The sequence below is a fragment of the Methylorubrum suomiense genome, assembly GCF_022179765.1.
In the GTDB taxonomy this organism is placed as follows: domain Bacteria; phylum Pseudomonadota; class Alphaproteobacteria; order Rhizobiales; family Beijerinckiaceae; genus Methylobacterium; species Methylobacterium suomiense.
Genome location: NZ_BPRE01000005.1, coordinates 111,511 through 167,475, shown reverse-complemented (window position 1 = coordinate 167,475; position 55,965 = coordinate 111,511). Strand labels below are relative to the sequence as shown.

General features: G+C 69.1%; 51 protein-coding genes (2 of these 51 cut by a window edge). 24 read left to right on the top strand and 27 right to left on the bottom strand.

The window, feature by feature from the left end; genetic code table 11:
- A protein-coding gene (locus MFF26_RS09715; RefSeq protein WP_137827560.1) for a pyrimidine 5'-nucleotidase crosses the window boundary here: on the bottom strand, positions 1–593 show its 5' portion. It extends 148 nt beyond the left edge of the window; only the first 593 of its 741 coding nucleotides appear in the window; the start codon lies at positions 591–593; its stop codon lies off the left edge, out of view.
- A 155-nt stretch (positions 594–748) separates the two neighbouring features.
- Positions 749–1,645, bottom strand: coding sequence for an acetylglutamate kinase (gene argB, locus MFF26_RS09710; RefSeq protein ID WP_137827559.1), 897 nt, complete (start codon positions 1,643–1,645; stop codon positions 749–751).
- A 194-nt stretch (positions 1,646–1,839) separates the two neighbouring features.
- Here argB and MFF26_RS09705 point away from each other — a divergent pair, with 194 nt between their 5' ends.
- The gene (locus MFF26_RS09705) at positions 1,840–2,067 is read left to right on the top strand and encodes a hypothetical protein (protein WP_137827558.1); all 228 of its coding nucleotides are present in this window, start codon (positions 1,840–1,842) and stop codon (positions 2,065–2,067) included.
- A 51-nt stretch (positions 2,068–2,118) separates the two neighbouring features.
- On the opposite strand, the gene MFF26_RS09700 is transcribed toward MFF26_RS09705, so the two are convergent.
- On the bottom strand, positions 2,119–2,895 hold the full coding sequence (locus MFF26_RS09700) for an MOSC domain-containing protein (protein WP_137827557.1): 777 nt from the start codon (positions 2,893–2,895) through the stop codon (positions 2,119–2,121).
- Positions 2,896–3,039: 144 nt separating this feature from the next.
- Between MFF26_RS09700 and MFF26_RS09695 the strand changes: the two genes are divergently transcribed.
- A complete protein-coding gene (locus MFF26_RS09695) occupies positions 3,040–3,834 on the top strand; it encodes an MOSC domain-containing protein (RefSeq protein WP_137827556.1) in 795 nt (264 codons plus the stop codon).
- A gap of 253 nt (positions 3,835–4,087) precedes the next feature.
- Positions 4,088–6,718: an ATP-dependent chaperone ClpB gene (clpB, locus tag MFF26_RS09690; protein ID WP_137827555.1), complete on the top strand. Its 2,631-nt coding sequence runs from the start codon at positions 4,088–4,090 to the stop codon at positions 6,716–6,718.
- 96 nt (positions 6,719–6,814) lie between these two features.
- Here the strand turns inward: clpB and MFF26_RS09685 are convergent, their stop codons facing one another.
- Positions 6,815–7,255 carry a hypothetical protein gene (locus MFF26_RS09685; protein ID WP_137827554.1) on the bottom strand — a complete coding sequence of 147 codons (441 nt, stop codon included), beginning with the start codon at positions 7,253–7,255 and terminating at the stop codon, positions 6,815–6,817.
- A gap of 265 nt (positions 7,256–7,520) precedes the next feature.
- Here MFF26_RS09685 and MFF26_RS09680 point away from each other — a divergent pair, with 265 nt between their 5' ends.
- Both MFF26_RS09680 and MFF26_RS09675 read left to right on the top strand, forming a co-directional pair.
- The gene (locus tag MFF26_RS09680; RefSeq protein WP_137827553.1) at positions 7,521–8,195 is read left to right on the top strand and encodes a metallophosphoesterase family protein; all 675 of its coding nucleotides are present in this window, start codon (positions 7,521–7,523) and stop codon (positions 8,193–8,195) included.
- A gap of 89 nt (positions 8,196–8,284) precedes the next feature.
- On the top strand, positions 8,285–9,712 hold the full coding sequence (locus MFF26_RS09675; RefSeq protein ID WP_137827552.1) for a short-chain fatty acid transporter: 1,428 nt from the start codon (positions 8,285–8,287) through the stop codon (positions 9,710–9,712).
- Between the two features lie 124 nt (positions 9,713–9,836).
- On the opposite strand, the gene MFF26_RS09670 is transcribed toward MFF26_RS09675, so the two are convergent.
- The 5 genes from MFF26_RS09670 to rpmH all read right to left on the bottom strand — a co-directional run bounded on the left by MFF26_RS09670 (position 9,837) and on the right by rpmH (position 13,621).
- Positions 9,837–10,199, bottom strand: coding sequence for a DUF423 domain-containing protein (locus tag MFF26_RS09670; protein WP_137827551.1), 363 nt, complete (start codon positions 10,197–10,199; stop codon positions 9,837–9,839).
- Positions 10,196–10,855 carry a ribosome biogenesis GTP-binding protein YihA/YsxC gene (gene yihA, locus MFF26_RS09665; protein WP_137827550.1) on the bottom strand — a complete coding sequence of 220 codons (660 nt, stop codon included), beginning with the start codon at positions 10,853–10,855 and terminating at the stop codon, positions 10,196–10,198. The genes MFF26_RS09670 and yihA overlap by 4 nt, the downstream gene beginning before the upstream one ends.
- Before the next feature lie 221 nt (positions 10,856–11,076).
- On the bottom strand, positions 11,077–12,912 hold the full coding sequence (yidC, locus tag MFF26_RS09660; protein WP_238307919.1) for a membrane protein insertase YidC: 1,836 nt from the start codon (positions 12,910–12,912) through the stop codon (positions 11,077–11,079).
- Positions 12,905–13,408 carry a ribonuclease P protein component gene (gene rnpA, locus MFF26_RS09655; protein ID WP_137827548.1) on the bottom strand — a complete coding sequence of 168 codons (504 nt, stop codon included), beginning with the start codon at positions 13,406–13,408 and terminating at the stop codon, positions 12,905–12,907. Before rnpA ends, yidC begins: the two co-directional genes overlap by 8 nt.
- 78 nt (positions 13,409–13,486) lie before the next feature.
- Complete coding sequence (gene rpmH / locus MFF26_RS09650; protein WP_012253788.1) at positions 13,487–13,621, bottom strand: 50S ribosomal protein L34; 135 nt, start codon at positions 13,619–13,621, stop codon at positions 13,487–13,489.
- A gap of 631 nt (positions 13,622–14,252) precedes the next feature.
- Between rpmH and rcdA the strand changes: the two genes are divergently transcribed.
- Entirely contained in the window at positions 14,253–14,786 is a 534-nt protein-coding gene (rcdA, locus tag MFF26_RS09645; protein WP_137827547.1) for a protease adaptor protein RcdA, read from the top strand.
- Between the two features lie 110 nt (positions 14,787–14,896).
- Here the strand turns inward: rcdA and rpmE are convergent, their stop codons facing one another.
- Positions 14,897–15,151 carry a 50S ribosomal protein L31 gene (gene rpmE / locus MFF26_RS09640; RefSeq protein WP_137827546.1) on the bottom strand — a complete coding sequence of 85 codons (255 nt, stop codon included), beginning with the start codon at positions 15,149–15,151 and terminating at the stop codon, positions 14,897–14,899.
- A gap of 196 nt (positions 15,152–15,347) precedes the next feature.
- On the opposite strand from rpmE, the gene MFF26_RS09635 reads away from it, so the two are divergent.
- Both MFF26_RS09635 and MFF26_RS09630 read left to right on the top strand, forming a co-directional pair.
- Positions 15,348–17,195 (top strand): ABC transporter transmembrane domain-containing protein, encoded by a 1,848-nt coding sequence (locus MFF26_RS09635; protein ID WP_137827545.1) that lies wholly within the window; start codon positions 15,348–15,350, stop codon positions 17,193–17,195.
- A 6-nt stretch (positions 17,196–17,201) separates the two neighbouring features.
- On the top strand, positions 17,202–18,218 hold the full coding sequence (locus MFF26_RS09630; protein WP_137827544.1) for a D-cysteine desulfhydrase family protein: 1,017 nt from the start codon (positions 17,202–17,204) through the stop codon (positions 18,216–18,218).
- Between the two features lie 148 nt (positions 18,219–18,366).
- Here the strand turns inward: MFF26_RS09630 and MFF26_RS09625 are convergent, their stop codons facing one another.
- Complete coding sequence (locus MFF26_RS09625; protein WP_137827543.1) at positions 18,367–18,705, bottom strand: GIY-YIG nuclease family protein; 339 nt, start codon at positions 18,703–18,705, stop codon at positions 18,367–18,369.
- A 169-nt stretch (positions 18,706–18,874) separates the two neighbouring features.
- Positions 18,875–22,018, bottom strand: coding sequence for a DNA polymerase I (gene polA, locus MFF26_RS09620; RefSeq protein ID WP_238307962.1), 3,144 nt, complete (start codon positions 22,016–22,018; stop codon positions 18,875–18,877).
- Between the two features lie 450 nt (positions 22,019–22,468).
- Between polA and MFF26_RS09615 the strand changes: the two genes are divergently transcribed.
- Both MFF26_RS09615 and MFF26_RS09610 read left to right on the top strand, forming a co-directional pair.
- A complete protein-coding gene (locus MFF26_RS09615) occupies positions 22,469–22,858 on the top strand; it encodes a hypothetical protein (protein WP_137827542.1) in 390 nt (129 codons plus the stop codon).
- Between the two features lie 155 nt (positions 22,859–23,013).
- The gene (locus tag MFF26_RS09610; protein ID WP_137827541.1) at positions 23,014–23,505 is read left to right on the top strand and encodes a cupin domain-containing protein; all 492 of its coding nucleotides are present in this window, start codon (positions 23,014–23,016) and stop codon (positions 23,503–23,505) included.
- Here the strand turns inward: MFF26_RS09610 and MFF26_RS09605 are convergent.
- The 4 genes from MFF26_RS09605 to MFF26_RS09590 all read right to left on the bottom strand — a co-directional run bounded on the left by MFF26_RS09605 (position 23,463) and on the right by MFF26_RS09590 (position 28,547).
- A complete protein-coding gene (locus tag MFF26_RS09605; RefSeq protein ID WP_137827610.1) occupies positions 23,463–24,683 on the bottom strand; it encodes a PepSY-associated TM helix domain-containing protein in 1,221 nt (406 codons plus the stop codon). The genes MFF26_RS09610 and MFF26_RS09605 overlap by 43 nt on opposite strands.
- A 112-nt stretch (positions 24,684–24,795) precedes the next feature.
- Complete coding sequence (locus tag MFF26_RS09600; RefSeq protein WP_171015378.1) at positions 24,796–24,948, bottom strand: hypothetical protein; 153 nt, start codon at positions 24,946–24,948, stop codon at positions 24,796–24,798.
- Between the two features lie 16 nt (positions 24,949–24,964).
- Positions 24,965–27,184: a TonB-dependent siderophore receptor gene (locus MFF26_RS09595; protein ID WP_137827540.1), complete on the bottom strand. Its 2,220-nt coding sequence runs from the start codon at positions 27,182–27,184 to the stop codon at positions 24,965–24,967.
- Positions 27,185–27,380: 196 nt separating this feature from the next.
- Complete coding sequence (locus tag MFF26_RS09590; protein WP_137827539.1) at positions 27,381–28,547, bottom strand: YihY/virulence factor BrkB family protein; 1,167 nt, start codon at positions 28,545–28,547, stop codon at positions 27,381–27,383.
- 278 nt (positions 28,548–28,825) lie between these two features.
- Here MFF26_RS09590 and MFF26_RS09585 point away from each other — a divergent pair, with 278 nt between their 5' ends.
- From MFF26_RS09585 to MFF26_RS09570, 4 genes are all read left to right on the top strand, one after another.
- Positions 28,826–29,536 carry a hypothetical protein gene (locus tag MFF26_RS09585; RefSeq protein WP_137827538.1) on the top strand — a complete coding sequence of 237 codons (711 nt, stop codon included), beginning with the start codon at positions 28,826–28,828 and terminating at the stop codon, positions 29,534–29,536.
- 351 nt (positions 29,537–29,887) lie between these two features.
- Positions 29,888–30,967 carry a recombinase RecA gene (recA, locus tag MFF26_RS09580; RefSeq protein ID WP_373324438.1) on the top strand — a complete coding sequence of 360 codons (1,080 nt, stop codon included), beginning with the start codon at positions 29,888–29,890 and terminating at the stop codon, positions 30,965–30,967.
- A 387-nt stretch (positions 30,968–31,354) separates the two neighbouring features.
- On the top strand, positions 31,355–31,561 hold the full coding sequence (locus tag MFF26_RS09575) for a hypothetical protein (protein ID WP_137827536.1): 207 nt from the start codon (positions 31,355–31,357) through the stop codon (positions 31,559–31,561).
- A 605-nt stretch (positions 31,562–32,166) separates the two neighbouring features.
- A complete protein-coding gene (locus MFF26_RS09570) occupies positions 32,167–33,702 on the top strand; it encodes a porin (protein ID WP_137827535.1) in 1,536 nt (511 codons plus the stop codon).
- A gap of 185 nt (positions 33,703–33,887) precedes the next feature.
- Here the strand turns inward: MFF26_RS09570 and MFF26_RS09565 are convergent, their stop codons facing one another.
- Positions 33,888–34,487, bottom strand: a complete 600-nt coding sequence (locus MFF26_RS09565) for a glutathione S-transferase family protein (protein ID WP_137827534.1) — start codon at positions 34,485–34,487, stop codon at positions 33,888–33,890.
- Between the two features lie 87 nt (positions 34,488–34,574).
- Here MFF26_RS09565 and MFF26_RS09560 point away from each other — a divergent pair, with 87 nt between their 5' ends.
- From MFF26_RS09560 to MFF26_RS09550, 3 genes are all read left to right on the top strand, one after another.
- Positions 34,575–35,327 carry a helix-turn-helix transcriptional regulator gene (locus MFF26_RS09560; protein ID WP_238307918.1) on the top strand — a complete coding sequence of 251 codons (753 nt, stop codon included), beginning with the start codon at positions 34,575–34,577 and terminating at the stop codon, positions 35,325–35,327.
- Positions 35,328–35,443: 116 nt separating this feature from the next.
- Complete coding sequence (gene alaS, locus MFF26_RS09555; RefSeq protein ID WP_137827532.1) at positions 35,444–38,122, top strand: alanine--tRNA ligase; 2,679 nt, start codon at positions 35,444–35,446, stop codon at positions 38,120–38,122.
- Positions 38,123–38,308: 186 nt separating this feature from the next.
- The gene (locus tag MFF26_RS09550; RefSeq protein ID WP_137827531.1) at positions 38,309–39,373 is read left to right on the top strand and encodes a zinc-binding metallopeptidase family protein; all 1,065 of its coding nucleotides are present in this window, start codon (positions 38,309–38,311) and stop codon (positions 39,371–39,373) included.
- A 90-nt stretch (positions 39,374–39,463) separates the two neighbouring features.
- On the opposite strand, the gene cckA is transcribed toward MFF26_RS09550, so the two are convergent.
- The 7 genes from cckA to flgB form a co-directional block, all read right to left on the bottom strand.
- Positions 39,464–42,151, bottom strand: a complete 2,688-nt coding sequence (gene cckA / locus MFF26_RS09545) for a cell cycle histidine kinase CckA (protein WP_137827530.1) — start codon at positions 42,149–42,151, stop codon at positions 39,464–39,466.
- Positions 42,152–42,269: 118 nt separating this feature from the next.
- Positions 42,270–43,337, bottom strand: coding sequence for a flagellar biosynthesis protein FlhB (flhB, locus tag MFF26_RS09540; RefSeq protein ID WP_137827529.1), 1,068 nt, complete (start codon positions 43,335–43,337; stop codon positions 42,270–42,272).
- A 41-nt stretch (positions 43,338–43,378) separates the two neighbouring features.
- Positions 43,379–44,155, bottom strand: coding sequence for a flagellar biosynthetic protein FliR (gene fliR, locus MFF26_RS09535; RefSeq protein ID WP_137827528.1), 777 nt, complete (start codon positions 44,153–44,155; stop codon positions 43,379–43,381).
- Between the two features lie 33 nt (positions 44,156–44,188).
- Entirely contained in the window at positions 44,189–44,455 is a 267-nt protein-coding gene (gene fliQ, locus MFF26_RS09530) for a flagellar biosynthesis protein FliQ (RefSeq protein ID WP_137827527.1), read from the bottom strand.
- A gap of 185 nt (positions 44,456–44,640) precedes the next feature.
- The gene (fliE, locus tag MFF26_RS09525; RefSeq protein ID WP_137827526.1) at positions 44,641–44,952 is read right to left on the bottom strand and encodes a flagellar hook-basal body complex protein FliE; all 312 of its coding nucleotides are present in this window, start codon (positions 44,950–44,952) and stop codon (positions 44,641–44,643) included.
- A gap of 2 nt (positions 44,953–44,954) precedes the next feature.
- Complete coding sequence (gene flgC / locus MFF26_RS09520) at positions 44,955–45,365, bottom strand: flagellar basal body rod protein FlgC (RefSeq protein ID WP_137827525.1); 411 nt, start codon at positions 45,363–45,365, stop codon at positions 44,955–44,957.
- Between the two features lie 12 nt (positions 45,366–45,377).
- Positions 45,378–45,800 carry a flagellar basal body rod protein FlgB gene (gene flgB, locus MFF26_RS09515; protein ID WP_137827524.1) on the bottom strand — a complete coding sequence of 141 codons (423 nt, stop codon included), beginning with the start codon at positions 45,798–45,800 and terminating at the stop codon, positions 45,378–45,380.
- A gap of 276 nt (positions 45,801–46,076) precedes the next feature.
- On the opposite strand from flgB, the gene MFF26_RS09510 reads away from it, so the two are divergent.
- The 4 genes from MFF26_RS09510 to dgcA all read left to right on the top strand — a co-directional run bounded on the left by MFF26_RS09510 (position 46,077) and on the right by dgcA (position 50,628).
- On the top strand, positions 46,077–47,363 hold the full coding sequence (locus tag MFF26_RS09510; protein ID WP_137827523.1) for a hypothetical protein: 1,287 nt from the start codon (positions 46,077–46,079) through the stop codon (positions 47,361–47,363).
- 81 nt (positions 47,364–47,444) lie between these two features.
- Positions 47,445–48,578 carry an NAD(P)/FAD-dependent oxidoreductase gene (locus MFF26_RS09505; RefSeq protein ID WP_137827522.1) on the top strand — a complete coding sequence of 378 codons (1,134 nt, stop codon included), beginning with the start codon at positions 47,445–47,447 and terminating at the stop codon, positions 48,576–48,578.
- A 40-nt stretch (positions 48,579–48,618) separates the two neighbouring features.
- Complete coding sequence (gene dgcN, locus MFF26_RS09500; protein ID WP_137827521.1) at positions 48,619–49,629, top strand: N-acetyltransferase DgcN; 1,011 nt, start codon at positions 48,619–48,621, stop codon at positions 49,627–49,629.
- Positions 49,630–49,644: 15 nt separating this feature from the next.
- A complete protein-coding gene (gene dgcA, locus MFF26_RS09495; RefSeq protein ID WP_238307917.1) occupies positions 49,645–50,628 on the top strand; it encodes an N-acetyl-D-Glu racemase DgcA in 984 nt (327 codons plus the stop codon).
- Between the two features lie 27 nt (positions 50,629–50,655).
- Here dgcA and MFF26_RS09490 read toward each other — a convergent pair whose 3' ends face one another.
- On the bottom strand, positions 50,656–50,952 hold the full coding sequence (locus tag MFF26_RS09490) for a hypothetical protein (protein ID WP_137827519.1): 297 nt from the start codon (positions 50,950–50,952) through the stop codon (positions 50,656–50,658).
- A 436-nt stretch (positions 50,953–51,388) separates the two neighbouring features.
- Between MFF26_RS09490 and MFF26_RS09485 the strand changes: the two genes are divergently transcribed.
- From MFF26_RS09485 to MFF26_RS09475, 3 genes are all read left to right on the top strand, one after another.
- On the top strand, positions 51,389–53,275 hold the full coding sequence (locus MFF26_RS09485) for a PAS domain-containing sensor histidine kinase (protein ID WP_137827518.1): 1,887 nt from the start codon (positions 51,389–51,391) through the stop codon (positions 53,273–53,275).
- Between the two features lie 66 nt (positions 53,276–53,341).
- The gene (locus MFF26_RS09480) at positions 53,342–54,166 is read left to right on the top strand and encodes a peptidoglycan-binding domain-containing protein (protein WP_137827517.1); all 825 of its coding nucleotides are present in this window, start codon (positions 53,342–53,344) and stop codon (positions 54,164–54,166) included.
- Positions 54,167–54,209: 43 nt separating this feature from the next.
- Entirely contained in the window at positions 54,210–54,557 is a 348-nt protein-coding gene (locus MFF26_RS09475) for a DUF1491 family protein (protein ID WP_137827516.1), read from the top strand.
- 69 nt (positions 54,558–54,626) lie between these two features.
- On the opposite strand, the gene MFF26_RS09470 is transcribed toward MFF26_RS09475, so the two are convergent.
- Positions 54,627–55,616: a hypothetical protein gene (locus tag MFF26_RS09470; protein ID WP_137827515.1), complete on the bottom strand. Its 990-nt coding sequence runs from the start codon at positions 55,614–55,616 to the stop codon at positions 54,627–54,629.
- A 108-nt stretch (positions 55,617–55,724) separates the two neighbouring features.
- Positions 55,725–55,965, bottom strand: partial view of an exodeoxyribonuclease III gene (gene xth / locus MFF26_RS09465; protein ID WP_137827609.1) — the 3' portion only. The gene runs 554 nt beyond the window's last position; only the last 241 of its 795 coding nucleotides appear in the window; its start codon lies beyond the right edge, outside the window; the stop codon is at positions 55,725–55,727.

Sequence of the window (55,965 nt, the reverse complement as noted above, 5' to 3'; positions counted from 1 at the left end):
ACGGTGGCCATGCCGAGATCGTGCGGCACCACGAGGTTGCGGGCGATGTCCTCGAACAGCGCCGCGCGGCGGGGATCGACCCCGTGCCGGTCGAGGAAGCGCTCGTAGGTGATCCTCTCGGGCTTCGGCACGAAGTCGGCCGCCGCGATGTCGAACACGTCCTCGAAATGGTCGAGGATGCCGAGCTTGTCCGCCACCCGCTCGGCATGGCGACGCGAGCCGTTGGTGAGGATCAGTTTCCGGCCCGGCAATTGTTCGATGGCCGTCCCGAGCGCCTCGTCGAGGAGGATGGTCGAATGGTCGATGTCGTGGGCGAAATCGAGGAAGGCGTGCGGATCGATGCCGTCCTCGACCATCAGCGCCTTCAGGGTCGTGCCGTAGCGGTGATAGAAATACTTCTGCAGCGCCCGCGCCGAGAGCCCGTCCAGCCCGTACAGCCCCATCACGTAGAGGGTGATGCGCTCGTCGACCTGCGGCCAGACCCGCGCGTCGCTCGGGTAGAGCGTGTTGTCGAGGTCGAACACCCAGGTGTCGACGTGAGAGAAGCCCCGCGCGTCCGGGGTGGTGAAGTGGGTCTCGGGAGACAGAAGCACGAGGCGGAGCCTGCTGGGAATGGGGCGGGGGCGCCCCATCCATGATGTAGGAAGCCGAGCGCGGCGGAACACCGCCACGCCCGTCGCGGCGAGCATCGGCCCGAACGATGGCCGCCGGCTTTCACGAAGCCGATGCGGCCCGCACGGGTCGCCGCTCAGGTCCGCCGGATCAGGGTGCCGGCACCGAAATCGGTGAACAGCTCCAGGAGCGCCGCATGGGCCACCTTGCCGTTGAGGATGACCACCGCCTCGACGCCCTGCTCGATGGCGTAGATGCAGGTCTCGACCTTCGGGATCATGCCCCCCGTGATGGTGCCGTCAGCGATCAGGCGGCGGCAATCCTCCACCGAGAGTTCGGGGATCAGGTTCTTGTCCTTGTCGAGCACGCCAGGCACGTCGGTGAGCAGCAGCAGGCGCTTGGCCCGCAGCGCACCGGCGATGGCGCCCGCGAAGGTGTCGGCGTTGACGTTGTAGGTCTTGCCGTCCGCGCCGTAGGCCACGGGAGCGAGCACCGGGATCAGCTCGGCCTTCAGCACCGCGTCCAGAACCCCGCGCTCGACATGCTCCGGCTCGCCGACGAGGCCGAGATCGACCGCCTGCTCGATGTTGCTGTCGGGATCCTTGATCGTGCGCAGGGCCCGCTTGGCCCGGACCATGTTGCCGTCCTTGCCGCAGAGGCCGATCGCCCGCCCCCCCTCGGCGGCGATCCAGCCGACGATCTGCTTGTTGATCGAACCGGCCAGAACCATCTCGACCACCTCGACGGTGGCCTCGTCGGTGACCCGCAGGCCGCCCTTGAACTCGGACTCGATGCCGAGCCGCGCCAGCATCTTGCCGATCTGCGGCCCGCCGCCGTGAACGACGATGGGCTTCAGCCCGGATTGCTCGAGCAGCACGATGTCCTCGGCGAAATCCTCCGCCGCCGCCGGATCGCCCATGGCGTGGCCGCCGTACTTGATGACGACGATTTCCTGATCGTAGCGCTGCATGTGGGGCAGCGCCTGGGTCAGGATCTCGGCGCGCACGTGCACGTTCGGCAGCGGATCGGTCATCGAAGAGCTCGTTCGCCTCGGTTCAGTCGGATTCGCGCCCGGCTTCTAGCGCAGCCTGGCCGCGACGCGAAGCCGCCGGCTTGCCCAGATACGCCGCGCCCCGGACGCGAAGGCGCGAACCGATAAGGCGCGTCTGCAACAGTTCGTTAACCCTGTTTCGACGATGATTCGAAGACGTCCAGGGGGCGACTCGCATGTTCAACGCCGATCTTCCCGAACCGCGTCCCAGCCTCACCCATCCCGGCCTGATCGCCCGCGTCGTCGAGCGCCTCGGCCAGGGCACCGGCTCCTCGGCCGATATCTGGCGCAAGCTGACCGAGTCCTACGCCGTCGATCTCGACGCGGTCGCCGCGCTCCTCCCCTGCGCCGAGCCGGAACCGCTCTGGCTCACCGCCCGCGCCGGCCAGCGCCGCCGGGGTTGAGCGCACAGGGCTCAGGATGAGAGTGGGAAGACCGCCGCGTCGACCCGCCTCTCATCCGACCACGCGCAAAACCTCGCCCACCCGCACGGTGCCGCCGTTCAGAACCTCCGCGTACACGCCGCAATCGCTGTGGCCGAGATGGCGGTCGAGGGCTGGGGGGATCGCGAGGTCGCGGATGCCGGTCTCCGGATCGACGTTGACCGCCGCGCAGCGCACCGTCCGCCGCGCCAGCTTCAGCCGCAGCCCGTCCGGCGTCTCCAGCACACGGCCGAGAAGGTCGTTCTCCGCCCAGGGCTCCAGCCCGTCGAGGTAGAGATTGGCGCGGAAGCGCAAGGGGTCGACGGGGGCGCCGACGAGATCCTCGACCGCCTGCACGCTCGCCCGGTTGACGAGGGAGACGTAGCCGTCGCGGGCATCGGTGAAGCGGTATCCGGGCGGAGAGGCCAGCACCCGCGGCGCGCCGCGCAGTTCGTGGGGCACGAATCCCTTCATGAAGTCGGCCACCGCTTGCCGACCCTCCTCGGTGCCCAGGTCGGCCGAGACGGCCTCCCGCCCGTTCTCCTCGATCTCCAGGCGATGCGTCGTCGCGTCGAAGCGGGTGCGCAGCCGCGCCAGCGCCTCGTTGCGCATCAGCATCAGGTAGGCGACCTTGGGCAGGTGTCGCGGCGCCACCTCGTTGAAGCCCGACGGCCCGTTTTCGATCGCGTAGAGGCGATCACCGGGAAAATAGCCGCTGGTCTCCAGATGCGCGCTCTCCAGAGCCTCCGGCGAGAGGCCCTTCACGGGGTAGCGGTAGAGGCCGGCGATGCGCACGAGGTCGGTCGTCATGGCCCTTGGCTAGAGCCGGTCGCCCGGGCTTGGCAAGCGTCCCGCCCATCGCTCTCGTTCGCGGGAGACCTACGACGAACTGCGGATGGCGTCCGCGGCCCGCATCCGCGAGCCTGTTGGCTTCTGGAAGGAGCCTCCGCTCGCATGGCCCATGTCACCGCTCTGTACCGCTATCCCGTCAAGGGCCTCTCCGCCGAGCCGCTGCCCGTGCTCGGCCTCAGCCAGGCCGCCGGTCTCGCCCATGATCGGGAATACGCCCTCGCCCTGGGCACGACCACGTTCGATCCCCAGGCACCGGAGCCGCTCGACAAGGGCTACTTCCTGATGCTGCGGAGCAATACGACCCTGGCGGCGCTCAGCACGCGCTTCGAGCCCGAGACCGGATGGCTCAGCGTGGTCCGTGATGGACAGGACGTGCTCCGCGCGGACCTCTCGACGGAGGAAGGCCGCGACGCCGTCGAGCGATTCTTCGAGGATTATATCGGCCCCGCCGCCAAAGGCCGTCCCCGGCTGGTCAGGGCGGACGGGCACAAGTTCACCGATGGCAGCGTCATCTCCCCGGCCTTCATGCGGGCCGTCTCCTTCGTCAATCTCGCCTCGGTGCGCGCCTTGGAGGAGCGGAACGGCGGGTCTCTTCATCCCCTGCGCTTCCGGGCCAACATCTATGTCGACGGGCTCGCACCCTGGTCCGAGCTGGATTGGGTCGGCCAGGAGATCGACATCGGTAACCTGCGGTTCCGGGCCCTCGCCCGGACGCCGCGCTGCGCCGCCGTCGATGTCGACCCGGTGACGGCCGAGCGCGACACCACGCTTCCCCGCGACCTCAAGCGCCATTTCGGCCATGTCGATCTGGGCATTTATCTCGAAGTGCTCGGGGACGGCGAGGTGCGCACCGGCGATCGGGTCACCACACCGGCGCCGATCTCCGGCGCGGCCTGAGACCATCTGCGCGGCGGGGAATATGGGGCCGGCGCGCGCCTTAAATTGCTTGGCTTGAGGAAGCCGCATACGGGACCCGCCTACGGGTCCTCGTCCCCCTTGTGTTACGAAAAGGCAACACCCACTTCACCCCTGTCGACGGCTTTCCGAAGCGTCGGCGCTCCGGCGGGGCCGACCCCGCGGGGCAACGCATCGAGCGATCCGCGCCGCGAATGGCGGGCGGATAAGATTCGATCCGGGGAAGGACACACGCATGAATTTCGAAAAATACACCGAGCGCGCCCGCGGCTTCGTCCAGGCGGCGCAGAATCTCGCCGTCCGCGAGGGCAATCCGCAGCTCGCGCCCGGCCATCTCCTGAAGGTCCTGCTCGACGATTCCGAAGGGCTCTGCGCCGGTCTCATCGACCGTGCCGGCGGCCAGTCCCGGGTCGCGCACGCGCAGATCGAGCAATGGCTGGCCAAGCAGCCGAAGGTCTCCGGCAATTCCGCCCAGCCCCAGGCGACGCGCGATCTCGTGCGCCTGTTCGACACCGCCGAGAAGGCGGCCGAGAAGGCGGGCGATTCCTACGTCACCGTCGAGCGGCTCCTGCTCGCCTTCGCGGTCGAGAAGGACTCGGAGGCCGGCCGCATCCTGGTCGCGGCGGGCGTCACTGCAGCCTCGCTCAACGGCGCGATCAACGCGCTCCGCAAGGGCCGCACCGCGGACAATGCGAGCGCCGAGAACGCCTATGATGCATTGAAGAAATATGCCCGCGACCTCACCGAGGCCGCCCGCGAGGGCAAGCTCGATCCGGTGATCGGCCGCGACGAGGAGATCCGCCGCACGATCCAGGTCCTGTCGCGCCGCACCAAGAACAACCCCGTGCTGATCGGTGAGCCCGGCGTCGGCAAGACCGCCATCGTCGAGGGCTTGGCCCTGCGCATCGTCAACGGCGACGTGCCGGAGAGCCTGAAGGAGAAGAGCCTGCTCGCCCTCGACATGGGCGCCCTCATCGCCGGAGCGAAGTATCGCGGCGAGTTCGAGGAGCGGCTCAAGGGCGTGCTGTCCGAGGTGACCTCAGCGGAAGGCCGCATCATCCTGTTCATCGACGAGATGCACACGCTGGTCGGCGCCGGGAAGGCCGACGGTGCCATGGACGCGTCGAACCTTCTGAAGCCCGCGCTCGCCCGCGGCGAGCTGCACTGCGTCGGCGCCACCACGCTCGACGAGTACCGCAAGCATGTCGAGAAGGACGCGGCGCTGGCGCGGCGCTTCCAGCCCGTCTTCGTGTCCGAGCCCACCGTGGAGGACACGGTGTCGATCCTGCGCGGCATCAAGGAGAAGTACGAGCAGCATCACGGCGTGCGCATCCAGGATTCGGCCCTGGTCGCAGCGGCCACCTTGTCGAACCGCTACATCACCGACCGCTTCCTGCCCGACAAGGCGATCGACCTCGTCGACGAGGCCGGCTCGCGCCTGCGCATGCAGGTCGATTCGAAGCCGGAGGAACTCGACTCGATCGATCGGGAGATCGTGCGCCTGAAGATCGAGGCCGAGGCCCTCAAGAAGGAGACGGATTCCGCCTCCCGCGACCGTCTCGTGCGGCTGGAGGGCGAGCTCGCCAATCTGGAGGAGCAATCCGCCTCGATCACGGCCCGCTGGAAGGCCGAGAAGGACAAGTTGGGCGCCGCCGCCGAGCTGAAGAAGAAGCTCGACGAGGCCCGCAACGATCTCGCCGCCGCGCAGCGCCAGGGCCAGTATCAGCGGGCGGGTGAGCTCGCCTACGGCGTGATCCCCGGCCTCGAGAAGCGGCTTTCCGAGATCGAGGCGGCGGCCGATGGCGGCTCCGACCGCGACGGCATGGTCGAGGAGGCGGTGACGCCGGCCCATATCGCGGGCGTCGTCTCGCGCTGGACCGGCGTGCCCGTCGACAAGATGCTGGAGGGCGAGCGCGAGAAGCTGCTGGCGATGGAAGATACCCTCGCCCGGCGCGTCGTCGGTCAGCGCGAGGCGGTGGAGGCGGTCTCGACCGCGGTCCGCCGGGCGCGCGCCGGCCTGCAGGATCCGAACCGGCCGATCGGCTCGTTCATGTTCCTGGGGCCGACCGGCGTCGGCAAGACCGAGCTGACCAAGGCGTTGGCCGGCTTCCTGTTCGACGACGACACGGCGTTGGTGCGCATCGACATGTCCGAGTACATGGAGAAGCACGCGGTCGCCCGCCTCATCGGCGCGCCTCCGGGCTATGTCGGCTACGAGGAGGGCGGCGCGCTCACCGAGGCCGTGCGGCGTCGGCCCTATCAGGTCGTGCTGTTCGACGAGGTGGAGAAGGCGCATCCGGACGTGTTCAACGTCCTGCTACAGGTGCTCGACGACGGGCGCCTGACGGACGGGCAGGGCCGCACGGTCGATTTCCGCAACACGCTCCTCATCATGACCTCGAATCTCGGGGCGGAGTATCTGGTGAACCAGCCCGCGGGCCAGGACACCGACGCCGTCCGGGACGAGGTGATGGGCGTGGTGCGGAGTCACTTCCGGCCCGAATTCCTGAACCGGGTCGACGAGATCATCCTGTTCCACCGCCTCGCGCGGTCGGAGATGGGCGCGATCGTCGACATCCAGCTCGGCCGCCTCGGCAAGCTCTTGGAGGATCGCAAGATCGCCCTCGACGTGGACGAGGAGGCGCGCACCTGGCTTGCCGACAAGGGCTACGACCCGGCCTACGGGGCGCGTCCGCTCAAGCGGGTGATCCAGAAGAGCGTGCAGGACCCGCTCGCCGAAGCCCTGCTCGCCGGCCGCATCCATGACGGCGAGGCGGTGCCGGTGCGGGTCGGGCCCGAAGGGCTCACGGTCGGCGGCGTCCCGGTCGGCGGCACCCGCCGCCCGGCGGGCGTGCTGCTGAACTGAACCAACAAGGGCCGAGCGGCACGTCATCGGCCGGTCGGCCCGGACAACGCGGGGGCCTACGTCCCCCGGTCAGGGCGTGGCCCGGGGCCCGACCGTCTATCGGTTCGGGTCGCGCCGGATCTGCTCGATGTTGTTCGTCGAGAGATCGCTATAGATGCTGCCCGACGCGCTGGCGCGGGCCGGGCGGCTGGGCGGGGAGTACAGGTACTTCTTTTCACCTTGCCGCTTCGCCGAGTCGTCAGCGGCCCGGCGCATGAGTTCCTGTGCGTCGCGGTCCGAGTAGGAGCGGCGTTCAGGGCCGCAGCCTTCGCAGACCGAGACGAGCCAGGACTGCCACAAGCCCGAGGTTCGCTGCTCGATCGATTCCGCCCGCTCGCGATGGGCCGAGGCGAGGGTCATGGTGTCGAGATCCCGCTGCTGCTCCGGAGCGGGGGCGGCCCTCAGCTTGTCCAGCATGCTCCTGCCCCCATCTTGGGCGGCGGCCGGAGCCGCCAGCAGCGCGGCGGCAACGAGGAAGGCGACGCGTACGATTTGCATGGTCGTACCCTCTCTCAAGATCCCGGGCTCGCCGACCGGGCGTGTCGGGGCACGCGCACGATCCGGGTTCGTCGAACGTCGCCCTCGGTGCCGGGGATGGTTGATAGGGTTGAAACGTCTGGGCCGGTGGCGCCGCTCCCGGAGCATCCGGACTACCCCTGCTGCGCCCGGTCCGATCGGGCGCAGGGATTGGGCGAGCCGCATCCTCCGCCACTCCTCCGAGGGCACCCTTGCCCCGGCCCATGATTCCACCGACAACGAGCCCATGACCGCCGAGACGCTCACCTACGCCATCGGCGACATCCATGGCTGTGCCGACCTCCTCGACACGCTGCTCGACCGCATCGACGCGCATGCCGCGGGCCGTACCCGCAAGCTCGTCTTCCTCGGTGACTATATCGACCGCGGGCCGGACAGCGCCCGGGTGATCGAGACGTTGCGCAAGTTGCAATGGCGCGAGCCCGACGCCGTGGTCTGCCTGATGGGCAACCACGAGGCGATGCTGCTGAAGACGCTGCACGAGCCCGGCGCCCTCGACCTCTGGCGGGCCAATGGCGGGGCGGCGACGCTGACCTCCTTCGACGTCGCCGGGCCGGAGGAAATTCCCGGCGACGTGCTCGATTGGATCGAGGCGCTGCCGACGCTCCACTCGGATGCCCGGCGCTGGTACGTCCATGCCGGCTTCCGGCCCGATGCCGAGGTGCCGGATCCCGATCCCGAGGTGCATCTGTGGATGCGCGAGCCGTTCCTCTCGGCGGATCACGATTTCGGCCGCCACGTCGTCCACGGCCACACGCCGCAGACGCGCGGCGGACCGGAGCGGCTGCGGTTCCGCACCAATCTCGACACCGGTGCCGTCTACGGCAACGCCCTCACGGCCGGCATCTTCACGCCGGGGCAGGACGGTCCTACCGAAATCTTGAGTGTTCCGGCCCGGTGAAACCCCCGCGCCCTTGAGACTGGCTCCGCTTCCGCTGCATACCTTGGCCGACGGCAACGGAGAGTGCCGGGGATGCGGACGAAACGACCATGACGCCGGACAGCCGACGCCGCGAGGACAGCGCGCTCGCCCGCCTCGCGCTTCGCTTCACCGACTGGGCGGAGAAGTGGTTCCCCGACGCCTTCGTCTTCGTGGCGATCGCGGTGGTGATCGTGGCGGGCGCCGCGCTCCTCAACGGGGCGCCGGTCCAGGCGGTGACGAAGAGCTTCGGCGACGGTTTCTGGAGCCTGATCCCCTTCACCATGCAGATGGTGTTCGTCACCATCGGCGGCTACGTGGTGGCGACCTCCGCCCCCGTGCAGGCGCTGATCGAGCGGATGGCGCTGGTGCCGAAGACCGGCCGCGGCGCCATCGGCTACGTGGCGCTCGCCACCATGCTGTCCTCACTCCTCAGCTGGGGCCTGAGCCTGATCTTCGGCGGCCTGCTGGCCCGCGCCCTGGCCCGCCGCACCGACCTGCGGATGGATTACCGCGCGGCGGGCGCCGCCGCCTATCTGGGCTTGGGCGCCACTTGGGCGATGGGCCTCTCCTCGTCCGCCGCGCAGCTTCAGGCGAACCCCAAAAGCCTGCCGCCGGGCCTGCTGCAGATCACCGGCGTGATCCCGTTCAGCGAGACCATCTTCCTCTGGCAATCGATGCTGATCACCGTGATCCTCGTGGTCATCTCGGCGGTGATCGCGATCGCCTCGGCGCCGGGGCCGGACACGGCGGTGACGGCCCAGGATCTCGGCGTCGACGTGACGAAGGAGGAGCAGACGGTCGAGCCGCCGAAGCAGCCCGGCGAGTGGCTTGAGCACGCGCCGATCCTGACGGTGCTGATCGGTCTTTTGGCCGCCGGCTGGCTAATCCAGGAATTCTCGCGGCAGGACTGGATGATCGCCATCTCCAGCCTCAACACCTACAATTTCCTGTTCCTGATGACCGGCTTCGTGCTGCACTGGCGGCCCAAGCGCTTCCTGGTGGCGCTCGGCAAGGCGGTGCCGGCCACCGCCGGTATCCTGATCCAGTTCCCGTTCTACGCCGCCATCGCGGCGATCCTGACGGGCGCCAAGAATGCCGCCGGCCACAGCCTCTCGGACGTCATCGCCCACGCCTTCGTGGCGCTGAACACGCAGGGCTCGTTCCCGCTCGCCATGGGCGTCTACTCGGCGCTGCTCGGCTTCTTCATTCCCTCCGGCGGCGGCAAGTGGCTGTTGGAAGCGCCCTACGTGATGCAGGCGGCGAACGAGCTGAAGGTCCACCTCGGCTGGGCGGTGCAGGTCTACAACGCGGCCGAAGCGCTGCCGAACCTCATCAACCCGTTCTTCATGCTGCCGTTGCTCGGCATCCTCGGTCTGAAGGCGCGCGATATCGTCGGCTTCAGCTTCCTGCAGCTTATCGTCCACCTGCCGCTGGTGTTGTTCCTGCTCTGGGCGCTCGCCTTCACGCTGACCTACCACCCGCCGGTCATTCCGTAGGGCGCGCCCTGATCCGGGTTTCGAAAGGACAAGTCCTCTCGCAGGTCCAGGGCAGAGCCCTGGTGAAGGGAAACCGGGGCGCTGCCCCGGCGCCCCGCCAAAGGGCTCGCCCTCTGGGAACCCGTTAGGGAATCAGGACAGCCACGGCGGCGAGGAGCCAGCCCGCCATCAGCACGACTCCGCCCGTCGGTGCCGCCATCGGGAAGAGCGGCTGACCGGCCAGCGCCCGCATGGCGAGGTCGCCGGAGAACAGCGCGAGCCCGAGCACCAGCGCGCCCGCGGCGGCGCGGGTGAGAGCACCACGGGTCAAGCCCGCGGCGGCGAACCCGACGAGCGCCAGGATGGCGGGGGCGTGGAACAGCAGGAACTGCGCGGCGGTCTTCAGCGTCTCGCCGCCGCTCGTATGCGCGGCGGCCGCGCTGGCGGCGACGCCGAGGAGGCCCGCCAGCGCGGCCAGCGCCGCGAGCGCGCGATCGAGACCGGTCACGCGCCGCGCTCCTGCAGCAGGCGGGCGATGCTGGCACGCAGCTCCGCCACGCCGCGGTCGTCGCGGCTCGAGGTCAGCAGCACTTCCGGATAGGCCGCCGGGCGACGGGCCAGCGCCGTGCGGATGCCCTCGATGCGCTTGTCGATCTCGGACTTCTTGAGGGCATCGCCCTTGGTCAGGACGAGCTGGTAGGAGACCGCGGCCTTGTCGAGCCCGTCGAGGAGGGCGGTGTCGATCTCCTTCAGCCCGTGGCGCGAATCGATCAGTACGTAGACGCGGGCGAGGTTCGAGCGGCCCTTGAGATAGGCGTGGATCAGCTTGGTCCAGGCCTCGACCTTGGCCTTTTCGACCTGGGCGTAGCCGTAGCCCGGCATGTCGACCAGGGTGAACCGCTCGCCGATCCGGAAGAAGTTGAGCTGCTGGGTGCGGCCCGGCGTGTGCGAGGTGCGCGCCAGGGTATTGCGCCCGGTCAGGGCGTTGACGAGGCTCGACTTGCCGACATTCGAACGGCCGGCAAAGGCGATCTCGACGCCATCCATCGGCGGCAGCGCACCGAGCGCGGGGGCGGCCGAGGTGAAATCGGCCGAGCCGGCGAAGAGCAGGCGGCCGGCTTCGAGCAGTTCCGGGGTGGGTTCGTCGGTTGCGGCGTCAGTCATGGGGTCGGGGCCGCTGATGTCCCTCTCCTTCGTGGGGAGGGATGAGGCGTCAGGATGGTGCGAAAGGCGCCGCAGCGCCTCACCGCGGACCGACCACCTCCTGCCGCTGCACCCCTCGGATGGGCTTCGTCAAGCGGGGTGGATCGGAAATGGATCTCGGGGGGGCCGAGAGCACGAGGCCCGCGCCGCGTTCGAGCGGGCGGGCCTCGCGCCGGTGGGCGTCAGCTCTTGGCCGGGGCGCCCTTGTTGCGCTTGAACGTGCCTCTGAGGTTGTCCCACAATTCCACCTTCACGCCGTTGCGGCGCATGATGACGTATTGCTGGATCACCGAGAGCAGGTTGTTCCAGGCCCAGTAGATCACCAGGCCGGCCGGGAACGAGCCGAGCATGAAGGTGAAGATGATCGGCATGAAGGTGAAGACCTGCGCCTGGACCGGGTCCGGCGGCGCGGGGTTCATCTTCATCTGGACGAACATCGTCACGCCCATGATGATCGGCCACACGCCGATATGGACGAAGTCGGGCGCCGCGAACGGCAGCAGACCGAACAGGTTCAGCAGGCTTGTCGGATCGGGCGCGGCGAGGTCCTGAATCCAGCCGAAGAACGGCGCGTGCCGCATCTCGATGGTGATGAACAGGACCTTGTACAGCGCGAAGAAGACCGGGATCTGGATCAGCACCGGCCAGCAGCCGGCGACCGGGTTGATCTTCTCCTTCTTGTACAGCTCCATCATCGCCTGTTGTTGCTTCATCTTGTCGTCTTTGTATCGCTCCCGGATGGAGGTCATCTCGGGCTGCACGGCCTTCATCTTGGCCATGGAGACGTAGGAGCGGTTGGCGATCGGCAGGAAGAAGATCTTCAGGATCAGGGTCACGAGCAGGATCGAGACGCCGAAATTGCCCGCGAGATGGAAGAAGAAGTCGAGCGCGCGGAACATCGGCTTGGTCAGGAACCAGAACCAGCCCCAATCGATCATCGAGTCGAACTCGCGGATTCCGAGATCGCGCTTGTACTCGTTGATCTGGTTGACTTCCTTGGCCCCGGCGAACAGGCGCTGGGTGGTGGCCGAGGAGGCCCCCGGCGCCACCGAAACGGCGTCGCCGCGCACGCTGGTCTGGTAGACCTTGGTGGCTCCGTCGGTGCGCTCGGTATAGGCGCCGGTGAAGGGCTTGTCCTGCTCGGGGATCGCCGCCGCCGCCCAGTACTTGTCGGTGATGCCGACCCAGCCGCCGGTCACGTTCGACCACGCCTTGCCGCGGGTGTTGGGGCCGCCATAGGCGGGTTCCTTGGCGAGGGCGTCGTAGCTGTATTCCTGCAGGCGGTCGTCGCCGAGCCAGCCGATCAGGCCCTCGTGCAGCACGTAGTAGCCCTGGGTGTGCGGCTTACCCCAGCGGGAGACGAGGCTGTAGGGATAGAGCGTGACCGCGTTGGCCGACTTGTTCTCGACCTCGTCGCGGACCGTGAACATGAACTTGTCGTCGACCGCGAGGATGCGCTTGAAGGTCAGGCCCTGGCCGTTCTCCCAGCTCAGCGTCACCGGCTTGCCGGGCGCCAGCAGATCGCCGTCGGCCGTCCACACCGTCTCGGCATTCGGCAGGGGACCGGCGTTCTGGCCGACCCAGCCGAACTCGGCATAATAGGGATTCGGGCTTCCCGTCGGCGAGAGCAGGACGATGCGCGGGCTCTCGTCGCTCACGGTCTCGTGGTAATTCTTGAGGCTCACGTCATCGATGCGGGCGCCCTTCAGGGCGACCGAACCGTAGAGCGCGGGCGTGTCGATCCGCAGCCGGGCCGAGCGGGCGAGGGCGTCCTCGCGCGAGACGGGACCGGCCGGAGTCGGCAGCGTGCCGGGCACGGGGGCCGAGGGGCCGCCCTCGCGCGGGCTCGGGGCCGGCACGCCGTCGGCGGTCGGAGCGCCCGGCTGAGTGCTCTGGCTCTGGGCCGCCGCCTGCCGCTGCCTCTCGGTCGCCGGGCCGGTCACGAAGTAGTGCCAGCCGAGCAGGACCACCAGAGACAAGGCGATCGCGACGAACATGTTCGTCTTGTCGTTACCCATCGGTCGATCCGTCAGGCGCCATCGATACGGGAAGGGGGGAGGGGCCGGCAGCCCGATTTCGGCCGCGGCGGGGGCCGCGGACCGGATTCGGACGGTCGGGAGAGTGGGCGGGCTTAGCACCGGCAGGCTTGGGGCCGGGCGGCCGCGTCACCGTGCGCAGGGCTCGGCGCAGATCCTCGACGAGGCTCTCGAAGGGAGCATCGAGGGCGGGGCGGCGGGCGATCACGACCACGTCGGCACCGATCTCGGGCGCATCATCGGCCACGAGGACGAGCGCGCTGCGCAGGCGGCGGCGAATCCGGTTGCGTTCGGTCGCATGGCCCACGCGCTTGGTGATGGTGAAGCCGAGGAACAGGCCCTCGGCGCGGGCGCCGTCGCGCTCCTCATCCGGCTCGCGCAGGCGCCCCTGCGCACTGAGGCGCTCGGTATGGAAGCGCCGGCCCCCGGCAGCGGCCAGGAAGTCCGGGCGCCGCCGGAGTCGGCGGATCGTCGACACGGGCGCTCCGAGGCCGGTCCCGCCGGGCGGGCGGGACGGCGATGCGGCACCGCCCGAGGGGCGGCGCCGGTCCATCGATCAGGCGGAGAGGCGCTTGCGGCCGTGCGCGCGGCGGGCGGCAATGACCTTGCGGCCGCCGGCGGTGGCCATGCGCGCGCGGAAGCCATGACGGCGCTTCCGGACAAGCTTGCTGGGCTGGTAAGTTCTCTTCATGGCGGGTCTCCGGCGGCCGAGGTAACGGCCCGGCGGCGCTGGGAGCGCGCGGACCGGCGTCGAGCCTCGAAATGGGATCTGCAAACGCGAAGGGCGCCCGGACGGGGCGCCGCATCGCAATGGCGCGGCTTATGGAGGAGGGGGCGCCCCAAGTCAATGTCGGGGGGCATGTCGGATGCGAACCCCGCGCCCGCGAGTCCGATCCGCTTTGCGCGGAAAGCTGGAGCCTTCGATCCTCGCCGAAATGGTGGATGCCGGGCTTCGTCTCGCCCTCGGTGCGCATGCGGCATCTCGGAATGCCGAGCCCGGACCGGTCCCCGTCGCTTAACCGGCAATTAACCTTTCCAGGCTATCAAGAGGCACATCCAGATTGTCTGGATCCTGAGTGGGTCTTCCATCCGCTCTGTTTGAAGCCTCCCTGTAGACTCACGACAAGCCGCTCCGTGGAGCGGCTTTTTTTTGGCCTTTCACAGGCCGGGAGCGGCCGGTCGATGCCGGCCTGTTAACGTTAAAACTTCGTGAAGCCCCTCGCTGGCCCCAAACGGCGCTACAGTTGCGCCAATGGCCGCAGCCGCACAGAACCCGTCCCGTTTCGGGACGAAACCGTGAGCAGCGCGGCACAGGAGGCAGGATGACCGAGTTCGACGTCACGTTCCGGGACGAGCGCCATTGGGTGAGCTTCGGCGAGTCCTACGTGGCCTCGGAGGGGTTCCGTACGCTGTTCCGCGAGGGCATGCTGCTGGTCGAGGAGACGGCGGCCTATCTCGATGGCGAGGGCCGCGCCGAATCGCGCCTGATCTCCCGCGATGCGACGCTCGCCTATGCCAGCGAGAGCATGCGCCTGACGACCCGCCTGATGCAGATCGCGTCCTGGCTCCTCGTGCAGCGCGCGGTCTCGGAAGGGGAATTGACCCTGGTGCAGGCGCAGGAAGAGAAGACCCGGGTGAAGCTCAACGAGCCCGAGCGGATCCCCGCCGAATCGAGCGCAACCTTCGCGGCTCTGCCCCTGCGGCTTCAGGATCTGGTGCGGCGCTCCCGTCGCCTCCACACCCGCATCCTGCATCTCGATCAACTGATCAGCGAGGATCGGCCGGCGCCGGCGCCGCTGGAGAGCCCGGTGACGGCACAGTTCGGGCGCCTGCGCGCGGCGTTCGGAGGCGAGTAGCCTCCGCTGCGGCCTGACCTCGACCCTGATCGGACAGGGCCGACAAACGAAAACGGCGCCGCAAGCGGCGCCGTTTCAGCGAATCGGGCAGCGGCCCGATCGCACGACAATCACTTCTTGCCGAAGCCGAGGCCGGCGAAGCGGTTGTTGAAGCGCGACACGCGGCCGCCGCGATCGAGCATCTTCTGCTCGCCGCCGGTCCAGGCGGGGTGCGTCGTCGGATCGATGTCGAGGTTGAGGACGTCGCCTTCCTTGCCGTAGGTGGAGCGGGTCCGGTACTCGGTGCCGTCGGTCATCACGACCTTGATGAAGTGGTAGTCGGGGTGCTCGGTCCCCTTGGCCTTATCGGCCGCATTCTTTGCCATGACGCATTCCTGAGGTAGCACGCCGTCCGGCCTCGCCGCCGAGGAAACCGGCCTAGGGCAAAAGATCGCGCGCATTCGGTTGAGGGCGCGCCTATACCTCAGCGCCTGAGGGTGGACAAGAGACGCCGAGACACGCTGCGGCGTATGACATGGCACGACGACATGGCACGAAGAGAAGAAACGATGACGAGGAACGATGGCCCGCGCGCGTGAGGGGATGTCCGGAGCCGCGGACGCGACCGGTCGAGGAAAAGCGCCGCTCGGCGCGCTGAGACCCCTGGTCCCGTTCGCCGCCCGCTACCGCGGCCGCATCCTGGCGGCCTTGATCTCGCTGATCGCGGCCTCGGGCGCGACGCTGGTGGTGCCCGTGGCGATCCGGCGGGTGATCGATCACGGCTTCTCGCCGGAAGGCCAGGTCTTCATCAATTCCTATTTCCTGGCCCTGCTCGGGGTCGTGGCGGTGCTCGCGGTGTCGAGCGCGGGCCGCTACTACTCGGTGGTGACCCTGGGCGAGCGGGTCGTCGCGGATCTGCGCTCGGCGGTGTTCGCCCGGCTGACGAGTCTCGACCCCACCTTCTTCGACAAATCGCAATCGGGCGAGATCGTCTCGCGGCTGACGGCGGACGCCACCCAGGTCAAGGCGGTGTTCGGCGTCTCGATCTCGATCCTGCTGCGCAACCTGTTCCTGTTCGTCGGCGCCGTCGTGATGATGGTGTGGACGAGCCCCGGCCTGTCGATCCTCGTGCTGGCGGCGATCCCGCTCATCGTGTTCCCCCTGATCGTGTCCGGACGCGGCGTGCGCCGCCGCTCGCGGGCCGCGCAGGATCGCCTCGCCGACGCCTCGGCCTATGCCGCGGAGGCGGTCGGGGCGATCCGCACGATGCAGGCCTTCGGCATGGGTCGCACCACCGCGGAGCGCTTCGCCGCGGCCTCCGAGAACGCCTACGGGGCGGCGCGTGCCTCGATCACGGCCCGCGCCCTGCTGACCGGCGTGGCGATCTTCCTGATCTCGGCCTCGGTCGTCGGCGTGATGTGGTACGGCGCCAAGGGCGTGCTGGCGGGCACCACCTCCGCCGGCCAGCTCTCGCAATTCGTGCTCTACGCGGTGTTCGGCGCGAGCGCGCTCGGCCAGCTCTCGGAAGTCTATGGCGAGCTCGCCCAGGCCGCAGGTGCCGCCGAGCGTCTCGGCGAGATTCTCGCCACCGAGCCGGTGATCCAGTCGCCGAAGACGCCGACCCCGCTGCCGAGCCCGGCCCGCGGTGCGCTCAGTTTCGAGAATGTGCGCTTCCGCTACCCGACCCGGCCCGAACACGCGGCGCTCGACGGCGTCTCCCTGACGGTGGCCCCGGGCGAGCGGGTGGCGCTCGTCGGTCCCTCGGGGGCCGGCAAGACCACGGTGCTGCAATTGCTGCTGCGGTTCTACGATCCGGACGAGGGCGCGGTGCGTCTCGACGGCGTGCGCCTGCCCGAGGCCGATCTCGACGCCTTGCGCGCCCGCCTGTCGCTGGTGCCGCAGGACCCGGTAGTGTTTTCCGGGACGGTCACGGAGAATATCCGCTACGGCCGGCCGGAGGCGAGCGATGCGCAGGTCGAGGAGGCGGCGCGGCTCGCCAATGCGGACGGCTTCGTCCGCGCCCTGCCGCAGGGCTACGCGACGCTGCTGGGCGAGCGCGGCACCACGCTCTCCGGCGGCCAGCGCCAGCGGATCGCCATCGCCCGCGCGATCCTCAAGGATGCTCCGGTCCTGCTCCTCGACGAGGCGACCTCGGCGCTCGATGCCGAGAGCGAGCGCGCGGTCCAGACCGCCCTCGACCGGCTGATGCAGGGGCGTACCACCCTCGTCATCGCCCACCGGCTGGCTACGATCCGCGCCGCCGACCGCATCCTCGTGTTCGACGGCGGCCGCATCGTTGAGGAAGGCACCCACGAGAGCCTGCTGGCGGAAGGGCGCCTCTACGCGCAGCTCGCGAGCCTGCAATTCACCGACGCCTTCGACGAGAGCGCCCGCGCCCGCGATCCCGGCCCGAAGGTCGCCGCGGAGTAGGGCGCCTTGGACCTCACCCGCTTTCCGCGCGCGGCGCTCACCGACGGCCCGACCCCGATCCGCTCGCTGGACCGGCTCTCGACCCATCTCGGGGCCGAGCTCAACGGCGTGCGCCTGTTCGTGAAGCGCGACGATGTCGGGCCCGTGGGTGGGGGCGGCAACAAGCTGCGCAAGCTCGAATTCCTGCTGGGCCAGGCGCTGGCGGAGGGGGCCGACACCGTCATCACCGTCGGGGCGCTGCAATCGAACCACGCGCGGCTGACCGCGGCGGCGGCGGCCCGCCTCGGCCTCGCCTGCGAGCTGTTCCTCACCCGCAGCGTGCCGCGGGAGGATGCCGACTACACCGGCAACGGCAACCGCCTGCTGCAGGACCTGTTCGGCGCGCGCATCCATCTCCTGCCGGGGGAGGCGGATTCGTTGGCGGAGGCCGAAGCGCGGGCCGAGGTCCTGAGAGGCGAGGGGCGGCGGGTCTCCGTCTTCCCCTCCGGCGGATCGAGCCCGCTCGGCTGCCTCGGCTACGCCGCTTGCGCCGCCGAGATCGCTGAACAGGCCGCGTTGATCGGGCTCGACTTCGCCCGCATCGTCGTCCCGAACGGCAGCGCCGGCACCCATGCCGGCCTCGCCGCCGGGTTTTTGGCCCTGGGGCGCGATCCGAGATGCGTCCTGTCCTACACCGTGCTCGCGCCGGAGGAGCAGGCCCGCAGCGCCACTATCGCCCGGGCCCGCGATACCGCTGCGCTGATCGATCCCGGCCTCACGCTGCCCGACGACGCCATCGGCATCGACGGCGCCCATCGCGGCCCCGGCTACGGCATCCCGACGGAGGGCATGCGCGAGGCCGTACGGCTGATGGCGCGGACGGAGGGGCTGCTGCTCGACCCGGTCTATAGCGGCAAGGCCTTTGCGGGATTGCTGCACGATGTGCGCGCGGGGGCCTATCCGGCGGGGGCGGCGGTCCTGTTCGTGATGACCGGCGGCGTGCCGGGGTTGTTCGCGTATCGGGGGGAGTTTGCGGGGGCGTGAGGGGTTGGTGCTGCGCTCTTCGAGAGCCGTTTCGGAACCTCCAGCCCATCCCCCCTCATCCTGAGGTGCCGCGAAGCGGCCTCGAAGGAGGGCTCCAGCGTGCTCGCGATCCCTGGAGCCCTCCTTCGAGGCCGCTTCGCGCCGCACCTCAGGATGAGGGGGATGGGTTGGAAGAGGGGGGTGGGTCGGACGGCTGTTGTGCAGTGGACCTCTTCGCGGCCTCCTGCAACCTGTCCCAGTCGCCGCGGATGAGCGCTTCCTTCTTCGCCCTGCTCCAGCCCTTTAGCCGCCGTTCGTAGGCGACCGCCTCGTCGAAGCGCTCGAACTGTTCCGACCAGACGAGCGTCACGGGGCGCCGCCGGCTGGTGTAGCCGGCGTAAGTTCCGACCTCATGCTCGCCGAGCCGCTTATCCAAAGACTCGCCGCGCGACGAGCCGACATAGTAACTGCCGTCGGCGCAGCGGAGCATGTAGACGAAGGCGGGCATCGACAAATCGGCGGCTCGATGGTGATCCGCCGATTCTACCAAATCTCCTCATCCCGAGGTGCCCGCCTCGGCGGGCCTCGAAGGAGGCCTCCAGTCTGCTCGCGATCCCTGAAGCCCTCCTTCGAGGCCGCTCACGCGGCATTTCAGGATGAGGACGGTGGAGAAGCGCTCAATGCGCCTCCTCCCAGTTCCCCGCCGCCCGCGCTTCCACCACCAGCGGCACGCGTAAGGTGAGCGCGGGAGCCGGCGCCTCCTCCATCACCCGGGCGATCACCGGGATCGCCCGCTCGACCTCCTCGTCGTGCGCCTCGAACACCAGTTCGTCGTGCACCTGCAGCAGCATCCGCACGTCGAGCTTCTCGGCCACGAGCGCGTCCTCCATCCGCGTCATGGCGCGGCGGATGATGTCGGCGGCGGTGCCCTGGATTGGGGCGTTGATGGCCTGGCGCTCCACGCTCGCCCGCTCGGAGGGGTTGTTGGAGCGGATCTGCGGATAGTGGCAGACGCGCCCGAACAGGGTCGTGACGTAGCCCTTGTCGCGGCAGGAGCGCTTCGTCGTATCGATGTAGTCGCGGATGCCGGGAAAGCGCTCGAAATACTGCTTGATGAAGGCGGAGGCCTCCTCGCGGCCGATGCCGAGGCGGTCGGCCAGCCCGAAGGCCGAAATGCCGTAGATGATGCCGAAATTGATGGTCTTGGCCCGGCGGCGCAGATCGCCGGTCATCTGGTCGAGCGGCACGCCGAACATGGCCGAAGCGGTGGCCGCGTGGATGTCGAGCCCCTGCTCGAACGCCTCGCGCAGCTGCGGGATGTCGGCGATGTGGGCGAGGAGCCGCAGCTCAATCTGCGAGTAATCCGCCGAGATCAGCTTTTTGCCCTCCGGCGCCACGAAGGCGCGGCGGATGCGGCGGCCCTCCTCGGTGCGGATCGGGATGTTCTGCAGATTGGGATCGGAGGAGGAGAGCCGTCCCGTGGTGGTGGCGGCCAGGGAGAACGAGGTGTGGACCCGGTTGGTCTCCCGGTCGGCATGTTCCTGCAGCGAGTCGGTATAGGTCGATTTCAGCTTGGAGAGCTGGCGCCAGTTCAGGATCTTCTTCGGCAGGTCGTGGCCGGCCTGGGCCAGCTCTTCGAGCAAGGTCGCGGGCGTGGCCCATTGGCCGGACGGCGTCTTCTTGGCGCCGGGCAGACCCATCTTGCCGAACAGCACGTCGCCGATCTGCTTCGGCGAGGACACCTGGAACTTCTCGCCGGCATCCTCCTGAATCTCTTCTTCGAGCCGCGCGAGGATCTGCGAGAAATCGCCCGAGAGGCGGCTCAGCATGCCGCGATCGATGCGGATGCCCGCCCGCTCCATCCGGGCGAGCACCGGCACGAGGGGGCGCTCCAACGTCTCGTAGACCGTAACCCGCCGCTCCGCGACGAGGCGCGGCTTCATCATCCGCCACAGCCGCAGCGTCACGTCGGCATCCTCGGCCGCGTAGGCGGTCGCCTTGTCGAGGGGTACCCGGTCGAAGGTGACCTTGTTGCGCCCGGTTCCGGCGACGTCCGCGAAGGTGATCGGCTGGTGGCCGAGATGGCGGCGCGCCAACTCGTCCATGCCGTGCCCGCCCTTGCCGGCATCGAGCACGTAGGAGATCAGCATCGTGTCGTCGAACGGGGTCACGTCGATGCCGTAACGGTGCAGCACCGAGAGGTCGTATTTCAGGTTCTGGCCGATCTTGAGCGTGCCCGGATCTTCGAGCAGGGGCTTCAAGAGCCTCAGGGCTTCGTCGAGATCGATCTGCGCCGGTGCCTTGGCGACCTCGCCTCCCTCGCCGAACAGGTCGCCGCCCTTCGTTTCCGGCGCGACATGGGCGAGTGGGATGTAGCAGGCCCGCCCCGGGGCGGTGGCGAGCGAGACGCCGACCAAGCCCGCCTTGGCGGCGTCGAGGGCGTCGGTCTCTGTATCGACCGCGACCACGCCGGCCTCGTAGCTTTCGGCGATCCAGGCCTCCAGCTGCGCGACGGTGGTGACGGTCTCGTAGGCCGCGGTGTCGAACGGCTTGACCGCTTCCGCTGCGCGGGCGGCGACCAATGTCGAGGGCGTGGGCTCGGACGGGCCCCGCTTCTTCGGCGCGGCGTCGGGCAGGTCGAGATCGGCGAAGGGATCGACCTCGCCGGCCTCGGGGGGCGCCGCCCCATCCGTTCGCTCGGGGGCCGCTTCCGTCTCGGGATCGACGGGCACGGAATCGTCGAAGAACGGCACCGCGTCCGAGCCGCCGGCGGCATTGGTGTAGGCGTGGGGCTGCGCCCCCGGCAGCAGGGCGGGGTCGGGTTTCACCGCCTCCGGATCGACGTGGAGCATCTGCGCGATGCGCCGCGTCAGGGTGTTGAACTCCATGGCCTTGAGGAAGCCGACCAGCTTCTCCGGGTTCGGCTCCGGCACACCGAGCTCGTCCAGCGGCACCGGCACCGGCACGTTCTCTTCCAGGGCCACGAGGCGGCGGGAGAGTTTGGCCTGGTCGATATTGGCCAGCAGCGTCTCGCGGCGCTTGGGCTGCTTGATCTCGGCGGCCCGCTCCAGCAGCTGCTCGAGGCTGCCATATTCCTTGATGAGCGCGGCGGCGGTCTTCAGCCCGATGCCGGGCACGCCCGGCACGTTGTCCGACGTGTCGCCGATGAGCGCCAGCGCGTCGCCGATCTGCTCCGGCGATAGGCCCTCCCACTTCGCGATGATCGCGTCGCGATCGAGATTGCGCTCGGGCCGGTAGCCGGGCTTGCCCTTGGCTCCCGACTCGAAATCGTAGAACCGGATCTTGTCCGAGACGAGCTGCATCAGGTCCTTGTCGGAGGACACGATGATGACCTCGGCGCCCCGGGCCTCGGCCTGCCGCGCATAGGTGGCGATCAGATCATCGGCCTCGAAGCGGATCAGCTCGACCGCGTGCAGGCCGAAGGCGCGCACCGCGTCGCGCATCAGCGGCATCTGCCGCTTGAGGTCGTCGGGCGCATCGGGGCGGTGACCCTTGTAGTCCGGAAACAGCTCCTTGCGGAACGAGCCCTCGGACTTGTCGAAGACGATGCCGAGATGCGTCGGCTTCACCCCGGCCGCCCCGTCTTGGAGAAATTGCGCGATCTTCGTGCAGAAGAGGCGCACGGCGCCCGTGGGCAGACCGTCGGATGGCCGCGTGTTGTACTTCTGATCCTGGTTGATCGACTGGAAATACGCGCGGAAGATGAAGGACGAGCCGTCGACCAGGATCACCCGGTCATCGGCCCCGACCGGCTTCGCCGCAGCGGCTCGGGCCGGATGGGCTGTTGTCTCGTCGGTCATCTTTCGGGCCACCATCGGCGGGACGAACACGGAAGGCGAAGCCATAGAGCATTTTCGCCGTCCCGGGCCATCGCCACCGAGAGGGGAAACGCCGCCAATCACCGTTGATCGAGCGCCCGGGCCCGCATCGATCGTCGCGGCAGAGAAAAAATTCGCGGCGACCCGAGCCCAGTGCGCCGACGCACGTCCCAGGTTTGCGCCGCACAAACGCTGGAACCCATTGCTTAAGCTCATGAAATTTTTGAGCGCATCCTGTCGCGGCACCAAATTGCATCGTTCTCAGACTAATTTGAAAAATAGTGATGGTGCGGTGCGACAAAGCAGGCATTGCCGTGTAGATGAGACGCACCAGATCTGGCCCATCGCAAACGGGCAGCGACGACCGAAGTGGCGAATACGCTCTTTAGTGTCTCACCCGCGCTGCCGAAGCTTCGAGATGTAGGATCAATCATGAAGATCATCACCCAGATCACCGCCGCCGCTGCTCTGTCGCTCGGCCTCGCCGCGACACCGAGCCTTGCGCAGAACTTCGACACGGACAGCGCCAGCTACAACCGTGACGGCACCCTCAATGTATGGGGCGCCCATATCGAGCCGAACCGTCAGGGCGGTATCATCGGCGGCGTCGGCAACATCGTCGGCGGCACCGTCGGCGCAGCGGGCACCATCGTGGGCGGCGTGGTCGGCGGCACCGTCGGCACGGCGGACGACATCGTCACCGGCTCGGTCGCTCCGCGTCGCGGCGGCACTGTCGATTATTCGGCGCGCGGTGGTAACGCCGAGCAGCTCGACCGCACCGTGCCGCAGTATGGCCGCGTGAGCGGCGGCCCGGCTTACTAAGTCGAGCGCATCGTTTGAAGGGGAGCGGCGGGGTGGGAGCCCCGCCGTTCCCTTTTGCGTGATCGGGCCGCGCTTGGATGCATCCTCGGGCAACGATGCACTGCAAAGGACGTTGGGCAGCGGAGCTGCTCCAGCGACTTGCTCCGAGGATGAGGATGCCTGTTCGAACCGTTCTGACCGTCGCGGCCCTGTCCGCGCTGCTCGCCGCACCCGCCCTTGCGGCCGGTGACCACGCTCACCCTGCCGCCGTGACCCTCCCCGAGGGAAGCGCCGTCCAGTGGCAGCCGGGGCCGCCGAACCTGCCCAAGGGCACGCAGATCGTCGCCTTGGCCGGCGATCCCACTAAACCCGGCCCCTTCGTTCTGAGGGTGAAGTTTCCGGCCAACACCGTGATCGCGCCGCACACCCATTCCAAGGATGAGACGCTGACGATCCTGACCGGCTCGATCTACCATCAGCACGGCAAGACCGTGGACAAGAGCAAGGGCGAGCCGCTCAAGGCCGGGGGCTTCGTCTATTTGCCCGAAGCCATGCCCCATTCCCTCTGGACCACCGACGAAGAGGTGGTTCTTCAGGTCAACGGCAGCGGACCGTTCGGGGTCGATTACCTCAATCCGGCCGACGACCCGAGCCGCGCCCAGAACTGACGCCCGGGAACGAGGGGGCGTGCGGCGACGCCGCCGGGTGCCGCGTTGCGTCGGCGGCCCGCGCGTCGCCGCAGGATGTAGAGCGTCAGCCCGGTGGCCGCGAAGAGCGGCAGCGCCAGGGCGGCGACGAAGAACAGGAGGCCGACCGCCTCGCCGAAGAAGCGGCCTCGATGCACCTCGAACATGTTGTCGGCGATTCGGCGGCCGAGGGGCTTGTCGGCCGCCCGCTTGAGCGTGAGGAGCGATCCGGTCCGGGCATCGAAGGTCATCTCGTCCCGGTCCTCCGGCCTTTGCCCGGCCCGCAGCCAGCGGATGCGGATCACCCGCAGCTCCGGCCCCGGGAGGGTGAGCGTGGCCTGCGTCGCATCGCGACCCTCGGCTTCCATGAAGGTGGCCCAGGCGGCGTCGAGGGCGAAAGGTCGCTCGGGCGCGGCGGGGCGTTCGGCGTTGCGTTTCGCCGCCGCTTCCTTCCCGGGCGGGACGGTGCCGGTGAGGAGCCAAGTCGCGCCGCTGCGATACCAGTCGTACGACCACCATAGGCCGGAGAGGACCAGCACGAGATAGATCGGCACGAGCCACGTGCCGAGCACCGCGTGCAGGGACCACCAGCGGGCCCGCCCTGGCCGGGCGAGGGTGGGCTTGAGCCAGATCTTCCAGCGGTGAATCTTCGGCCAGCGCAGATACACGCCGGTTCCGAGGAAGACCAGAAGGGTCAGGGCGCAGGCGCCCGTCGCTGTCCGGCCCCAACCCCCGCCGTCTCCGGGGAGCAGAAGGTAGCGGTGCAGCGCCCGGATCGTCGCGAACGCGCCCTCCGCCCGGGCGAGTCCGCGCAGCGTGCCGTCATAGGGATCGAGATAGGCGGAGGCGGGGCGATGGCCGTCCTGCCGGGCGAAGCGGGCGCGGGGCACCCGCGCGGGGTCGCCCGCCAGGGTCAGGGCATCAACCGAGAGGCCCGGCCGTTGCGCCTCGGCCCGCGCGACCAGCGCGTCCGGCCCGAGCCGCGGCCGATCCTGGACCGGGGCCACGATGAAAGCGAGATCCGCATCGATCCACTCGTGGATCGCCTCCTCGTAGCTCATCATCGCGCCGGTCACGCCGATCAGCATCAGCGCGAAACCGGCGGTGAGGCCGAGGGCCCAATGGAGTCGGAACAGAACCGTGCGGACGGTCACCGTCATGTGGAAATCCCGATGGACCACCGGACGATGCGCGGTGATGACGATGGGAAACGGCATGCCCGCTGCCATGTCGGGCAGCGGGCGTCGATCGAGGTCGGGGGGACGGCTCGTGTCACCATCGCGAGGCCGTGTCGATCCATTCTTGGAGCGCGGCCTCGTAACGCGCGATCGCGCCGGTCACACCCGTCAGCACGAGGGCCAGACCGGCGCCGAGGCCGAGCGCCCAGTGCAAGCGCAGCACGAAGGTGCGGAGGGTCGCCGCCACGCGCCAGCCCCGTCGATCACCAGAAGGTGCGCGCGGTGACGATGGCCTGGAACGGCTCGCCGATCGTGACGGCGTAATTGTTCGACCCGATGGACGAGGTGTAGGTCGTGGCGTTGGTCAGGTTGCGCAGGTTGAGCTGGAATGTCGCCGGCCGGCCCGCCACCTGGGTGTCGTAGGCCAGGAAGGCATCGGCGACCGCATATTCCGGCAGGAAGAAGCGGGCATTCGTGTAGGGTGATGGGAACCGGTTCGTCGCGGAGCCGGCCCGCTCGCCGACATAGCGCCCGCCGATGCCCGCCCGCAGTCGGCCCTCGCCGAAGAGGCCGGACACCAGCCCGAAATCGTGGGTGAGGAACAGCGAAGCGGTGTGGATCGCGGCATTGGCGAGCCGCTTGCCGTTGATGGTCGGATCCGGGTCCTGTTCGACCCGCGCATCGTTGTAGGCATAGGTGCCGACGAGGCTCCAATCCGGTGCAATCTGCCCGGCAATGTCGAGCTCGAACCCGCGGGAGCGGACACGGCCTGCGACGCGGGCTATGGTTTCCGTGATGGTCTTTTCCGAAGGCCGCGCAGCCAGTTCCGCCTGCGTGGCCGACCGCGTGGCCGTATCGAAGTAGATCACGTTTGATTTGAGGATGTCGTAGAGCGCGGCGGTCGCCGTGATGCCGCCGAACAGCTCGGCCTTCAGTCCGACCTCGTAGGCGCGGCCCAATTCCGGCGGCAGCGCGCCGATCCGGCTAGCAATCGAGGAATTCGGCCGGAAGGTCTCGCTGTATGACCCGTAGACCGACAGGTTCGGCGTCAGCATATAGACGAGGCCAAGGCGCGGCACGGTGCGGTTGCCGGAGACGTCGGTGTTCCGGTTGAACGGGCGTCCCTTGCCGGCGATCTGATCGTAATCCTGATAGCGCAGGCCCGCGACGGCCGTGAGGCGGTCGGTCAGGGCTACGGTATCCTGAATGTAGACCGAGGTGGTGTTGAGGATTTCGCGCTGGTCGCTCTCCGAGTTGGACACCGCGAAGCTTTGCGGAAGCGTCCCGTAGACGGGGTTGTAGATGTTGAAGCCGGCGCGCTGCTGGCTTCGGATCATGTTCTGCCGGTGCCCATTCCACTGATCGTAGGAGGCACCGATCAGGATCTCGTGGTCGAAGCCGAGGATGGTCTCTTTGCCGACGAGGTCGATCCGGCCCGAATGTACGGAGGTGCTGGAGCCCTGGGTCGCGTCGACCCGGCGGGTCAGGATGCCGGTGGCCGGGTTGTAGCCCATCACCCGGGCTTGGTTGTCCGCGTAGAAATCGTGGCTGAAGGCGTAATTGAGGTTCGCCTTCCACCGTTCGTTGAAGTTGTGCTCGGCCGAGAGCGTGGCGACGTGGCTCTCACCCCTGGTGATGTTGTAGCGCTCGTCGAAGCGCCGGCTGGACGGCACCCGCACCGCCTTGCCGGTGAGCGGATCGAACACCGTGCCGCGGTCGAACGGTTCGTGGTAACGCGACCATTCATAGCCCAGCGTCACCCGCGTGGCGTCGCCCTGCCATGTCACGGACGGGGCGACCACTTGGCGATTCTCGGTGCCGAAGTTGCGCCAGTATTCCCGGTTGCGGTGCTCGGCGATGAAGCGGTAGGCGAGGTTCGTCCCCTCGATCGGACCGGTCTGGTCCAGCTCGATACCGCCGCCGTTGAAGCTGGTGCCGAACACTTCGAGATAGCCCGCTTGGACGAAGCGCGGCTTCTTGGTGACGATGTTGATGAGCCCGCCCGGATCGAGGATGCCGTAGAGCGCGGAGGCTGGTCCCTTGAGCACCTCGACGCGCTGGGTCGTCGGCATGAACGAGCGCGGCAGCGCCGTGCGCAGGCCGTCGCGTAGGATCGAGCCGTCCGCTCGCTCGCCGAAGCCGCGGCGGAGGAAGGCGTCCTGCGTACCGCCGAGGGTGTTGGTCTGGGTGATGCCCGATACGTTGACGAGCGCTTCGTCGAGGCTGCGCACGGCCTGATCCTGCAGCACCTGCTCGGTGACCACGGCGATGGATTGCGGCACCTTGATCAGCGGGGTCTCGGTGATCGTGGCCACGGAGGAGCGCACAGGCTGGTAGCCCCGGGAGATCGCCTTGCCGTCACCGGTCACCGACAATTCGTCGAGGGCGACGACGGGATCGCTCGCTCCCTGCGCCTGCGCATCGGACGCGGCGAGAAGCGCGCCGAGCAGGAGCACGGTCGCGGAAGGAGATTGTGGAGGCATGCAGTCGGGTCGTCCGCCCCAACCGGCGCCCGCGGAAGGCGGGCCGATCCGTCAGGCGGGTCCATCTTCCTAACAATTGTTAATTTATCGGGTCAAGGTGAGATCCGTGCATGCCCATCGATCCACGAAACTCGATTGACGATCTGCGAGAATATCAGTCTTGATTGCCATGCTCGACTTGTCGAAACGTGAGACCTCACGGCGAGGCACCGACCGTGTCCGCCATCCGGGCATCGCGGTCGCCGAGGGGCTTCGGCGCACCGACCGTCGTGTCCTCCGCTGTCTGGTGCTCGGTCTCGGCATTGATCTGGGCGCCGAGCAGCACGATCGTGGTCGAGATCCAGATCCAGGTCATGAAGCCGATGGCGGCGCCGAGCGACCCGTAGGTCTTGTCGTACGAGCCGAAATTCGCGACGTACCACGAGAACAGCAGCGAACCGGCCAGCCACAGGAAGGCGGCGAGCATGCCGCCGGGGGTCACCCAGCGCCAGCGCGGCGCGTCTCGGCTCGGGCCGTAGCGATAGAGCACGGCGAGCATTCCGAGCACGACGAGGAACAGCGCCGGCCAGCGCAGCAGCGCGAGCCACCATCCTTCCGTGCTCAGGCCCAGGGTCTGGATCGCCACCGGTACGGCGACGATGCCGGCCAAGGCCAGCACGATGAAGAGCAAGGCGCCGGCCGTGAAGGCGAGCGAGACGAGGTTGAGCCGAAAGAAGCCGCGCCGCTCCCGCTCGTTGTAGACGAGGTTGAGCGCGTCGAAGACGTGCTTGACCCCGCCATTGGCGCTCCAGACCGAGAGGGCGATGCCGGTGAGCGCGGTGAGGCCCAGGGTCGTGTCACCCTTCTCGGCCACGCGCTTGACCTGTTCGCTGACGATGTCGAGCCCGCCCGAGGGCAGGATCCCGCGCAATGCCTCGATCTGCTGGTTGATCGTCGCGATGTCGGCGATCAGGCCGTAGACCGAGACGAGGGCAGCGATGGCCGGGAAGATCGCCAGCAGCACGAAGAAGGTCACCCCCGCCGAGACCAGCATCAGCCGGTTCTCGCCGACGTCGTGGTAGGCGCGCTTGAGGATGTCCCACCAGCCCGCAGCGGGAATCTTCTCGGGGCTCTCGGCCGCCCGGCCGCGATCCCGCTCCGTCCGCGCCACCCGATGCGCATCCGCACCCTCGTGCGAGGGTGATTCCTGGCGGGCCGCGTCCCCGTTCGGCTCTCGCGGGGCGCCGCCGGTGCGGGAAGGAGCCCGGCGCGGCAGGGCGACGAGCCCGAGAAGGGCCGCCGACAGGGCGAGCGTCCACAGCGTGGGGTGGCGCGGTTCGGGCTGGATCACGGGAAGGGACGGGGACGGGTCGTTCGTCGGCATCGTCTCGGTCGGCTCCGGTCACCGCGGGAAAGCGGCACCATGGGCAACCGCCCGGCACCGTGCTCGGTTCACATCGGCGTGATGGGCCTCGCGTTCTGCCCTTGAAAATTCACAATTCAAACACCCTTCTGCCGGAACCCTGAAGCTCGGCCCCATGTTGAGTGCGCATCGGTCGAACGCGACCAACCTCGACGAGTGTTTCTCACGATTGTTCCGCCCACGCGGAAAGCCGGCTCCTGCGTATCAGGAGCGTCGTGAGGTAGCTTCAGGAGCCGCCGATGCCTTCGACCCTGCCTCGCTCCGGACGGCGCATCGCGCTCGTTCTCGCGTCTTCCGCCCTTGTGTTCTCGACGATCGCGGGCGTCCACGCTCAGGAGGCCGGCCTCGGCGGCCTATTTGGGCATCTCTTCGGTGGGACACCGCGGCAGGTCGAGGCTCCGCCCGCACCCGTGCAGGCCGTGCCGTCCTATGGCGGGGGCGAGGTGAACGAGCGCTACCGCTGGCGCCGCCACAGCCGCGGGGCCGACCGTGCGAAGCCCAAGGTGCGCTACGCCGCCTTGCCCAAGGATGAGGACGTGTCCGGCGTCAGCGGTAAGCAGCCGGTCGATCAGAAGGCGATCGCGGCCAACCCGACCGCCGCCCTCCTGCGCGACGACACCCTGCGTCCCGGCGACATCGTGGTGATGCCCGGCGGTCCGAAGGTGTTTCTCGGCCGCGAGGATCGCGGACGCGGCAGCAAGGCGGCGCGCCACCGGATGACCGATTTCGAGGACGTTCGGTCCTCGCGCTCCCTCGACTCCAAGACCCGCAAGCAACTGCTCGCCATGATGGTCCCCCACGGCGCTATGCCGGCGGAGGAGGCTCGCAAGGCGCTGGCCAAGGCCCGCCGCCTCGCGCCGCAGGAGGAGATCGAGACGCTGACCCGGCAGGCCCGGGCCGAGACGGGCACCGGCGCCCGGGTGATCAGCTTGTGGAAGACGGCGCAGTAAACGGCGTCGGTCGGGCGGCGACGAGGTCGGCGCTCGCACGGGGAATACCGCACGATCGAGATGAGCCGAGGGCGAGGGAACGATCCTCGCCCGAGCGTCGTGCCCGCCCTCGAAGGACTTGCCACCTCCTGTCGCGGCGCTCGTGTTTCGATCCGGAAAAGGTCGCCCGTTCTACGGGAAGGTGCAGGTCGCCGTCCCGTAAGAGCGCACGCATTCGCGGAGCGTTCTCCTGCACTCGCCCTTGCACAATGAGAACAAAACAGGTACGAAATGCATCGGCCCGGGCGCATTGAGCCTTGCGCCCCTCCCATGCATAAGGAGCCTCACGCGATGGCCCAGCCTGCGCTGAAGATGGTGGAATCCACGACGATGGCTGCTGCGGACAAGGACAAGGCGAAGGCGATCGATGCGGCGCTGACGCAGATCGAGCGGGCCTTCGGCAAGGGCTCGATCATGCGCCTCGGCAAGTCCGACAAGGTGCAGGAGGTCGAGACGGTCTCCACCGGCTCGCTGGGTCTCGATATCGCGCTGGGCGTCGGCGGTCTGCCGCGCGGCCGGGTCATCGAGATCTACGGGCCGGAATCCTCGGGCAAGACGACGCTCGCGCTGCACACCATCGCAGAAGCCCAGAAGAAGGGCGGCGTCTGCGCCTTCGTCGATGCCGAGCATGCCCTCGATCCGGTCTACGCGCGCAAGCTCGGCGTCCATCTCGACGATCTGCTGATCTCGCAGCCCGATACCGGCGAGCAGGCGCTTGAGATCACCGACACGCTGGTGCGCTCGGGCGCGATCGACGTGCTGGTGGTCGATTCCGTCGCCGCCCTGACCCCGCGAGCGGAGATCGAGGGTGAGATGGGCGAGAGCCAGCCCGGCCTTCAGGCCCGCCTGATGAGCCAAGCCCTTCGCAAGCTCACCGGTTCGATCTCGCGCTCGAACTGCATGGTCATCTTCATCAACCAGATCCGGATGAAGATCGGCGTGATGTACGGTTCGCCCGAGACCACGACGGGCGGCAATGCGCTGAAGTTCTACGCATCGGTGCGCCTCGATATCCGCCGCGTCTCGACCCTGAAGGATCGCGATGAGGCGATCGGCAATCAGGTCCGCGTCAAGGTCGTCAAGAACAAGGTCGCTCCGCCCTTCAAGCAGGTCGAATTCGACATCATGTTCGGCGAGGGCGTCTCCAAGGTCGGCGAGCTGATCGATCTCGGCGTCAAGGCCGGCATCGTCGAGAAGGCGGGCGCGTGGTTCTCCTACGATAGCCAGCGCCTCGGCCAGGGCCGCGAGAACGCGAAGGGCTTCCTGCGCGACAATCCCGACATCGCTGCCAAGATCGAGGGCTCGATCCGGCAGAATTCGGGTCTGGTGGCCGACCGCATCCTCGAGAACGCCAAGCCGACGGCGGACGATCTCGACGAAGGCGAAGCCTGACGCTTCCCCGATCTTCGCATCGTCCATCATGGGGCGGGAGGTTCATCCTCCCGCCCTTTTTCATGTTCGCTTCTCAGGATCGCGCCGCCCCTAGCGGTTGGTTCTCGTTGATCCCCACGCAAGACCGGATCGGGGCGCGGCTTGCGATAGCGCACATCGGTACAAGATCGGCCCTCATGGTATTATGTATACAAGGATTAAAGGCAAAACATCGCTCTCGTAGATTATTCCAGTGGTGGTCATCTCATCGCAGTAATACTTTCCTGGAATAAATTTCTCTCTATCTCGTCCGTCATAGTAGCTGCCTACCACGCAGCGACTCCAGAAATGACTTGGCCCGCCTTCGGCGGCGGGCCTCTTTCTGTGCAATCCGAGATGCATGTGACGATGGCCACGCTGAATCAGAGGCAGATGCGAGCCCTACAATGGCTGGCGGATCAGGAGGAGCATCGGTGGATACCGGTCTGCGACCACGGCCCCTGTCGCACCACCCTCAACGCCCTCGTCCGCCGCGGTCTCGCCATACGCTCCTCGGCAAATGCCGACCATTATCGGATCACCATGCAAGGTCGCGCCGTGAGCCCGCTCGTGTGAGCGGAGTCGCGTGGGCCGGGACCGTCACGGCCCTATCGGGCCGCCGCTTCTGAGCCGCGATGCAGCGTTGCTGACAGACCGACAGCGATCAGCGCTTGGTCCGGTGCAGAACCAACCACTGCTTGAGGCGATGCGGCCAAGTCTCGGCTGTCTCGCCGTGAGCCGACGACGACAGGGCATCGGTGCATGGGCTCTGCGTTCGATGCATGTCCGCGCGGCGTTCTCACAGGATCGAAGGATCCGCAGCGTCACGGGGCCGAGCGATGCTTCGGGTGCGGGGGCGCTCAGCGGCGGCGCGCAGCTTCAGTTCCCAAAAGGCCGTTCCCATCGCCATGAGCTGCGCCGTCGCCCACATGCCACGGCAATCCATTCGTGTATAAGATCATAGATCTATGAAGAATATATGACGTAATTTATCTCGTATTCTGAGGGATTAGAGGAAGATATGCGGGCGTTATTTATAAAGTGAGCAATATTTTGGGCCAAATATCTCTAAGTTGTTCCAATAATATTGGTCGAATGTTATGCCGCGCCGCAGAAAGCGCAGTCGCTCCGGGGATCCACCGATCTCACAGGAGGCTCGCGCGGCGCGGAGAGCCCGATCGATGAAGCGATGCCTGCTTGCGACCAAGCTGGGATTGGGGGCGCTGATGCTGCCCTTCTCGCCGGCCGAGGCTCAGACCGTGGCCGAACTGCAGCGGCAGATCGATGAGTTGAAGGCGATGATCCGGGCGCAGGCTGCCGAACGGGACCTGCGCAGAACGGGTGGAGTCGGACCCCGGCCCAAGCCGGCCCGCCTCGCCGGGCGCAGCGATGCCGGCACGCTGCCGGCGGCGGGACGGCCGGTGGAATCCGCGCTCGACCCAAAGCCGGGGGCACGGGCCGAGCGTCAGGTCATCCTCGCCGACGAGCCCGATACGTGGTGGCGGGCGTTGCTGCCGCCGCCGCCCGAGTTGCTGCAAGACGATCCCGACAAGCCGAAGCGGCCCAAGACCTGGTTCGAGCGTCTGTCCCTGCGCGGCTACACGCAGCTGCGCGTCAACGAGTTCCTGTCCGGCGACGACACCGCGCCGTCCGGCGTCTCACGGCTGCGCTCGGTCCACGACAGCGGCATCACTCAAGCCAACAACTTCACCTTCCGGCGGGTGCGCCTCGTCATCCAGGGCGACATTCACGAGCGGGTCTTCCTCTACATCCAGCCGGACTTCGCCGTGAGCGTGAACAATCAGGCGGGGCCCGAGCCGCGCCAGCACTTCGCGCAATTGCGCGATGCCTTCGCCGATGTGTTCCTCGACGAGGACCGCCGCTCGAAGCTGCGCCTGGGTCAGCAGAAGGTGCCCTATGGCTGGGAGAACCTGCAATCCTCGCAGAACCGCCTGACGCTCGACCGCTCGGACGCGATCAACAGCGCCATCCCCGGCGAGCGCGATATCGGCATCACCTATTACTACACCCCCTGGCACGTGCAGCGGATCTGGGATCGGCTGGCCAAGGGTGGGCAGAAGCTGTTCGGCAATTACGGCGCCTTCGGTCTGGGGGTCTATAACGGCCAGACCATCAACCGGGTCGAGCGCAACAACGGCGTGATGGTCGCTGGAATGGTCACGTGGCCCTTCATGCTCGATGGGCTGGGCGCCGCGTTCAAGGATCAAGTCGTCGAGGTCGGGGGCTCGGCCTACCACAACCAGTTCCAGCCCGAGACCCGTGCCGGCGGCGTCACTGCGACGAGCTTCGACGACAGCCGCGTCGGCATCCACGCCATCCTCTATCCCCAACCCTTCGGTCTCCAGGCCGAGTGGAATTGGGGCCGGGGGCCGGAATTCGATCCGGTCGCCCAGGCGATCACGACGAAACCGCTGGAGGGTGGCTACGTCCAGGCGATGGTCCGGGTCGACCGTTCGTGGATCGGCCCGTTCATGCCCTATGCCCGCTGGCAGACCTATCGCGGCGGCTGGAAGGTCGCCACCAACGCGCCGCGCCTCGAAACCGACGAGGTCGAGATCGGCATCGAGTTCCAGCCAATCAAGCCGATCGAGATCACCCTCGCCTATGCTCGCATGAACCGCCGCGAGGCCGACGAGCGCCGCCTCGGACAGGCGGAGGGCGATCTGTTCCGGGCGCAGCTGCAGGTCAATTACTGATGGCCTTTTCTTCGCCCCGTCCCACCCAGCCCCCCTCATCCTGAGGAACTCAGCCGAAGGCTGAGCCTCGACGGAGAGTTCCTAGGATCGCGCGAGACGCTCGAGCCCGCTTTCGAGGGCGCCGCTTCGCAGCGCCACCTCAGGATGAGGGGATGTGGTGGGGCGACGCGCGCTCAGCCCGACGCTCAGCCCCCGTGTGCCGCGTCGAACTCCGCCGCGAAGCGGGCGCCGGGGCGGTCCGTGCAGCGGTCCACCCAGGCGTCGATCGCCGGAAGGCCGGGTTTGCCGAACCACGCATAGGGCGAGTGCAGCAGCAGGTCGGCCGCCGTGTAGTGCTCGCCCAAGAGATAGGGCCGGTCCGCCAGCGCCGCGGCGAGCCTGGCTTTGACATGATCCGCGGTGCGGAAGGTCCGGGACAGGCCCGGATGATCGATCCCGAGCGCCTGGAGCGTCAGCACCGGCTCGACCACGCCGGCATACCAGGCGAGCCAGCTCAAGTAGGCCCCCCGCCGCGGATCGCCGGCCGGAACGCTCAAACCCGCATCGGGGAACAACTCGGCGAGGTGTTGAACGATGGCGCTCGATTCCCACACCAGCACACCGTCCTGGTCGAGCAGCGGGACCTTGCCGTCAGGATGGGGGTTGCGCGGGTCGCGGGCGCCGGTGCCGTCCATGCGGGGGATGGTGACGACCTCGATGCCGACGGTGTCCAGGGCGTCGAGATCCTTCAGGAGCGCGACGATGCGGGTCGAGCGGCTGTTGGGCGAGTGGTAGAGCGTGATCATGGAAGGGCTCCTGCGGGTCGGCGCCTGTGGCCGGGCTGCCGACGATGATGTACGCCACCCCACCTGCCAGTTTCCGTCAGGAGCGCGATGGCCCGCACCGACCGGCTCTTCCGCCTGCTGCATGCCATGCGGGTCCTGCCTGCCCCGGTCACGGCGGCCCGGCTCGCCGAGGAGACCGGTGTGTCCCTGCGCTCGCTCTATCGCGACATCGACGCATTGCGCGCCGCCGGTGCCCGGATCGAGGGCGAGCGCGGCTACGGCTATCGCCTGATCGAGGACGTGGCCCTGCCGCCGCAAACCTTCGAGCGCATCGAGATCGAAGCGCTGGTGCTCGGCCTGTCCGAGGTGCGCCAGATGGGCGACCCGGCGCTGGCGGAGGCCGCGGCCTCGGTACTGGCCAAGGTCGCCGCGACCCTCCCCGACCGGGCCGAGCAGCATCTGCTTCACGCGGTCAGCCAAGCCCGTCGCTTCGCCGCGCGCTTTCCCGCGATGCCCGACATCGTGGGATTCATGGCGACGATCCGGTCCGGCTGCTGGCGCGAGGAAGCGCTCGCCATCCGCTACGCCGACAAGGACGGCGCCCCGACGGAGCGGACCATCCTGCCGTTCTCCATTGTCTATCTCGACAGCCAGATGACCCTGCTGGCGTGGTGCACCATGCGGGAGGCGTTCCGCATGTTCCGCCTCGACCGCATCCGCGCGGTCGCGGCCACGGGCATCAGCTTCCGGCCGCGGCGGGCGGCCCTGCTGCGCGACTATCTCGCCGAACTGCGCCGCGCCGGCGCGACCCGCGCGGCGAGCGCCGATCCGCAGGAGAGACGAGGGGACGGATCTCGGTAAACTGCCGAGCTCACCTGCCGACGTGACTCGCAGGGCGGCGGACCGTATGAGGGCCGGATGCGGCCGCGCTCTTCCGAGCCGGTCCCCCGACGCGACTTGATTTCCGAGCCTATCCGATGAGCGGCGTCAACGAGATCCGATCGACCTTCCTGGACTACTTCCGGGATGCCGGGCACGCGGTGGTGCCGTCGTCCTCGCTCGTGCCCAAGAACGACCCGACGCTGATGTTCACGAACGCCGGCATGGTGCAGTTCAAGAACGTCTTCACCGGCGTCGAGAAGCGCCCGTATGTGAAGGCGACCTCCTCGCAGAAGTGCGTCCGGGCCGGTGGCAAGCACAATGATTTGGATAATGTCGGCTACACCGCCCGGCACCACACCTTCTTCGAGATGCTCGGCAATTTCTCGTTCGGAGATTACTTCAAGGCCGACGCGATCGAACTCGCCTGGACCCTGATCACCAAGGAGTTCGGCCTCTCGCCCGAGAAACTCCTCGTGACGGTCTATGCCGACGACGACGAGGCGGCCGGCCTCTGGAAGAAGATTGCCGGGTTCGGTGACGAGAAGATCATCCGGATCGGGACATCGGACAATTTCTGGCAGATGGGCGACACCGGCCCCTGCGGCCCGTGCTCCGAGATCTTCATCGATCAGGGCCCGGCGCTCGCCGGTGGCCCGCCCGGCTCCCCGGACGAGGACGGCGACCGCTTCCTCGAGTTCTGGAATCTCGTGTTCATGCAATACGAGCAGATCGAGCCGGGGGTGCGCAATCCGCTGCCGCGGCCCTCGATCGACACCGGCATGGGCCTGGAGCGCATGGCGGCGATCCTTCAGGGCGTCCACTCGAACTACGACACCGACCTGTTTCGCGCGCTGATCGACGCCGTGGCGCATGCCGTGTCGAAGGCGCCGGAGCCGGCGACGCGCGCCTCGTACCGGGTGATCGCCGACCATCTGCGCTCGACCTCCTTCCTCATCGCGGACGGCGTGCTGCCCTCGAACGAGGGTCGCGGCTACGTGCTGCGCCGGATCATGCGCCGCGCCATGCGGCATCTCGAACTGCTCGGCGCCCGCGAACCGGTGATGTACCGCCTCGTCCCCGCGCTGGTGCGCGAGATGGGCCAGGCTTTCCCCGAACTGACCCGCAGCGAGGCGCTGATCTCGGAGACCCTGCGTCTGGAGGAGGGCCGATTCCGCAAGACCCTGGAGCGGGGCCTTGCCATTCTCGACGCCGAGACCCGCGATCTCGGCGATGGGCAAAACCTCTCGGGCGAGACCGCCTTCACCCTCTACGACACCTATGGCTTCCCCCTCGACCTGACGCAGGACGCCCTGAAATCCCGCGGCATCGGCGTCGATACGGAGGCGTTCTCCGCCGCCATGCAGCGCCAGAAGCAGGCGGCGCGGGCCGCGTGGCAGGGGTCGGGCGAGGCCGCGACCGAGACCGTCTGGTTCGGCATCAAGGAGCGCACCGGCGCCACCGAGTTCCTCGGCTACGATTCCGAGGCGGCGGAAGCGGTCGTCGGCGCCGTGTTGCGTGAGGGAGCCGAAGTCGAGGCTCTCAAGGCCGGCGAAACCGGCCTCGTCGTCGTCAACCAGACGCCGTTCTACGGCGAATCCGGCGGTCAGGTCGGCGACACCGGCACGATCACCGGACCGGGCCTCAAGGCCCGCGTCTCCGGCACCGAGAAGAAGCTCGGCGACCTGTTCGTCCACCACGTCACCGTGGACGAGGGCACGCTCGCGATGGGGGCGGCGGTCGAGCTGAAGGTGGACCACGCCCGCCGCGCCGCGATCCGCGCCAATCACTCGGCGACGCACCTGCTGCACGAGGCCCTGCGGCAGGTGCTCGGCGATCACGTGGCGCAGAAGGGCTCGCTCGTCGCCCCCGAGCGCCTGCGCTTCGATATCAGCCATCCCAAGCCCATCGACGAGGCCGAGCTGACCCGCGTCGAGGAGATCGCCAACGCGGTGCTGCTCCAGAATGCCCCGGTCGTCACCAAGCTGATGGCGGTGGACGAGGCGATCGAGTCCGGCGCCCGCGCGCTGTTCGGCGAGAAGTACGGCGACGAGGTGCGCGTCGTCTCCATGGGCCGACCCGTGGACGACGAAGGCCGCGAGGTCGAGGGCGGGCGCCTGCCGAACTTCTCGATCGAGCTGTGCGGCGGCACCCACGTGTCGCATCTGGGCCAGATCGGCCAGATCACCGTGCTCGGCGAGAGTGCGGTGGGCGCGGGTGTGCGCCGCATCGAGGCGATGACCGGCAACGCGGCGCGCCGCCACCGGCAGGCCGAGAGCCGCACGCTGAACCAGCTCGCCGGCCTGATCAAGGCGCCCGTCGCCGACGTGCCGGACCGCCTCGCCTCGCTCATCGAGGAGCGCCGCCGGCTCGAGAAGGAGCTGGCGGATGCGCGGAAGAAGATCGCCATGGGCGGCGGCTCGGGCGGGGGCGACGAGGCGCGCGAGGTCAACGGCGTGAAGCTGATGGCCCGGGTGGTCGAGGGCGTCGAGATGCGCGACCTGAAGGGCCTCGCCGACGAGGGCAAGACCCGTCTTGGATCGGGCATCGTCGCCATCGTCGGCGTCGCCCCGGACGGCAAGGCCGGACTCGTCGTCGGGGTCACCGAGGATCTGACGGAGCGCTACGACGCAGTCGGCCTCGTGCGGGCAGGCGCGGGCCATCTCGGCGGCAAGGGCGGCGGCGGACGCCGGGACATGGCCCAGGCCGGCGGTCCCGACGGCAAGGGGGCGGACGCAGCGCTCGCCGCCATCGCCGAGGCACTGGCGGCGGCCTGAGGCGCCTCGCGAAGGGCGGAGACACAAAAAGGGTTTCGCTCACGGAACGGTGAAGGGAGTCGCGGCTTGTCTGGCCGCGCTCCCACCCGTGCTTGGCCGGACTGACTGCCCGCTTCCTCGGCGTCCTGGCCTTGCACGCCCATTGCACGGAAGGCGTCCCAACGCCTTCAGGACACCCGTGATCCGATGAAGCTCTTCCGCTGCCAGTCCTGCGACAACATCCTGTATTTCGAGAACCGAACCTGCCAGCGCTGCGGTCACCGCCTCGGCTACCTGCCGCAGGCCGGCACGCTCTCGGCTTTGGCGCCGGCGGGCGACAACAATTCATGGACCCCGCTGGCGATCCCTGAGAACCCCAGCTTCCTCTGCACCAACGCGGCGCACGACACCTGCAACTGGATGGTGCCGCCGGGCTCGACCGACGCGTTCTGCCTCGCCTGCCGCCACAACGGCACGGTGCCGGACGTGTCCGACCCGATGAACCTGCAGCGCTGGCAGGAGATGGAACTGGCCAAGCACCGGCTGTTCTACACTCTGCTGCGCTGGAACCTGCCGCTGAAGACCCGCGCGGAGGATCCGGAGCACGGCCTGATCTTCCACTTCCTGGCCGACCCGCCCTCCGCCGACGGCCCCAAGGTGATGACCGGTCACGAGAACGGCGTGATCACCATCGCCCTCGTCGAGGCGGATCCGGCCGAGCGCGAGAAGCGCCGCTCCAGCATGGGCGAACCTTACCGGACCCTGCTCGGCCATTTCCGCCACGAGGTCGGACACCATTACTGGGATCTGCTGGTGCGGGACGCGGGCAAGCTCGATGCCTGCCGAGCGGTGTTCGGCGACGATTCTCAGGATTACGGCGAGGCGCTCCAACGCCATTACAACCAGGGCCCGCCGGCCGACTGGCAGGAGAACTTCGTCTCCGCCTACGCCACCACCCATCCCTGGGAGGATTTCGCCGAGACCTGGGCGCATTACCTCCACATCGTCGACACGCTGGAGATGGCGAGCGCCTTCGGCCTGGAGGTGAAGCCCGAGGTCGATCGCTCCGGCGAGATCACCGCCAAGATCGGATTCGACCCCTACGCGGCCGAGACCATCGAGCAGATCGTGGATGCGTGGCTGCCCCTGGTGTTCGCCCTCAACAGCATGAACCGGGCGATGGGCGAGGGCGACCTCTACCCCTTCGTGATCGCCCCGCCGGTAATGCGCAAGCTCGGCTTCATCCACGGTTTGGTGCACGGACGCGTGTGAGGCACCGTCAGCCGTCCTACCCCCTCATCCTGAGGCCCGCGGGCGCGGGTCTCTCGGGATGAGGGCGCGTATGGGAAGAGGCGTTCCGTCCTAGCCTGCCATCGTGGTCTTCACCGTCTCGACCAATTGCTTGAGGCTGAACGGCTTCGGCAGGAAGTTGAAGGCTTCGCCTTCCGGGAGGTTCTTGCGGAAGGCATCCTCGGCGTAGCCCGAGACGAAGATCACCTTGAGGTCGGGCCGATGCTTGCGCAGTTCGCGCAGCAGGGTCGGGCCGTCCATCTCGGGCATCACCACGTCGGAGACGACGACGTCGATGCCGTCGGCATGCTCCTCGATCAGGCGCAGGGCCTCGACCCCGGAGGCGGCCTCCAGCACCGTGTAGCCGCGGGCCGAGAGCGCGCGGGAATTGACCGCGCGCACCGGATCCTCGTCCTCGACCAGCAGCACCGTACCCTGGCCGGTATGGTCGGCGGCGGGTTTCTGCGGCTCCGGCGCGGGCTTCGGGGCCGGCTTCGCGTCCGATTTGGCCTCGAGCGAAGCCGCCGTCTCGCCGACGGTCGGCGTCGCCTCGCTCGGCTCGGAGGCGGTCCGCTCGGGTTTGGGCAGCGCGTGGGCGGGTTCGGGCTCCGGCAGGGCCTCGGCGCCGGGCTCGTGGCGCGGCAGGTAGATGCGGAACGTGGTGCCTTCGCCCACGGTCGATTGCACGTCGATGGCCCCACCCGACTGGTTGACGATGCCGAACACCGTCGAGAGGCCGAGCCCGGTGCCCTTGCCGATCTCCTTCGTGGTGAAGAACGGCTCGAAGATCTTCTGGAGCACCGCGGGTGGGATGCCCTCGCCGGTATCGGTGACTTCGATCATCACGTGGTCGCCCGCCGGGATGCCGACCGGGCGCTCGGCATCCACCGCGCAGTTGGTGGTGCGGATCAGCAGGCGCCCGCCGCCGGGCATCGCGTCGCGGGCATTGACCGCGAGGTTCACGATCACCTGCTCGAACTGGTTCACGTCGGCCTTGATCGGCCAGATGTCGCGCCCGTGGCGGAAATCGAGCTGCACCCGCTCGCCGAGCAGGCGCTTGAGCAGCAGCGTCAGGTCGGACAGGGCCTCGCCGACATCCATCACCTCCGGCCGCAGGGTCTGGCGACGGGAGAAGGCCAGCAGCTGGCGCACCAGGCTCGCGGCCCGGTTCGCGTTCTGCTTGATCTGCATGATGTCCTGGAAGGCGTGGTCGGTCGGCCGGTGGCTGGCGAGCAGCAGGTCCGAGTAGCCGATGATCGCCTGGAGGACGTTGTTGAAGTCGTGGGCGATGCCGCCCGCGAGCTGCCCGACCGTGTCCATTTTCTGGGTCTGGGCGATCTGCTGCTCCAGCTGCCTCTGGGCCGTGGTGTCCAGCGCGTAGAGAATCACCCGCTCGCGGTCGGCATCGGATTCGGCGCGCTGGGTGCCGTCGGCATCGGCCGGGCTCATCCAGACGCGCGCCGAGCGCTCGCCCTCGCCCAAGAGGCCGACCTCGATCGGGTCGAGTCCGCCGAAGCCGTTGGCGGCCCGTGCCAGCACCGCCTCGATCCCCTGACGGTCGCGCTCCAGCACGGCGTCGCGCATCAGCGGCTCCTGTGCCTCGCGGCCGGATTCGGCGGCGGGCTGACGCGGCATGCCGGAGAACAGGCGCACGAAGGAGGCGTTGGCGCGGATGACCCGGCCCTCGCCGTCGAGGGTGGCGATGGCGATCGGGCTGGTGTTCAGGAAGCGGGCGAGCCGCACCTCCGCCGCCCGCTGCGGCTCGTCGGAATCCGAGCCGGCCGAGCGGTTGAGCACGAAGGTGCGCGAGGGGCCCGGCGCCCCGTCCTGGCCATAGGCCACGCGGTGGTAGAGCCGGGTCGGCAGGGGCTGCCCGTTGCGGCGGCGCAGGTCGATGTCGAAGCGGTCGGTGCGCACTTCGCCCGGCAGGCCGGGCGCGGCGGACAGCACGTCGGCGCCGGGCGCGATCTCGAGAAGCTTGAGGCCACCCGAGCCGACGGTGGCGAGATCGTAGCCGAGCCAGGAGGCGAGCGTCGCGTTCATGTAGACGATCGCGCCCGCGGCATCGATCGAGAGGAAGCCCGCGGGGGCGTGGTCGAGGTAGTCGATCGCATGCTGGAGTTCCTGGAAGACGTTCTCCTGGCGCTCGCGCTCGTGGGTGACGTCGCTCACCGTCCAGAGCGCCGCCGCGCCGCGCGGGCGCGGGATCGGCCGCACGGCGATGCGGTACCACGCGAAATCGCGCTCCGCCGCCCCGCCGGGGGGCGGCGACATCCGGATCTCCTCGGTATAGGCGCGCTCGTCCCGCGCGGCCTGGGCGAGGCGGTAGACGGCCTCCGACACCTCCGGCGCACCGACGAAGATGCGCTCGATGGGGCGCAGGTTCGAGAAGTTGTCGCCGCCGGCGAGCCGCATATAGGCTTCGTTGGCGTAGATCATCCGGCCGCCGTCCTCGACGACGAGCTTGCTCTCCGGGGCGGCGTCGACGATGGCGCGAGTGATGTCGTCGCGCGACGCCGGGCCGGCGAGCTGGATCGCCCCGATGGCGAGGGCGAACAGGAAGAACACCCCGGCCATGGCCAGGAGGGCCAGGAGGCCGAGGATGAGCGGCTGAGCCTGCTCGTTCGCCACGAAGGACAAGCCCACGGCGGCGCCGACGAGGACGCCCGCCAGCATCAGCAGCAACCCGACCCGGCCCGGGCGCTCCGAGCGGTCGATCGAGCCCGACGCCGGCACCGCTGGTCCGCTGACCTCAGCCATCAGGCCCTACCCATCCCCTCACGCCCGCCTTCGGCGCGCCGTCGGATCAGATTTGCCCGACAATGGTGCATAAACCGTGGCGTCTGAGGGACTTCGCCGGTTTCGGTGCGCCGGTCGCTCATGCGGCCCGGCGGCGCAGGCGAAGCACGAAACCGATCACCTCCGCAACCGCGCGATAATGCTCGGCGGGAATCTCGTCGTCGACTTCGACGGTGGCGTGGAGCGCGCGCGCCAGCGGCGGGTTCTCCATCACCGGCACGCCGTGCTCCTTCGCCACCGCGCGGATGCGCAGCGCCAGGGAATCGACGCCCTTGGCGACGCAGACGGGCGCGGCCATGCCGGCCTCGTAGCGCAGGGCCACGGCGAAGTGGGTCGGGTTCGTCACCACGACGGTGGCGGTGGGCACGGCGGCCATCATCCGCTTCTTCACCTTCGCCTGGCGCAGCTGGCGCTGGCGGGCCTTCACTTCGGGACTGCCCTCGCTCTCCTTGTGCTCCTGCTTCATCTCTTCCTTGGACATGCGCAGGCGCGCCCGCCAGCGATGGCGCTGGTAGAGCGCGTCGCCGAGCGCGATCACCGCGTAGATCGCCAGCATCCCGCCCATCATCTTGACGGCGAGCGAGAGCGTTGCGGCCAGGGCGGCGCCGGGTTCGAGCTGGGCGAAGGATTCCGCGCGGTCGTGCTCGGCCCACAGGATCGCCCCGGCCACGACGCCGACGAGGAGGATCTTGGCCAGACCCTTGCCGAAATTGACCCAGGCCTCCATCCCGAACAGCCGCTTCATCCCGGCCATCGGCGAGATGCGCGAGACCTGCGGCATCAGGCTCTGCGCGGTCAGGATCGGCCGGTGCTGGAGGAATCCCGCGGCGATCGCGGCCACCAGGGCGAGCCCGAGCGGTACCGCGAGCGCCTTCAGACTGATCCAGGCCGCCCGCATGCCGACGCCGAGATAGGTGCCGGAATCGGCGGGCAATTCGCCCGCATGGAGGAGGAAGCCGCGCATGTCGCGCGACAGGCCCTCCGCAATGGGTTTGGCCGAGAGGATCAGCGCCAGCGTCAGCGCCGCCAGGATGAAGAAGGTGTAGATCTCGGGGCTGTTGGGCACGTCGCCGCGTTCGATCGCCTGCTCGATGCGTCGGAAGGTCGGCTCTTCGGTCTTGTCTTCCTGGTCGGTTTCCTCGGCCATCGATCAGGCTCCGACCTCGGGCGCGGCGTGATGGGGGCGGCTCATCGCCCGACGAGCTGGCCGAGATAGCGGCCGAGATCGTCGAGAAACAGGCTCATGAGCAGGCCCAACGCGCCGACCAGGATCAGCATGCCGAGAATGACCGAGGCCGGCACTGCGAGGAAGAAGACCTGCAATTGCGGCATCAGCCGCGACAGCACGCCGAGCCCGAGATTGAACAGGATCGCGAAGACGATGAACGGGCCGGCGATCCGCACGCCGAGGGCGAAGCTGCGGGCGAAGGCGTCGAGCGCGAGCTTGGCCGCATCCCCCATCGCCGGCAGGCCGGTGGGGGGCAGCACGACGTAGCTGCGGGCGATCCCTTCGAGCGCCAGGTGATGCAGGTCGGTCGCCATCACCAGGGTGATGCCGAGGAGCGAAAGGAAGTTGCCGACCGCCGCCTGCTGCCCGCCCATCGTCGGGTCCACCGTCATGGCGTAGGACAGGCCGAGCTGCTGCGAGATGACGTTGCCGGCGGTCGTCAACGCGGCGAGCACCATGCGCACGCACAGGCCCAGCATCAGCCCGATCAGGATCTCGCTGAACAGAAGGCCGATCAGGGTGGGCGGCGCCAGCGCGCCGTTGATCGCCGGCAGCATCGGCCGAACCACCGGGAACAGCACCAGCGTGACGAGAAGCGCCAGGGCGAGCCGCAGCCGCGCGGAGACGAGCTGCTCCCCTACGCCCGGCATCAGCATGATCAGCGTGCCGACCCGGGCGAAGGTGAGGAGATAGGCCGCGGCGAGGCCGGGCAGCAGCAGGTTGAGCGAAGCGGCCATTCCCGGCCGTTCTACACTGCGCCGCGCGGCGCATCATCCGCCCGCCGCGATGCGGGCGGCGATGCGGGCCATGTAGGACGCCATCGCGTCGCCCATGAAGGGCAGCATCAGGAGCAGCACGCCGAACACCGTCACGATCTTGGGCACGTAGATCAGGGTCTGCTCCTGGATCTGCGTCAGTGCCTGGAATAGCGAGACGACGAGGCCGACGACGAGCGCGACCAGCATGAGCGGTCCGGCCACCTTCAGGAAGACGAAGATGCCGTCGCGGGCGATGTCGAGGATGGCGAGGCCGGTCATGACGCGCGAAGCTTTCGAGATGCCCCCGCTCTCACCCGTGCCCTCATGCTGAGGTGCGAAGCCGAAGGCGGAGCCTCGAAGGAGGGCTCCAGGGAGCGCGGCGGGTTCTGGAGCTCTCCTTCGAGGCCGCTGACGCGGCACCTCAGGATGAGGGGGATGGATGGGAGGGGACGTTCTCAAAAAAATCAGATCGGCATCCGCATGATCTCTTCGTAGGCCGAGATCACGCGATCGCGGACGGCCACCAGGGTCTGGAGGGCGGTCTCGCTCTCGGCGACGGCGGTGACGACATCGACCACGTTGGCCTTGCCGGCGGCGGCCGAGAGGGCGGCCCGGTCGGCCTTCTCGCCGGACTGCGCCACCCCGTCGAGGGTCTGCTGCAGGAGGCCGGTGAAGCCGTTGCCGGCGCCCGTCGCCTGGACCGGCTTCGGCCCGCCCGGACGGGCAATGCCCTGGGCGGCGGCGTAGGCGCCCGCGGCGAAGGCGGAGGTCGGCATGGTCAGGCCTTCAGGATCTCGAGGGTTTTGGAGATCATCCGCCGGGTCGCGGTGACCATGTTGAGGTTGGCCTCGTAGGAGCGCTGGGCCTCGCGCATATCCATGTTCTCGATGAGCCCGTTGACGTTGGGCAGCCGCACTTCGCCGCGAGCGTCCGCAGCGGGGTTGCCCGGATCGTACTTGGTGCGGAACGGCGCTGAATCGCGGCGGACGCGCCCGGCTTCGATCACGTTGGCGTTCAGTTCCCGGTCGAGCCGGCTGGAGAAGGTCGGGATCTTGCGCCGATAGGGCTCGCCGCCGGCGGTGGTCGCGGTGGAATCGGCGTTGGCGATGTTCTCGGCGATGATGCGCATCCGCCCCGATTGCGCCTTGAGGCCGGACGCGGCGATGCCGAGGCTTTTCAGGAAATCCATGATGGTCCTCGATCAGCGCTTGCTGACGGCGATTTTCAGGGCGTCGAGGCTCTTCTGGTAGAGCGAGGCGACGAGCTGATAGTCCGACTGATTGTCGCCGGCCTTCATCATCTCTTCTTCCAAATTCACGCCGTTCCCCGAGGGACGCACCTCGAAGCCCTTGAAGCGGCGCGGGTCGGCATTGGGGCCGTCCTGCGTCGACAGGCCGAAATGGGCGGGCTCGGTGCGGGCGAGGCCGTCGCCGCCGACCGAGGCGCCGATGGGCGCGGCGAGCCCGGCCGCCGCGCCGTTGCCGGCCGGCTCGGCAAGGTCGCGCGGGCGGAAGCCCGGCAGATCGGCGTTGGCGACGTTCTCGGCGAGCAACGCCTGCCGGGCCTGATGCCAGTGCATCCGGGTGCGCAGCATGCCGAGGATGGGCAGGTCGGTGAGGGACATGAGGGGACCTTGCCGAGGCGCCCGGGGCCTGCCCTGTGGGACGGGGAGGGGATCCGGACCCGGCAGAATCTGCCGTCCTGATGGTTAAGGACGCGTTAACCGGGCAAATCCTGCCTGGCGGCCGGCGCCGATGTCCCAAAACGAAGCGGCGTACCCTCCAAGCAGCTGTTAACGAATGATTCGGATTTCTTGCGGGTCTACCGCGCGGCAGCAATAATCACGCGGTCTCACGAGGGGTCCGAACCAGACCCCGATCGACGGCGAAAGACAGCGGTCTTGCAAGCGTTCTTCAGTTCCGACGGCTCCTTCGTCGTGCAGTTCCTGGTGATCTTCCTGATCATCCTGGTTCTGTTGGTCGGGGCGGTCCTGCTGTTCCGGCGGCTGTCCGGGCGGGGAACGTCCCTCAACGGGGGGGCGAACGGGCGCGGCCGCCAGCCGCGGCTCGGCATCGTCGACATCTACGAACTCGACCGGCAGCGTCAGCTGATCCTGCTGCGGCGGGACAACGTGGAACACCTGCTCCTGGTCGGCGGGCCGAACGATGTGGTCATCGAGCGTCATATCCAGCGCGGCTCCGGACCACGCTTCGCGCCGGAACCCGAACTCGCCGCCGATCCTGCGCACGAGACCGCGCGGACGGAAAAATTCCTCGACAGCCCGGCGCCGCCGGCCTTCGTGATGCCCGAGGTGGTGCCGCCCGCCGTGCCCGGCGCCGAGCCGCCGCACCCGGAGCGCTCGCCGCCGCTCGATCCCGGCCTCTTCGAGCCGGACGTCGTCCCCCCGCCTGCGCCATCCGCGCCCGCCCGCGCCCGTCCAGCCTCGCCGGTCGGGCGCCTGATCCGGCGCACCGCGCCGCCCCTCGCCGGCGCGACCCCCGAGGCTGCGTCCTCCGCCGCGCCCATCATCGCTGCGCCGGCCTCCGCGCCGATCCCCACGCCCGAGCCCCCACCGGCCTCCGAGCCGGTTCCCGAGACCCCACCGGTCATCGCGGGTCGCGGGCCGCGCCCGGTCGATCCGGCGGTCCTGTCCGACATGGCCCGCCAGCTGCAGGTCGCGCTCAAGCGCCCGTCCTCCGCGGTGACGCCGCCACCGGGCGCTGCGGAGGCCGCCGCATCGCCGGCGCCAGTCGCGGCGGATGCCCGGCCCAATCCGCTCGCCGCGGCGATGGCGACCGCCCAGGCCGACCCGCTGCCCCCGGCTGCCCCCACGCCGCCGCCCGCCTCGGCCAACCCGGCGGCGGATGAGGGGCAAGGTGCACCGGTGCCCCGGCCCGATCCGGAGGTGAAGCCCGAACCCGCCAGAGCCACGCCCGCCGTGCCCGTGCCCGTGCCCGTGCCCGTGCCCGTGCCCGCGCGGCCTGCGGACGTGGCGCCGGCCCCGAGGACGGTGCCGGAGCCCGAGGCGCGGCCCGTCCCCCCGTCCGGATCGCCGAAGCCGGATCCGTCGAGGCCCGAGGCCGCGGCGCCGAGTGCGGAAGCCTCCGGGCAGAGTCCCTTCTCGGTCGAGGAAATCGAGGCCGAATTCGCTCGCCTGCTTGGCCGTCCCCTCGACAAGAAGGGTTGAGGGACCGACAGAATTGCGCCCGAGATCGACGCGCCTTCGTCCGTGGCCACGGACCCGGCGCACGCAACGGAGCCGCTGAGCATGGAAGCGCTCGTCGTCGGAGCCGGGGTGGTCGGGCTCGCGGTCGGGCGGGAGCTCGCCCGACGCGGAGCTTCGGTCATCGTCGCTGAGGCCGCCGAGGCGTTCGGCACCGGCGTCTCCGCCCGCAGCTCCGAGGTGATCCATGGCGGGATGTACTATCCCCCCGGTTCGCTCCGCGCCCGCCACTGCGTCGAGGGACGCCGCCGTCTCGTCGCCTTCTGCGAGAGCCACGGCGTGCCCTACCGCCTGTGCGGCAAGCTGATCGTCGCGACCTCCGAGGCGGAGCGGGCCGCGCTCGAGACGATCTTCGCCCGCGGGCAGGCCAACGGGGTCGAGGACCTAGCCTTTCTGGAACGCGATGCGGCGGTGGCCTTGGAGCCGGCCCTGTCCTGCGTGGCGGCGCTGCACTCCCCCGCCACCGGCATCGTCGACAGCCACGCCTTGATGCTGGCGCTGCTCGGCGAGATCGAGGATGCGGGCGGCGCGCTGGCGCTGCGCACGCCGATCCTGTCCGCGGAACGCCGCGACGGGCGCTGGCACGTGCGCTTCGGCGGCGAGGCGCCCGACACGCTGGCGGTCGACATCCTCGTCAATGCCGCCGGGATCGGAGCGCAGGCGCTCGCCCGGCGGATTGCGGGGGTGGCACCGGAACGGGTGCCGCGCCAGGTCCTGGCCAAGGGCAGCTATTTCGGCTGCACCGGCCGCCCCGCCTTCTCGCGGCTGATCTACCCCGCTCCGGTCGAGGGGGGATTGGGCATCCATCTCACCCTCGATCTGGCCGGCCGCATGCGCTTCGGCCCCGATGTCGAGTGGGTCGAGACGGAGGATTACGCGGTCGCGCCCGATCGCGCGGCAGCCTTCGCGGCGGCGATCCGGCGCTACTGGCCCGCCCTCGCCGAGGATCGGTTGACGCCGGATTATGCGGGCATCCGCCCCAAGCTCTCGGGTCCAGGCGAGGCCGCTGCCGATTTCGTCATCGATGGCCCGGCCGAGCACGGCCTGCCCGGCCTCGTTCAACTCTTCGGCATTGAGAGTCCCGGCCTGACCTCGTCGCTGTCGCTCGCCGAGGCGGTGGCGGATCGCCTCTGCGCGGGCGCGTCTGCCCCTCGCGCATCGGGCACGGATCGCGCATAGACGAATCGGGCGGCCTCACACGCCGGACGGGACCGAATCGATGCAGATCGCCACGCCCTACCTGATGTTCCTCGGCGACGTGCCGGATCGCCTCGCCGCCAAGACGGCCTACGGCATCAATGATTGGCGGCCCGAATGGTGTGTCGGGCAAGTCCGCATGGAGGGATGCGCCGCCGATCTCGGCATCCCCGATCTGACGCTTGCCCAAGCCGTCGAGCACGGCTGCAAGACCATGGTGATCGGCGTCGCCAATGCCGGCGGCGTCCTGCCCGAGCATTGGGTGGCGGAGATCGTCTCGGCCCTGGAAGCGGGGCTCGACGTGGCGAGCGGCCTGCACGTGCGGCTCGGATCGATCCCGCGGATCGCCGAGGCCGCCGAGCGCAACGGCCGGGCGCTGCACGATGTCCGCCACACCACCGAGACCTTCCCGACCGGCAAGGGCACCAAGCGGTCCGGCCGCCGCCTGCTCACCGTCGGCACCGATTGCTCGGTCGGCAAGAAGTACACCGCGCTCGCCCTGGAGAAGGGCATGCGCGCCCGCGGGCTCGACGCGGATTTCCGCGCCACCGGCCAGACCGGGGTCTTCATCTCGGGCCGGGGCGTGGCCATCGACGCCGTGGTGGCCGATTTCATCTCCGGTGCCGTCGAGTGGGTCTCCCCCGCCGCCGATCCCGGTCACTGGGACCTGATCGAGGGTCAGGGCTCGCTGTTCCACCCCTCCTTCGCCGGGGTCAGCCTCGGCCTGCTGCACGGGGCGCAGGCGGACGCCTTCGTGGTCTGCCACGAGCCGACCCGCACCCGGATGCGCGGCGTCGAGGCCTCCCTGCCGTCGATCCGCGAGGTGATCGACCTGACGATCCGCTGCGGCCGGCTCACCAATCCGGCGATCCGCGCCGTCGGCATCGCCGTCAACACCGAGAGCCTGTCCGAGCCGCAGGCCCGCACGCTGCTCCAAGAGGCGGAGGCGGCCCACGGCCTGCCCGCGACCGATCCGGTGCGCTTCGGCGTCGAGGCGATCCTCGATCGTCTCGCGGCCGAGTTCCCGGCCTGAGGAGGGGAGACCCCGATGCCCCGCCGCCTCACCGTCGCCGTCGAGCGCTTCCCCATCGCCGGGGCCTTCACCATCGCCCGTGGCAGCCGCACCGAGGCCGTCGTCGTCACCGCGACCGTCGAGGACGGTGCCATGCGCGGGCGGGGCGAGTGCGTGCCCTATGCCCGCTACGGCGAGAGCGTGGAGAGCGTCGTCGCCGCCATCGAGGCCCAGGCCGAATGGCTCGCCGGCAGCGGCACCCGCTCGGACCTGTTCGAGCGCCTGGGTCCGGGCGCGGCCCGCAACGCCCTCGACTGTGCCCTGTGGGATTACGAGGCCAAGCACCAGGGCCGTCCGGCCTGGGCCATCGCCGGCCTGTCCGAGCCCGGTCCCGTCACCACCGCCTACACGCTGAGCCTGGGCACGCCGGAGGCGATGGAGGCGGCGGCCCGCCTCGCCGCGCACCGGCCGCTGCTCAAGGTGAAGCTCGGCGGCGAGGGCGATCCCAAGCGAATCGCTGCCGTGCGTCGCGGCGCGCCGGAGTCCCGCCTCATCGTCGATGCCAACGAGGCGTGGCGGGCGGAGACGATCGAGGCCAATCTCGCCGCCTGTGCGGCGGCGGGCGTCGCGCTGATCGAGCAACCGTTGCCCGCCGACGAGGACGGCCTGCTGGCGGAGATCCCGCGCACCATTCCGATCTGCGCCGACGAGAGCCTGCACGACCGGGCCGGGCTCGATGCGCTGGCCAAGCGCTACGACGCGATCAACATCAAGCTCGACAAGGCCGGCGGCCTCACCGAGGCGATCCGGCTGGCCCACGAAGCCCGGGCCCGCGGCTTCGAGATCATGGTGGGCTGCATGGTCGGCACTTCCCTGGCCATGGCCCCCGCGATGCTGATCGCCCACCACGCCGCCTATGTCGATCTCGATGGGCCGCTTCTCCTAGCGCAGGATCGCGCGCCGTCCCTCTTCTACGAGGGAAGCACGGTGCACCCGCCGGAGCCGGAGCTGTGGGGGTAACCAGCCCTGGAATAGGTGTCGGGATCCTCATCGCGTTTCGCCCGTCCCCCGCCAGGGCGGCAGCCGGTCGCTGGCCGAGAGCGTGTCGGCGGAGGTCGCGTGGCCGGTGATCCGGCTGGACAGGGCCTCGCTGCCGATCCGCAGGGCTTCCGCCCGCGCTTCGGGCGGCAGGGCCGTGGCGAGATGGGCGAGGCCCTGCGTGGTCCGTTCCACGGTCGCGCGCAGTTGTGCGGTGTCGACCGCTTGGGGCGTCGCGCCCTGCCGCGTGGCGGCCAAGTAGGACAGGACGCCGATCACCAGGGCGGCGCGCAGGAGGAAGGTCATGGGTCCGGTCCGGGCTCGCGGCCGCGGCCGCCTCGGGATCGGCCCTGAGAATGGCACCGGCCGGTGCACGGACCGAGGTTGCCGCCGCACGAAAGCGCGGCGATGCGTGGACGTGGTGAACGAAGCCTTGTTCTGCCCCGTTCGCCCTTCACGATGCTCTGCCAGGCTCTGTGGACAAGGGCGGAAAACGCTCCCGAAACGGGTGTGCCGGAGCCCGTCCGAGGCCCCGATGGACGGCAAGCGACCGACCCTTTTCATCCTCGCTTAAACCGCCTCTGCGACGGTTCTCGTCGTTGTAACGAGCAGTCGAGGGGCGCGAGATCCGGCCAGCGTAAGAGTGCCTCTGAAAGCTTCCGAGCGGTGCCCTTCCTTCTTCGGACGGAGGGCTCGACGGCAGCGTCCTGAGGGACTTCAGGCCCTGGATCTTGTGCTGTGCGTGGTGGTGTTGCGTAACGACGGTACCCTAGCCTCTCTCTTCGACGCCCGGCTTGCCGGTCTCGTCCATGCCTCGGCCCTGGCGGAGCCCGGCATCCGCTTCCGCCACGAGCGCTTCCTCGTTTCGCGTCTGGCCACCGGGGCCGTGATGATGGCGGCGATGCCGCCCTACCTCCTCTGGCGCGGCGTCCCGAGCGGCGTCGAGGCCCTGGCCATCGCCAGCCTGTTCCTTCCGGTTCTCGCCGCCGTCGTGCTGTCGCGCACCGGCTCGCTCTGGGTCGCCCATGCCCTGTCCTCGGCGGGGCTCACCGGTCTTCTCGTCTGCCTCGCCGCACTCACCGGGGGACCGAGTTCGGCCGCCGCGATCTGGCTCGTGGCGGTGCCGCTGGAGGCGATGGTGTCCGGCTCGCGCCGGGCGACCCTCGCCGCCGCGATCATCGCAGGCCTCGGCGCCATCGCCGTGGCCTTCTCCGGCCATCTTTCCTTCGGCGGCCCGGATCTCGATTGGCCCAATTCCGTGGCGATCCCGGTCTTCGCCATCACGGCGATCGGCCACATCACCGCCCAGGCGATCGAGCATATCCGCCGCGAGGGCGAGTGGCGCGCCCGCATGCGGGACAACGAGGCCCGCGACCGCCTGCTGCTCTCGGCCATCGACGACCTCGTGACGTGGCACGATGCCAATGGCCGGGTCCTCGAGGCCAGCGGCTCGTCGGCCCGCTTCGTCGGCGCCGATCCCGGCCGCCTGCGGGGGCACGGCCTGCTCGACCGCGTCCATATCGGCGACCGTCCGGCCCTGCTCCAGGCGATCAGCGACGTGGCCGCCACGGGTGTTCCGGCCACCGTGCCCTTCCGCCTTCATCTCGACGCCGCCCGTGCCGACGGCGCCCGCACCATCCATGCCGAGATGCGTGCCCACCGGATCGAGGCCGCGCTCGCCGGGGCCAATGGCGGCACCGTCGTGGCGGTGACGCGCGACGTGTCCGAGCATCGCCGCCACGCGGCCGAACTCGACCGGGCCCGCGCCGAGGCCGAACGTGCCGACGAGGTGAAGACGCACTTCCTCGCCACCGTCAGCCACGAGCTGCGCACGCCCCTGAATGCCATCATCGGCTTCTCCGACGTGCTGGCGGGCGAGGGCTCCATGAGCCTGTCGCCGGAGCGGACCCAGGAATATGCCGGCATCATCGGCCATTCCGGTCGCCACCTCCTCGACGTGGTGAACACCCTGCTCGACATCTCGCGCATTCGCAGCGGTCACTTCGACTTCCAGCCGGAGCCGATCGACGTCGAGGCGCTGATCCGCGGCTGCTGCGACCTGATGCGGCTCAAGGCCGATGCCTCGGGGGTCGCGCTGACCTTCGCGCCCGTGCCGGCTGGCAGCGCCCTGATCGCCGATGCCCGCGCCTGCCGTCAGATGCTCATCAACCTGATCTCCAATGCCGTGAAGTTCACGCCGCGGGGCGGGCACGTCGAGGTTCTGGTGCGCCGCGGCGGCGGCTATCTCGACTTCGTCGTGGCCGATAACGGCATCGGCGTCGGCGAGGCCGATCTGCCGCGGCTGGGCGACCCCTTCTTCCAGGTCGGCGGCGGCTACGGCCGCAGCCACGAGGGAACCGGCCTCGGACTCTCCGTGGTGCGCGGCCTCGCCGGGCTGCATGGCGGCTCGGTCTCGGTGGAGAGCGCGCCGGGCAAGGGCACCCTGGTGGCCGTAACGCTGCCGCTCGATTGCAGCCGCGTCCGCAACGGCAGCCAGCCCGCGCCGATCCGCACCTCGGTGCGGGGTGCGATCCCGGAGATCGCCGCGGGGCCGATCCGCCTGCCGGTCGGGCTGTTCGATCCCGCGCCCGTCTCCACCGCCCACCCGCCGATGCGGCGGGCCGGGTGAAACGGGCCGTGAGGGGCGAAAGCGATCAAAAGCGGACCTGAAGACGACCAAACGAGGAGTCGGATGATGCGGGAGACACCCGCCGGACGGGATCGACGGGACATCGTCGTGCCGGGCGACATGCGAGACGGGCGTTCCGGCAGGGCCGGTCCGCGCCGAATGCCCCGAGCCGCGGCGCCCCAGGGCGCCTTGGGCTCCGTGATGACCTTCGCCCGCACGGCGGCGCAATTCTGCCTGCGCCATCCCGGCGGAGCGCTCGGAACCGTCCTCGGGGCCGGTGCGGCGCTCACCGTCTGTCTCAACGCGGTCGGCTTTCAGGAGGGCCGTCACCCGGCGCCGATCCTGCCGACGGTCGAGGCGAAAGCTCTCGACGCCAAGACTCAGGCGGCCAAACCCGCTCCGGCCCGAGCCGGCGATCCGAAGCTGGCCGAGGCCAAGCCGGTGCCGGCCCGGACCGCCCCGCCGCGGGAGGTCCGCACGGAAGCACCCGCGCCGGCACCGCGCGATCCGATCGCCGACATGCTCCGTTCGAGCGAGACCACCGCCTCGGTCACGCCGAAGCCGTCCGTCCGCGAGAATGCCCGGCCGGCGGTGACGAAGCCGGATCCGGCAAAGCTCGAAGCGGCCAAATCCGAAGCGGCCAAATCCGATGCGGCGAAGCCCGATCCCGCGAAGCCCGATCCCGCGAAGCCCGATCCCCAGGTCGCCCGCGTTCAGCGCGCCCTGGCCAAGCTCGGCTACGGCCCCCTGAAGGACGACGGGATGATGGGGCCCGGCACCAAGGCGGCGATCGAGCGGTTCGAGCGCGATCGCAAATTGCCGGTCAAGGGCGAGGCCGCGGGCCGCACCCTCCGCGAGCTGACCGCCAAGGCTTCCGCCGCCCAGGGCTGATATCCGCCTCGACGGGGCGGGGGAGGGGGCCTATCAGGCCCCCATGGCACGCCTGCGCTCCGATTTCTGGGTCTCGGCCCATCTGCGTCGCCTGAACGGCGAGGGCGTGCCCGCGGTGCTGCGTCGGCGCGGCGCCGCGGAGGCGGGGGCGATCTTCATCAAGGTCGATCGGCTCGACGGCACCGCCGACCTGTTCGGCCCGGCTCCGCAATCCCTGATCGACGCGGAAGACGACGGTGACCGCCGGTTCAGCCCGCTTCTGGCGGCCGTGCCCTCCTTCGAGGTGGAGGAGCGCCTGACCCGAGAGATGCGCTTCGATTCCGATCTCTGGATCGTGGAGATCGACGATGCCCAGGATCGCCACGCGCTCCCCCTTGCCGAGTCGCTCTGACCGGGGAGGCCAGGATCGACAGGGGGCGGCTTCTGCCGGGTCGTACCCGCGCTTCAGGTTCTGAGCGGGTCAGCTCGTGCGGCGCAGCCGGGACGGCAGGGCCGGGCGCACGGCGGTCGCGGCGCTGCGGGACTTGGCGGCCTCCGGGCCGTGGAACGGCCGATGCTCGGCCTGGGCGCCGCGCTCCAGGACCGGTGCGCCCAGGATGGCCACGAGGAGATCGCGGGCGCCGGCCCGGCTGGTCTCGCGAAACAGCGTGACGAGGGAGAAGACCCGGTCCACCGAGCGCGCCACGGTGTCGTTGAGGGTGAGGAACACGAAGACCGCCTCGCCCTCGCTGAGGTCGGCGGCGCGCAAGGCCAGCGTCAGCAGGTCGTAGCGGGACGCCGGGTCGGGGGCAGCGGTCAAGTAATCCTGGGGCAGGCCGAGGCCTTCGCCGAGGGCCGTGACGAAGCCGTTCACGTCGCGGGCATGGGAGAGCTGCACCAACGCCGAGGCGAGGGCCCGGGGAGCGTGAGGGCAGGGGCGCAGGGCCGCGGTGGCCTCCACCGCTTCGCCGATCGCCCGGCGGCCATCCGCACCGGCATGAAGCCAGAGCGGCGCGAGATCGGCGGCGGGAATGTCGGGCCGGGCGAGCAGGATGCGCGCCAGATCCGCGTCGCGGCGCGCCCGCGCCAGCAGACGCTCCAGCACCCGCGTGCCGATCAGGACGCCGGGATTCTCGGCGAGCTCGCGGTCGGCCTCCGCCTGGTCCTGGGGCGGACGCGGCGGGGCGACGTCGAGGCCGCGGGCGGCGAGGGCGGCGCGGACCGCGTCCGGCAGGTCGGGGCAGCCGCCGAGCTTGTCGGCGACGATCGTGGCCGTCGCGTCGTCCACCGTCGGGATCAGACCCGCCGCCAGGGATTCGAAGGCGTGGATCATCGCCCGGTCGCGATTGGGGGCGGCGACGAACATGTCGGTCTGCACCCGCAGGATCACGGGCTTGAGGTCGAGCGCGGGATCGCGCGACAGCTCGATGAGGCCGGACAGGTCCGGCGCGGCGGAGACCGATGCGGGCATGGCACTTCGTTTACGCGGAACGCTACTGCAGACGAGTAGAACGGTTCTGCGTGAATCGACCTTTAAGGCCGGCCGAATCGACCTGTCCCGAAGCGAGGTCGAAGGGGGTCAGCCGTCGCTGAGTTCGACCGTCACGGGCACATGGTCGGAGGGCTTTTCGAGACCGCGCAGGTGGCGCTGGACCGAGGCCGAGACGAGGCGATCGGCCGCCTGGGGCGAGAGCAGAAGGTGGTCGATCCGGATTCCCTGGTTCCTGGGCCAGCAACCGGCCTGATAATCCCAGAAGGTGTAGAGACCGGGGCTCGGATCGCAGGCGCGCAGGGCCTCGGTGAAGCCTTCCGCCAGGAGG

Bases quoted from the DNA above. Each gene is read 5' to 3' on its own strand.
- flhB (WP_137827529.1), bottom strand. From the start codon at position 43,337: ATGGCCGAGGAAACCGACCAGGAAGACAAGACCGAAGAGCCGACCTTC.
- MFF26_RS09475 (WP_137827516.1), top strand. From the start codon at position 54,210: ATGGCACGCCTGCGCTCCGATTTCTGGGTCTCGGCCCATCTGCGTCGC.
- flgB (WP_137827524.1), bottom strand. From the start codon at position 45,800: ATGTCCCTCACCGACCTGCCCATCCTCGGCATGCTGCGCACCCGGATG.
- MFF26_RS09570 (WP_137827535.1), top strand. From the start codon at position 32,167: ATGAAGCGATGCCTGCTTGCGACCAAGCTGGGATTGGGGGCGCTGATG.
- dgcA (WP_238307917.1), top strand. From the start codon at position 49,645: ATGCCCCGCCGCCTCACCGTCGCCGTCGAGCGCTTCCCCATCGCCGGG.
- MFF26_RS09685 (WP_137827554.1), bottom strand. From the start codon at position 7,255: ATGCAAATCGTACGCGTCGCCTTCCTCGTTGCCGCCGCGCTGCTGGCG.
- MFF26_RS09680 (WP_137827553.1), top strand. From the start codon at position 7,521: ATGACCGCCGAGACGCTCACCTACGCCATCGGCGACATCCATGGCTGT.
- fliQ (WP_137827527.1), bottom strand. From the start codon at position 44,455: ATGACCGGCCTCGCCATCCTCGACATCGCCCGCGACGGCATCTTCGTC.
- MFF26_RS09550 (WP_137827531.1), top strand. From the start codon at position 38,309: ATGAAGCTCTTCCGCTGCCAGTCCTGCGACAACATCCTGTATTTCGAG.
- MFF26_RS09595 (WP_137827540.1), bottom strand. From the start codon at position 27,184: ATGCCTCCACAATCTCCTTCCGCGACCGTGCTCCTGCTCGGCGCGCTT.
- recA (WP_373324438.1), top strand. From the start codon at position 29,888: ATGGTGGAATCCACGACGATGGCTGCTGCGGACAAGGACAAGGCGAAG.
- fliE (WP_137827526.1), bottom strand. From the start codon at position 44,952: ATGCCGACCTCCGCCTTCGCCGCGGGCGCCTACGCCGCCGCCCAGGGC.
- alaS (WP_137827532.1), top strand. From the start codon at position 35,444: ATGAGCGGCGTCAACGAGATCCGATCGACCTTCCTGGACTACTTCCGG.
- yidC (WP_238307919.1), bottom strand. From the start codon at position 12,912: ATGGGTAACGACAAGACGAACATGTTCGTCGCGATCGCCTTGTCTCTG.
- MFF26_RS09575 (WP_137827536.1), top strand. From the start codon at position 31,355: ATGGCCACGCTGAATCAGAGGCAGATGCGAGCCCTACAATGGCTGGCG.
- flgC (WP_137827525.1), bottom strand. From the start codon at position 45,365: ATGGATTTCCTGAAAAGCCTCGGCATCGCCGCGTCCGGCCTCAAGGCG.
- MFF26_RS09705 (WP_137827558.1), top strand. From the start codon at position 1,840: ATGTTCAACGCCGATCTTCCCGAACCGCGTCCCAGCCTCACCCATCCC.
- MFF26_RS09565 (WP_137827534.1), bottom strand. From the start codon at position 34,487: ATGATCACGCTCTACCACTCGCCCAACAGCCGCTCGACCCGCATCGTC.
- polA (WP_238307962.1), bottom strand. From the start codon at position 22,018: ATGACCGACGAGACAACAGCCCATCCGGCCCGAGCCGCTGCGGCGAAG.
- MFF26_RS09585 (WP_137827538.1), top strand. From the start codon at position 28,826: ATGCCTTCGACCCTGCCTCGCTCCGGACGGCGCATCGCGCTCGTTCTC.
- MFF26_RS09590 (WP_137827539.1), bottom strand. From the start codon at position 28,547: ATGCCGACGAACGACCCGTCCCCGTCCCTTCCCGTGATCCAGCCCGAA.
- MFF26_RS09615 (WP_137827542.1), top strand. From the start codon at position 22,469: ATGAAGATCATCACCCAGATCACCGCCGCCGCTGCTCTGTCGCTCGGC.
- argB (WP_137827559.1), bottom strand. From the start codon at position 1,645: ATGACCGATCCGCTGCCGAACGTGCACGTGCGCGCCGAGATCCTGACC.
- cckA (WP_137827530.1), bottom strand. From the start codon at position 42,151: ATGGCTGAGGTCAGCGGACCAGCGGTGCCGGCGTCGGGCTCGATCGAC.
- MFF26_RS09490 (WP_137827519.1), bottom strand. From the start codon at position 50,952: ATGACCTTCCTCCTGCGCGCCGCCCTGGTGATCGGCGTCCTGTCCTAC.
- rpmH (WP_012253788.1), bottom strand. From the start codon at position 13,621: ATGAAGAGAACTTACCAGCCCAGCAAGCTTGTCCGGAAGCGCCGTCAT.
- MFF26_RS09695 (WP_137827556.1), top strand. From the start codon at position 3,040: ATGGCCCATGTCACCGCTCTGTACCGCTATCCCGTCAAGGGCCTCTCC.
- MFF26_RS09470 (WP_137827515.1), bottom strand. From the start codon at position 55,616: ATGCCCGCATCGGTCTCCGCCGCGCCGGACCTGTCCGGCCTCATCGAG.
- MFF26_RS09700 (WP_137827557.1), bottom strand. From the start codon at position 2,895: ATGACGACCGACCTCGTGCGCATCGCCGGCCTCTACCGCTACCCCGTG.
- MFF26_RS09605 (WP_137827610.1), bottom strand. From the start codon at position 24,683: ATGACGGTGACCGTCCGCACGGTTCTGTTCCGACTCCATTGGGCCCTC.
- MFF26_RS09635 (WP_137827545.1), top strand. From the start codon at position 15,348: ATGGCCCGCGCGCGTGAGGGGATGTCCGGAGCCGCGGACGCGACCGGT.
- rpmE (WP_137827546.1), bottom strand. From the start codon at position 15,151: ATGGCAAAGAATGCGGCCGATAAGGCCAAGGGGACCGAGCACCCCGAC.
- MFF26_RS09610 (WP_137827541.1), top strand. From the start codon at position 23,014: ATGCCTGTTCGAACCGTTCTGACCGTCGCGGCCCTGTCCGCGCTGCTC.
- MFF26_RS09625 (WP_137827543.1), bottom strand. From the start codon at position 18,705: ATGCCCGCCTTCGTCTACATGCTCCGCTGCGCCGACGGCAGTTACTAT.
- MFF26_RS09560 (WP_238307918.1), top strand. From the start codon at position 34,575: ATGGCCCGCACCGACCGGCTCTTCCGCCTGCTGCATGCCATGCGGGTC.
- MFF26_RS09480 (WP_137827517.1), top strand. From the start codon at position 53,342: ATGCGGGAGACACCCGCCGGACGGGATCGACGGGACATCGTCGTGCCG.
- clpB (WP_137827555.1), top strand. From the start codon at position 4,088: ATGAATTTCGAAAAATACACCGAGCGCGCCCGCGGCTTCGTCCAGGCG.
- MFF26_RS09505 (WP_137827522.1), top strand. From the start codon at position 47,445: ATGGAAGCGCTCGTCGTCGGAGCCGGGGTGGTCGGGCTCGCGGTCGGG.
- dgcN (WP_137827521.1), top strand. From the start codon at position 48,619: ATGCAGATCGCCACGCCCTACCTGATGTTCCTCGGCGACGTGCCGGAT.
- rcdA (WP_137827547.1), top strand. From the start codon at position 14,253: ATGACCGAGTTCGACGTCACGTTCCGGGACGAGCGCCATTGGGTGAGC.
- fliR (WP_137827528.1), bottom strand. From the start codon at position 44,155: ATGGCCGCTTCGCTCAACCTGCTGCTGCCCGGCCTCGCCGCGGCCTAT.
- MFF26_RS09675 (WP_137827552.1), top strand. From the start codon at position 8,285: ATGACGCCGGACAGCCGACGCCGCGAGGACAGCGCGCTCGCCCGCCTC.
- yihA (WP_137827550.1), bottom strand. From the start codon at position 10,855: ATGACTGACGCCGCAACCGACGAACCCACCCCGGAACTGCTCGAAGCC.